Annotated in this window: 46 protein-coding genes and 3 pseudogenes; 27 read left to right on the top strand and 22 right to left on the bottom strand. The window is 73.5% G+C overall.

Going from position 1 to position 56,634, the window contains the following annotated elements; genetic code table 11:
- From QC029_RS20125 to serA, 3 genes and pseudogenes are all read left to right on the top strand, one after another.
- A pseudogene (locus QC029_RS20125) lies at nt 1-437 on the top strand (2-oxoacid:ferredoxin oxidoreductase subunit beta); the annotation flags it as partial.
- 43 nt (nt 438-480) lie between these two features.
- Entirely contained in the window at nt 481-807 is a 327-nt protein-coding gene (gene fdxA, locus QC029_RS20130) for a ferredoxin (protein WP_279557105.1), read from the top strand.
- Nucleotides 808-845: 38 nt separating this feature from the next.
- The gene (serA, locus tag QC029_RS20135; RefSeq protein ID WP_279557106.1) at nt 846-2,438 is read left to right on the top strand and encodes a phosphoglycerate dehydrogenase; all 1,593 of its coding nucleotides are present in this window, start codon (nt 846-848) and stop codon (nt 2,436-2,438) included.
- A 138-nt stretch (nt 2,439-2,576) separates the two neighbouring features.
- On the opposite strand, the gene QC029_RS20140 is transcribed toward serA, so the two are convergent.
- Both QC029_RS20140 and QC029_RS20145 read right to left on the bottom strand, forming a co-directional pair.
- Nucleotides 2,577-4,118, bottom strand: a complete 1,542-nt coding sequence (locus QC029_RS20140) for an AlkA N-terminal domain-containing protein (protein ID WP_279557107.1) — start codon at nt 4,116-4,118, stop codon at nt 2,577-2,579.
- Nucleotides 4,119-4,145: 27 nt separating this feature from the next.
- Entirely contained in the window at nt 4,146-5,108 is a 963-nt protein-coding gene (locus tag QC029_RS20145) for a LysR family transcriptional regulator (protein ID WP_279557108.1), read from the bottom strand.
- Between the two features lie 106 nt (nt 5,109-5,214).
- Here QC029_RS20145 and QC029_RS20150 point away from each other — a divergent pair, with 106 nt between their 5' ends.
- On the top strand, nt 5,215-6,453 hold the full coding sequence (locus tag QC029_RS20150; RefSeq protein ID WP_279557109.1) for a cytochrome P450: 1,239 nt from the start codon (nt 5,215-5,217) through the stop codon (nt 6,451-6,453).
- 120 nt (nt 6,454-6,573) lie between these two features.
- Here the strand turns inward: QC029_RS20150 and QC029_RS20155 are convergent, their stop codons facing one another.
- Together QC029_RS20155 and QC029_RS20160 are read right to left on the bottom strand one after the other, a co-directional pair.
- The gene (locus QC029_RS20155; RefSeq protein ID WP_279557110.1) at nt 6,574-7,392 is read right to left on the bottom strand and encodes a thioesterase family protein; all 819 of its coding nucleotides are present in this window, start codon (nt 7,390-7,392) and stop codon (nt 6,574-6,576) included.
- Nucleotides 7,393-7,455: 63 nt separating this feature from the next.
- Nucleotides 7,456-8,451, bottom strand: a complete 996-nt coding sequence (locus QC029_RS20160) for a helix-turn-helix domain-containing protein (protein ID WP_279557111.1) — start codon at nt 8,449-8,451, stop codon at nt 7,456-7,458.
- A gap of 437 nt (nt 8,452-8,888) precedes the next feature.
- Here QC029_RS20160 and QC029_RS20165 point away from each other — a divergent pair, with 437 nt between their 5' ends.
- From QC029_RS20165 to QC029_RS20180, 4 genes are all read left to right on the top strand, one after another.
- Nucleotides 8,889-10,115, top strand: a complete 1,227-nt coding sequence (locus tag QC029_RS20165; protein WP_279557112.1) for an MFS transporter — start codon at nt 8,889-8,891, stop codon at nt 10,113-10,115.
- Between the two features lie 142 nt (nt 10,116-10,257).
- Nucleotides 10,258-12,108 (top strand): asparagine synthase (glutamine-hydrolyzing), encoded by a 1,851-nt coding sequence (gene asnB / locus QC029_RS20170; RefSeq protein ID WP_279557113.1) that lies wholly within the window; start codon nt 10,258-10,260, stop codon nt 12,106-12,108.
- 180 nt (nt 12,109-12,288) lie between these two features.
- Entirely contained in the window at nt 12,289-12,528 is a 240-nt protein-coding gene (locus QC029_RS20175; protein WP_279557114.1) for a hypothetical protein, read from the top strand.
- Nucleotides 12,515-13,909: an amidase gene (locus QC029_RS20180; RefSeq protein WP_279557115.1), complete on the top strand. Its 1,395-nt coding sequence runs from the start codon at nt 12,515-12,517 to the stop codon at nt 13,907-13,909. The genes QC029_RS20175 and QC029_RS20180 overlap by 14 nt, the downstream gene beginning before the upstream one ends.
- On the opposite strand, the pseudogene QC029_RS20185 reads toward QC029_RS20180, so the two are convergent.
- From QC029_RS20185 to QC029_RS20230, 10 genes and pseudogenes are all read right to left on the bottom strand, one after another.
- Nucleotides 13,812-14,344 (bottom strand): annotated as a pseudogene (locus QC029_RS20185) (DUF4259 domain-containing protein). The gene QC029_RS20180 and the pseudogene QC029_RS20185 sit on opposite strands and share 98 nt — an antisense overlap.
- Nucleotides 14,345-14,747: 403 nt before the next feature.
- Nucleotides 14,748-16,265 carry an FAD-binding oxidoreductase gene (locus tag QC029_RS20190; protein ID WP_279557116.1) on the bottom strand — a complete coding sequence of 506 codons (1,518 nt, stop codon included), beginning with the start codon at nt 16,263-16,265 and terminating at the stop codon, nt 14,748-14,750.
- An 81-nt stretch (nt 16,266-16,346) separates the two neighbouring features.
- Nucleotides 16,347-17,162, bottom strand: coding sequence for an aminotransferase class IV (locus QC029_RS20195; protein WP_279557117.1), 816 nt, complete (start codon nt 17,160-17,162; stop codon nt 16,347-16,349).
- 3 nt (nt 17,163-17,165) lie between these two features.
- The gene (locus QC029_RS20200) at nt 17,166-18,401 is read right to left on the bottom strand and encodes an NAD(P)/FAD-dependent oxidoreductase (RefSeq protein WP_279557118.1); all 1,236 of its coding nucleotides are present in this window, start codon (nt 18,399-18,401) and stop codon (nt 17,166-17,168) included.
- 47 nt (nt 18,402-18,448) lie between these two features.
- On the bottom strand, nt 18,449-20,050 hold the full coding sequence (locus QC029_RS20205) for a class I adenylate-forming enzyme family protein (RefSeq protein WP_279557119.1): 1,602 nt from the start codon (nt 20,048-20,050) through the stop codon (nt 18,449-18,451).
- Nucleotides 20,051-20,090: 40 nt separating this feature from the next.
- Nucleotides 20,091-21,563 (bottom strand): AMP-binding protein, encoded by a 1,473-nt coding sequence (locus QC029_RS20210; RefSeq protein ID WP_279557120.1) that lies wholly within the window; start codon nt 21,561-21,563, stop codon nt 20,091-20,093.
- A gap of 84 nt (nt 21,564-21,647) precedes the next feature.
- Nucleotides 21,648-23,762: an aminodeoxychorismate synthase component I gene (gene pabB, locus QC029_RS20215; protein ID WP_279557121.1), complete on the bottom strand. Its 2,115-nt coding sequence runs from the start codon at nt 23,760-23,762 to the stop codon at nt 21,648-21,650.
- 57 nt (nt 23,763-23,819) lie between these two features.
- On the bottom strand, nt 23,820-25,199 hold the full coding sequence (locus tag QC029_RS20220) for a 3-deoxy-7-phosphoheptulonate synthase class II (RefSeq protein ID WP_279557122.1): 1,380 nt from the start codon (nt 25,197-25,199) through the stop codon (nt 23,820-23,822).
- Nucleotides 25,200-25,251: 52 nt separating this feature from the next.
- On the bottom strand, nt 25,252-26,628 hold the full coding sequence (locus tag QC029_RS20225; RefSeq protein WP_279557123.1) for an aldehyde dehydrogenase family protein: 1,377 nt from the start codon (nt 26,626-26,628) through the stop codon (nt 25,252-25,254).
- The gene (locus tag QC029_RS20230) at nt 26,628-27,713 is read right to left on the bottom strand and encodes an AMP-binding protein (RefSeq protein WP_279557124.1); all 1,086 of its coding nucleotides are present in this window, start codon (nt 27,711-27,713) and stop codon (nt 26,628-26,630) included. Before QC029_RS20230 ends, QC029_RS20225 begins: the two co-directional genes overlap by 1 nt.
- Before the next feature lie 426 nt (nt 27,714-28,139).
- Between QC029_RS20230 and QC029_RS20235 the strand changes: the two genes are divergently transcribed.
- The 3 genes from QC029_RS20235 (at nt 28,140) to QC029_RS20245 (ending at nt 30,405) form a co-directional block, all read left to right on the top strand.
- On the top strand, nt 28,140-28,625 hold the full coding sequence (locus QC029_RS20235; RefSeq protein ID WP_279557125.1) for a carboxymuconolactone decarboxylase family protein: 486 nt from the start codon (nt 28,140-28,142) through the stop codon (nt 28,623-28,625).
- 116 nt (nt 28,626-28,741) lie between these two features.
- The gene (locus QC029_RS20240) at nt 28,742-29,266 is read left to right on the top strand and encodes a hypothetical protein (RefSeq protein WP_279557126.1); all 525 of its coding nucleotides are present in this window, start codon (nt 28,742-28,744) and stop codon (nt 29,264-29,266) included.
- On the top strand, nt 29,263-30,405 hold the full coding sequence (locus QC029_RS20245; RefSeq protein ID WP_279557127.1) for an FAD-dependent monooxygenase: 1,143 nt from the start codon (nt 29,263-29,265) through the stop codon (nt 30,403-30,405). Before QC029_RS20240 ends, QC029_RS20245 begins: the two co-directional genes overlap by 4 nt.
- Nucleotides 30,406-30,553: 148 nt before the next feature.
- Here the strand turns inward: QC029_RS20245 and QC029_RS20250 are convergent, their stop codons facing one another.
- Nucleotides 30,554-31,624, bottom strand: a complete 1,071-nt coding sequence (locus QC029_RS20250) for a ParB N-terminal domain-containing protein (protein WP_279557128.1) — start codon at nt 31,622-31,624, stop codon at nt 30,554-30,556.
- Nucleotides 31,625-32,156: 532 nt separating this feature from the next.
- On the opposite strand from QC029_RS20250, the gene QC029_RS20255 reads away from it, so the two are divergent.
- Entirely contained in the window at nt 32,157-32,687 is a 531-nt protein-coding gene (locus tag QC029_RS20255; protein WP_279557129.1) for a MarR family winged helix-turn-helix transcriptional regulator, read from the top strand.
- 150 nt (nt 32,688-32,837) lie between these two features.
- Here the strand turns inward: QC029_RS20255 and QC029_RS31215 are convergent.
- Nucleotides 32,838-33,758 (bottom strand): annotated as a pseudogene (locus QC029_RS31215) (DsbA family protein); the annotation flags it as partial.
- 502 nt (nt 33,759-34,260) lie between these two features.
- Here QC029_RS31215 and QC029_RS20260 point away from each other — a divergent pair.
- From QC029_RS20260 to QC029_RS20305, 10 genes are all read left to right on the top strand, one after another.
- The gene (locus tag QC029_RS20260; protein WP_279557149.1) at nt 34,261-35,589 is read left to right on the top strand and encodes an MFS transporter; all 1,329 of its coding nucleotides are present in this window, start codon (nt 34,261-34,263) and stop codon (nt 35,587-35,589) included.
- Nucleotides 35,586-37,673 (top strand): molybdopterin oxidoreductase family protein, encoded by a 2,088-nt coding sequence (locus QC029_RS20265; protein ID WP_279557130.1) that lies wholly within the window; start codon nt 35,586-35,588, stop codon nt 37,671-37,673. Before QC029_RS20260 ends, QC029_RS20265 begins: the two co-directional genes overlap by 4 nt.
- Nucleotides 37,670-39,169: an FAD-dependent oxidoreductase gene (locus QC029_RS20270; RefSeq protein WP_279557131.1), complete on the top strand. Its 1,500-nt coding sequence runs from the start codon at nt 37,670-37,672 to the stop codon at nt 39,167-39,169. Before QC029_RS20265 ends, QC029_RS20270 begins: the two co-directional genes overlap by 4 nt.
- Nucleotides 39,169-40,380, top strand: coding sequence for an NAD(P)/FAD-dependent oxidoreductase (locus tag QC029_RS20275; RefSeq protein ID WP_279557132.1), 1,212 nt, complete (start codon nt 39,169-39,171; stop codon nt 40,378-40,380). Before QC029_RS20270 ends, QC029_RS20275 begins: the two co-directional genes overlap by 1 nt.
- A gap of 106 nt (nt 40,381-40,486) precedes the next feature.
- Nucleotides 40,487-42,082 carry a PLP-dependent aminotransferase family protein gene (locus QC029_RS20280; protein ID WP_279557133.1) on the top strand — a complete coding sequence of 532 codons (1,596 nt, stop codon included), beginning with the start codon at nt 40,487-40,489 and terminating at the stop codon, nt 42,080-42,082.
- A gap of 331 nt (nt 42,083-42,413) precedes the next feature.
- Nucleotides 42,414-43,361, top strand: coding sequence for a helix-turn-helix domain-containing protein (locus tag QC029_RS20285; RefSeq protein ID WP_279557134.1), 948 nt, complete (start codon nt 42,414-42,416; stop codon nt 43,359-43,361).
- A gap of 154 nt (nt 43,362-43,515) precedes the next feature.
- Nucleotides 43,516-44,166 carry a DJ-1/PfpI family protein gene (locus QC029_RS20290; RefSeq protein ID WP_279557135.1) on the top strand — a complete coding sequence of 217 codons (651 nt, stop codon included), beginning with the start codon at nt 43,516-43,518 and terminating at the stop codon, nt 44,164-44,166.
- An 87-nt stretch (nt 44,167-44,253) separates the two neighbouring features.
- Nucleotides 44,254-44,862, top strand: a complete 609-nt coding sequence (locus tag QC029_RS20295; protein ID WP_279557136.1) for a DJ-1/PfpI family protein — start codon at nt 44,254-44,256, stop codon at nt 44,860-44,862.
- A gap of 49 nt (nt 44,863-44,911) precedes the next feature.
- Entirely contained in the window at nt 44,912-45,646 is a 735-nt protein-coding gene (locus QC029_RS20300; protein ID WP_279557137.1) for a DJ-1/PfpI family protein, read from the top strand.
- A gap of 292 nt (nt 45,647-45,938) precedes the next feature.
- Nucleotides 45,939-46,952, top strand: a complete 1,014-nt coding sequence (locus QC029_RS20305; RefSeq protein WP_279557138.1) for a BtrH N-terminal domain-containing protein — start codon at nt 45,939-45,941, stop codon at nt 46,950-46,952.
- A gap of 742 nt (nt 46,953-47,694) precedes the next feature.
- Here the strand turns inward: QC029_RS20305 and QC029_RS20310 are convergent.
- Both QC029_RS20310 and QC029_RS20315 read right to left on the bottom strand, forming a co-directional pair.
- A complete protein-coding gene (locus tag QC029_RS20310; RefSeq protein WP_279557139.1) occupies nt 47,695-48,072 on the bottom strand; it encodes a toxin Doc in 378 nt (125 codons plus the stop codon).
- A complete protein-coding gene (locus tag QC029_RS20315) occupies nt 48,072-48,311 on the bottom strand; it encodes a hypothetical protein (protein WP_279557140.1) in 240 nt (79 codons plus the stop codon). Before QC029_RS20315 ends, QC029_RS20310 begins: the two co-directional genes overlap by 1 nt.
- 621 nt (nt 48,312-48,932) lie before the next feature.
- On the opposite strand from QC029_RS20315, the gene QC029_RS20320 reads away from it, so the two are divergent.
- Complete coding sequence (locus tag QC029_RS20320) at nt 48,933-49,658, top strand: dienelactone hydrolase family protein (RefSeq protein WP_279557141.1); 726 nt, start codon at nt 48,933-48,935, stop codon at nt 49,656-49,658.
- Here QC029_RS20320 and QC029_RS20325 read toward each other — a convergent pair.
- Nucleotides 49,648-49,797 carry a hypothetical protein gene (locus QC029_RS20325; protein WP_279557142.1) on the bottom strand — a complete coding sequence of 50 codons (150 nt, stop codon included), beginning with the start codon at nt 49,795-49,797 and terminating at the stop codon, nt 49,648-49,650. The genes QC029_RS20320 and QC029_RS20325 overlap by 11 nt on opposite strands.
- A 174-nt stretch (nt 49,798-49,971) precedes the next feature.
- A complete protein-coding gene (locus tag QC029_RS20330; RefSeq protein ID WP_279557143.1) occupies nt 49,972-50,457 on the bottom strand; it encodes a hypothetical protein in 486 nt (161 codons plus the stop codon).
- 503 nt (nt 50,458-50,960) lie between these two features.
- On the opposite strand from QC029_RS20330, the gene QC029_RS20335 reads away from it, so the two are divergent.
- The 3 genes from QC029_RS20335 to QC029_RS20345 all read left to right on the top strand — a co-directional run bounded on the left by QC029_RS20335 (nt 50,961) and on the right by QC029_RS20345 (nt 53,344).
- Nucleotides 50,961-51,932 carry a bacteriorhodopsin gene (locus tag QC029_RS20335; RefSeq protein WP_279557144.1) on the top strand — a complete coding sequence of 324 codons (972 nt, stop codon included), beginning with the start codon at nt 50,961-50,963 and terminating at the stop codon, nt 51,930-51,932.
- 47 nt (nt 51,933-51,979) lie between these two features.
- Entirely contained in the window at nt 51,980-52,987 is a 1,008-nt protein-coding gene (locus QC029_RS20340) for a Brp/Blh family beta-carotene 15,15'-dioxygenase (RefSeq protein ID WP_279557145.1), read from the top strand.
- An 84-nt stretch (nt 52,988-53,071) separates the two neighbouring features.
- Complete coding sequence (locus QC029_RS20345) at nt 53,072-53,344, top strand: hypothetical protein (RefSeq protein ID WP_279557146.1); 273 nt, start codon at nt 53,072-53,074, stop codon at nt 53,342-53,344.
- Between the two features lie 203 nt (nt 53,345-53,547).
- Here QC029_RS20345 and QC029_RS31220 read toward each other — a convergent pair whose 3' ends face one another.
- Together QC029_RS31220 and QC029_RS20350 are read right to left on the bottom strand one after the other, a co-directional pair.
- Nucleotides 53,548-53,871, bottom strand: coding sequence for a DUF6193 family natural product biosynthesis protein (locus QC029_RS31220; RefSeq protein WP_369281319.1), 324 nt, complete (start codon nt 53,869-53,871; stop codon nt 53,548-53,550).
- 111 nt (nt 53,872-53,982) lie between these two features.
- Entirely contained in the window at nt 53,983-54,996 is a 1,014-nt protein-coding gene (locus tag QC029_RS20350; protein ID WP_279557147.1) for a LacI family DNA-binding transcriptional regulator, read from the bottom strand.
- 423 nt (nt 54,997-55,419) lie between these two features.
- Here QC029_RS20350 and QC029_RS20355 point away from each other — a divergent pair, with 423 nt between their 5' ends.
- Nucleotides 55,420-56,385, top strand: a complete 966-nt coding sequence (locus QC029_RS20355; RefSeq protein ID WP_279557148.1) for a glycoside hydrolase family 6 protein — start codon at nt 55,420-55,422, stop codon at nt 56,383-56,385.
- Nucleotides 56,386-56,634: the final 249 nt, after the last annotated feature.

A 56,634-nucleotide genomic window follows, 5' to 3' on the forward strand; every position in this document is an offset into this window, starting at 1 on the left:
TCTTCAACGACGGCGCCTTCGAGGTGCTCAAGGACAAGGAACAGGCGCTGGAGGCGGTGATCCGGCTGGAGCACGGGCAGCCGATCCGTTTCGGCGCGCCGGTCCCGCCCGAAGACGGAGGCGACGGTCTGGGCTCCAAGGGCGTGGTCCGCGACCGGGCCACCGGCGACCTGAAGGTGATCGACGTCACCGTCGAGGGCACCGACGGGGTCCTGGTCCACGACGCCCACGCGGCCTCTCCCACCACCGCCTTCGCCCTCTCCCGCCTCGCCGACGCCGACACCCTGCACCACACCCCCATCGGCGTCCTGCGGGACGTGCACCGCCCGGTCTACGACACCCTGATGACCGAGCAACTGGAGAAGGCCGTGGTCCAGCACGGCAAGGGCGACCTCGACGCGCTCCTGACCGGCACCGACACCTGGACAGTCGTGTGACCGGGCAACACCCCCGTCCCTTCCGCCGTACCCGGAGCCGTTGATGACCTATGTGATCGCCCAGCCGTGTGTGGACGTCAAGGACAAGGCGTGCATCGAGGAGTGCCCCGTCGACTGCATCTACGAGGGCCCGCGCAAGATGTACATCCACCCCGACGAGTGCGTCGACTGCGGGGCCTGTGAGCCGGTCTGCCCGGTCGAGGCCGTCTTCTACGAGGACTCCGTCCCCTCCCGGTGGGCGGAGTACGCGACCGCGGACCGGGACTTCTTCACCGCCGTCGGCTCGCCCGGCGGCGCCAGCGCCCAGCCCCCGCTCGAGGCCGACCACCCCGTGGTGGCCGCCGAGCCGTCCGACCGGTCCGCCCGGTGACGCACACCCCCGCCGCCTCCCCCGAATCGAGTCCCCCGATGAACAAGCCTGTCGTACTGCTCGCCGAGGACCTGGCGACGGCCACCGTCGACGCCCTGGGTCCGGGCGTGGAGGTCCGGCGCTGCGACGGAGCCGACCGCGCCGCCCTGCTCGCGGCGGTGGGCGGGGCCGACGCGCTGCTGGTGCGCTCCGCCACCCGTGTGGACGCCGAGGTGCTGGCCGCCGCCCCTCGCCTCAGGATCGTCGCGCGGGCGGGGGTGGGGCTGGACAACGTGGACGTCGAGGCCGCCACCCGGGCGGGCGTCACCGTCGTCAACGCCCCCACCTCGAACACCGTCACCGCCGCCGAGCTGGCCTGCGGCCTGATCATCTCCCTGGCCCGCCACATTCCCCAGGCGGACGCGTCCCTCAGGGCGGGCGAGTGGAGGCGGAGCAGGTACGTGGGCGTGGAACTGGCCGGCAAGACCCTCGGCGTCGTGGGCCTGGGGCGCATCGGGAAGCTGGTGGCGCGGCGGATGGCGGCCTTCGACATGAGGGTCGTCGCCCACGACCCGAACCTGTCCGCGCACCAGGTGGAGCAGGCGGGGGCCGAGCCGGTCCCCCTGGACACCCTGCTCGAGACGGCCGACTTCATCACCGTGCACCTGCCCAGGACCCCGGAGACGATCGGCCTGATAGGCCGCGACGAACTGAGGCGGGTCAAGCCGGGCGTGCGGATCGTCAACGCCGCGCGGGGAGGCATCGTGGACGAGCAGGCGCTGGCCGAGGCTCTGCGGGAAGGGCGTGTGGCGGGCGCGGGCCTGGACGTCTTCGCCGTCGAACCCTGCACCGACTCCCCGCTGTTCGCCCTCGACAGCGTGGTGGTGACCCCGCACCTCGGCGCCTCGACCGTCGAGGCCCAGGACAAGGCGGGCATCGCCGTCGCCCACGCCGTACGGCGGGCCCTGGCGGGTGAGCTGGTCGCCGACGCCGTGAACGTCCACGGCGGGGCCGTCACGGAGGAGGTCGGCCGGCTCCTGCCGCTGGCGGAGAACCTCGGCCGGATCTTCACCGCCCTCGCCGGCGGCCTGCTCCCGGCCGGTCTGCACGTCGAGGTCCGCGGGGAGATCACCCGGCACGATGTCGCCGTGCTCGAACGCGCCGCCCTCAAGGGAGTGCTGACGGGCACCGGTGACGCGACGATCACGCTGGTGAACTCCCCGCTGCTGGCCCGGGAGCGGATCCGCGACGTGTGGTTCACCACGAGTTCGGAGTGCACCCACCACCGTGACGTGGTCACCGTGCGCGGAACGCTCCCCGACGGCCGGGAGGTCGGCGTCTCCGGCACGTCGACCGGGCCCAGGCACGTCGGCAAGCTGGTCGGCATCGGCGATTACGACATCGAGCTGGGCATCACCGACCGCATGGTCTTCCTCCGGTACAAGGACATGCCCGGCATGATCGGCACCATCGGGCGGATCCTGGGGGAGGCCGGGATCAACATCGCCGTCATGCAGGTCGCGCGGATCACCGAAGGAGGCGAGGCGGCGGTCGCCCTGACGGTGGACAACGCGGTTCCGGCCGCCGTGCTCGACGCCGTCGGCGAGGCCATCGGCGCCGGCTCGGCCCACTTCGTCGACCTCACCGCCTGAACCGCGCCCTCCGGGCCGGCGGACGACGGCGCCGGCGGCCGGTGGTCGGTGGCCGGTCGTGCCGCCGGCCACCGGCGCCGCCCGGTCACGGGGCGGGCGTCCGGGCCGTGCCGCGCGCCTCCGGGGAGGCGCCGTCGGTCACGGGGCGCCCGCCGGCCGGCCACCGGAGGGAGCGGCGGGCGCCGCGGCGACCGTCCGCGGCACTCCGACGACGTCACGGGTGGGCATCTTGTTGATCGGATGGTCGCCGGTGGCCCACAGGTGCTGCGCGGCGTAGCCGCGCCACGGCTGCCACGCGGCGGCATGGCGGACCAGCGCCGAGGGGGCGCTCGGCAGGGCCAGCTCACCGGCCGCCGACTTGATGCCGAGGTCGGTGGCGGGGAAGGCGTCCGGATCCCCCAGTGCGCGCATGGCGATGGTCTCCACCGTCCACGGCCCCACCCCGGGCAGGCTCCCCAGTCTGGCGCGGGCCTCCCGCCAGTCGCTGCCGGTGCCCAGGTCGATGTCGTCCGAGGCCAGGGTGTCGATCAAGGTGATGACGGCGTCCTTGCGCTTCTGCGGCAGTGCCAGGGCGGCCGGGTCCAGACCGGCCAGGGCGGCCGGGGTGGGGAACAGGTGGGTGAGCCCTCCGCCGGGATCGGAGACGGGCTCCCCGTGCGCGGCCACCAGGCGCGCGGCGTGTGTGCGCGCGGCCGCCGTGGAGACCTGCTGACCGAGCATCGCCCGGATGGCGAACTCCTTGCCGTCGACGGTCTGCGGGATGCGGCGGCCGGGGTTCTTGCGGACCAGCGGGGCCATGACCGGGTCGCGCCCCAGCAGTTCGTCGATCGCCACCGGGTCGGCGTCCAGGTCCAGCAGACGGCGGCAGCGGTTGATGGCGGTGGTCAGGTCCCGCAGGTCGGACAGGGCCAGCGTGCACTGGATGTACGGGGCCCCGGTGGGCCGGAGCTCGGCGACCCCGTGCCCGTGCGGCAGGCGCAGGGTGCGCCGGTAGGCCCCCGAGCGCCACTCCTCCACGCCCGGCACCGAGGTGGCGACCAGGTGCCCGAACAGGTTGTCCGGGCACAGGGGGGCGCGGAACGGCAGCCGCAGGGACACCGCGCCGGTCACGTCCGCCGGACGGCCGCGCCGGCGCAGTTCGGTGGGGGAGAGGCCGAACACCGCGCGCACGGTGTCGTTGAAGGTGCGGACGGAGGAGAACCCGGACGCGAAGGCCACGTCCGTCATGGGCAGGGAGCTGGTCTCGATGAGCAGCCGCGCGGCCTGGGCGCGCTGGGCCCGGGCCAGCGCGGCGGGACCGGCGCCGACCTCGGCCTGCAACTGGCGCTCGACCTGGCGCGTGGAGTACCCCAGCCGTGCCGCCAGCCCGGCCACCCCCTCCCGGTCGACGATCCCGTCCTTGATCAGCCGCATGGCACGGGCCGCCAGGTCCGCCCGCTCGTTCCACTCGGGGGAGCCCGGCGTCGCGTCGGGCCGGCACCGCTTGCAGGCCCGGAACCCGGCCTGCTGGGCGGCCGCGGAACTGGGGTAGAAGCTCATGTGCTTGGGCTTGGGCGGCACCACCGGGCAGCTGGGCCGGCAGTAGATCCTGGTGGTCAACACCGCGGTGAAGAACCAGCCGTCGAACCGAGCGTCTTTGGACTGCACCGCCCGGACACATCGCTCCACGTCTTCATGCATTCGCCCAGCATGCCCCGGTGGCCGGGGTCAGGCTGGCAGCTTTGCGACATGACCCTGCGGCCCGCCCGCTTCCGCGGCCCCTCCGCCTTCCGCCCCGGGAGGGCCGGCGAAGACGGCGCGGCAGAACGAGGCGAACGCCGCGGCGCGCCGGGTCGGAAGGGTGCCGGAGGGCCGCGCCAGCCCGACGGGGAGCGGGGCGACGTCGTCGGCGATGGGACGCATCCGCACGGCGCGTCCCTCGTAGCTGACGTCCGGGACGGGCCGCTGGATGAGCAGGGAGTACCCCGCGCCGCGGGCGACCAGGCTGCGCACCAGCTCGAAGCTCTCGGTGCGGTGGCGGACGACCGGGCTGACCCCGGCGTCGGCCAGGACCTCGCTGAAGTACCGGCGGCTGGGCGGCACGTCCAGCATGATCATGTCGTGGTCGGCGAGATCGGCCAGACGGACCACCTCCCGGCCGGCCAGCGGGTGCTCCCGGGGCAGCAGGACGTGCGGCACGGTGGAGTAGAGCCGGTCGAAGACGATGCCGGGCTCGATGTCGACCCCGTACAGCAGGGCCAGTTCGCACCGGCCCTCGCGCAGCAGGTGCTGTAATTCGTTCAGGGAACCCTCCAGGAAGTCCAGGGTGACGTCGGGGCAGGCGGCCGGGAACTCCTCCAGTAGCCGGGGCAGCAGGAACGGCGCCAGGGTGGTGAAGCACCCGACCACCAGTCGGCCGGCCGTGGTCTGCCCCACCTCCCGCATGCCCGCCCGCAGCTCCTCGCTGCGGGCGAGCAGGGCGCGGGCCTCCGGGAGGAACAGCCGTCCGGCGGTGGTGAGGGTCAGTCCCTTCGCCTTGGCGCGGATCAGCAGCTGCACTCCGAGCTGGTGCTCCAGTTCCCCGATGCCGGCCGACACCGCGGACTGCGAGACGTACAGCCGCTGCGCCGCTCCGGTCATCGTCCCGGCCTCGGCGGCCGTCACGAAATAGTCCAGCTGTCGCAAACTCATCCGCTCAGGCATCGGAAAAACCTCGATTGGTGTCCAGGTTATTCATGTTTTCAAGGGAGTCGGCGGTGGGTGAGACTGGAGGCCGCCGAGCCCAGGAGGTTCCGTTATGGAGAACGCGATGGCATGCCCGGTCAATCACGAATTCAATCCGCTGGGTGACGCCTATGTCGCCGACCCCTATCCGATCCTGTCCGCCGTGCGCGAGGAAGGGCCGGCGTTCTACGCGCCGGCCATCGACATGTGGGTGATAACCCGCTTCGACGACATCCAAAGCGCCCTGATGGACCCGAAGACGTTCTCCGCGGCGGTCGGGCAGCGCCCGGTCTTTCCTCTGACCGGGGAGGCGCGGTCCATCATCAAGGAGGGATTCCACGCCTATCCGGTGATGTCCGACTGCGACCCCCCGCGCCACACCCGCATACGCAGACACAACCAGAAGGGTTTCTCCGCGCGGCGGATCTCGGTCCTGGAGCCGAAGGTGTGGGCGAAGGCGACCGAACTGGTCGACGCGATCGAGCCCGGTGTGGTCGACCTGGTGTCGGCGCTGACCTACCCCCTGCCCGCGTACATGATCTTCACGTTCATCGGGTTCCCCGACGAGGACATGGACATGTTGAAGTCGTGGTGCGGCAACCGCATCGCCTTCAGCTGGGGGAAACCCACTCCCGCCGAGCAGCGCGACATCGCCAACAACATGGTCAACTACTGGCGGTACTGCGAGGAGTTCGTCGCCAAACGCGCGGCCGACCCCGTGGACGACTTCACCAGCGACCTGATCCGGATCCACCGGGCCGATCCCGAAAGCCTCTCGATCCCGGACATCACGAACGTCGCCTACGGACTGAGCTTCGCCGGGCACGAGACCACCACCAGTTTCACCGGCAACGCGGTCCGCAGACTGCTCGCCAACCGCCGGCAGTGGGACGACCTGTGCGCCGACCGGTCCCTCATTCCCCAGGCCGTCGAAGAGGTGCTGCGCTACGACAGCAGCATCCCGGCCTGGCGCCGCATCACCACCAGGAAGGTGACCGTGGGCGGCGTCGAGGTCCCCGCGGACGCCAAGGTGCTCCTGCTGCTCGGGGCGGCCAACAGGGATCCCGGGCACTTCGAGGACCCCGAAACCTTCGACATCCACCGCGACGACGCCCGCAAGCACCTCGCCTTCGGGCAGGGCATCCACTACTGCATCGGTGCCGCGCTCGCGCGCATGGAGGCGCGGATCGCCCTCGACCTCCTGGCCCAACGGGCACCCGGGATGCGCATGGTCGAGGGCCAGGACTTCGACTTCCCGGCCAACGTGTCCTTCCGCGGGCCCCGCAAGCTCCTGGTCCACTGGCCCGAGTGACGGGCTCCGGCCGCCCGCGCCCCCGGACGGCCGCGCGGGCCCCGGACCGCGCCCCGGCCGCCGGTCCTCGCGCACCCCGAGGACCGGCGGCGTTCGCGCACGGTCAGCGTCCATCGGTGTTCACCGGCGCTGGTCGACCAGCAGCGTCTGCGCCACACGACCGCAGTCGCCGGCCGTGTCGTCCAGACGCCCCACGGCCAGCCCCGATCCGTGCGGGCTGGCGTCCGTGGCCGACCGCAGGCACAGCCACTCGCCGACCGGGTCGCGGTGCAGGGCGAGTGTGACGTCGGTGTTGATGACGAGCCCGCGGTGGTGGTCCAGTTCGAAGGCGACCGCCCAACTGCTGTCCGCCACGGTCAGCGCACGGGTGAGCGGTGTGTCCTCCGCCCCGGCCAGCAGCGGGATGCGTTGACGCGCCCAGGCCGTGCCGGGCCCCGGGGTGTCGAACCCCGTGCCCGGCTCGAAACGCCACTCCATGGCCGCGATGTAGCCCGCCAGGTGCGCACCGGCCATGGTGTGCGCCGGCTGGGCTGGGGGCAGGGGCGGCGCGGGGGGCGCGGAGCGCAGGGAGGGCGTGTCCGGCGGGCTGGCGGCCATCCGCCAGGCCCGGGCCAGCATCACCGTCCCCCCGCCCGAGCCGATCTCCCCTTCCAGCAGTTCCACGCGGCGGCCCGAGTGCACGGTCCGTACGCTGACGTGGAGGTCGGCGACGGGCACCGGGCGCGGCAGTTCCACCGTCATCCGGGCGATCCGGAAGCCCGGCCGCGGCTCGTGCCGTTCCATCGCCCGTCCCAGCAGGGCCGAGGGCGGCCCGCCGTGCTGCCACTTGGGGCTCCAGGGCCCCGCGGTGGCCGGGCCGCTCGCATAGCGGCCGTTTCCCAGGTCGTGGTAGAAGGCCTCCGGCAGGGCGGCCGGAGCGGAGGGGTCCGCGGTGTTCACAGGGTGTGCTCCTCATCGACGACGGATTCGGACGTGGCGCCGGCCGTGACCGGGCCGCGGGCATCACTGTCCCGGTGTGATGGGGGCGCCCACCAGCCTCACCCCTCCGCCCTCTCCCCGGGTACGGAACCAGCGCCGGTAGGAGTCGGGCGGCACCCCCACCGTGCGACCGAAGTGCCGGCGCAGGGTCGCGGCCGTTCCCATGCCGGTCTGGGCGGCGATCTGCTCCACGCTCAGGCGTGTGGTCTCCAGCAGGCGCTGGGCGAGCTGGACGCGCTGCGCCAGGAGCCACTGGAGGGGGGCCATCCCCGTGCTGGCGCGGAAATGGCGGGTCAGGGTGCGGCGGCTGACGTTGGCCTGCTGCGCCATGTCGTCCACCGTCACCTGGCTGTCCAGACGCTGCGTCACCCACGACAGGACGTCGGCGAGGATCCGGTCCTCGCCGACGGGTTCGGAGGGGGCGGGCGGGTGCGCCTTCTCCACCGCGTCCCGGGGAGGCATGACGAGGTGGTGCGCCAGGGCCTTGGCGACGGCCGCACCGTGGTCGAGCCGCACCACGTGGAGGAACAGGTCGAGGCTGGCGGCCTGGCCGGCGGAGGTGAGGATGTCACCCTCGTCCACGTACGGCGCGTCCAGGTCCACCCTCACCCGCGGGTACTGCACGGCCAGGGTGTCGACGTGGGCCCAGTGCGTCGTCGCCCGCCGTCCCTCGAGCAGACCGGCCGCCGCCAGGACGAAGGTCCCCGTGTGGGTGGCGACGATGCGCGCGCCGGCCTCGTGGGCGTCGCGCACCGCACCGACCAGGGCGGCGGGAGGCGCCTGCCGCACGTCCGGCCAGCCCGGAACGACGACGGTGTGCGTCTTGGTCAACTGTTCTGGACTGCAAAGTCGTTCGACGCGGCAGGCGTCGCAGCTCTGCACGTCGTCCATGGCGCGGACAGCGAAGTCGTACCAGGGATCCGCCAGGTAGGTCCGGTCGACGCCGAAGATCTCACGTGCCGCCGAGGCGTCGAGACCTGAGATCCCCGATGCGAGGAGTAGGGCCACAGAAATCGGCATGATCCATACCGTCACCTTCGTGTCTTCCCAGGTCAATGGTTTCTTGCCGAAGTCGTACGCAAGTACGGTCGTGTGGACTCGTGTTCGGGGGGAGTGCTTCCCGGCGACCCCCGGACGGGCCGGCGCGCCCGGCGCGCCCCCGCGCCCGCCGCCCGGAAACCGCTGGAACAGGGGCAAACGGAACCACCCCGGAGGGGGAGGCGACCGCCGACTTGCCCAAGTCGCCCGTGGCTTCGGTTTGCTCGCCCGACACGGGCCACTACTGCGAAGTTCCGGAGCCGGATCCCCTGACCAGCGGCGATGGTCCGGCGGCGGTTCGGCGGATCCGCGACATCACCCCCGTACCGCGAGGGTGATGTCGCGGATCCGCCAGCCTTCGCCGCTCGGAGCCTGCTGAACTGATCGCGCAACGACAGGCCCTTCACAGGACGGAACCCATGGCCTCGACAAACACCGCCGTCACGCACCACCCTGGCGGAACCGGCCTGCCGACCCGATCCCCGCTGATCGGATGGCTGGCCGTGGTCTCGGTGATGCTGGGAATCTTCTCGATCGTCACGACCGAGATCCTGCCGATCGGCCTGCTCACCATGATCGGGTCCAGCTTCACCATCTCGGACGGGATGGCGGGGCTGATGATGACCATGCCCGGGTTCCTCGCGGCCGTCTCCGCGCCGGTGGTCACCGTGGCGACCGCGCGCATCGACCGCCGCCTGATGCTGTGCGTGTTCATGCTCCTGCTGGCCATGGCGAACTTCCTGGCCGCCGTGGCACCGGACTACTGGCTCGTCCTGGTCTCCCGCGTCGTCGTCGGCATCGTCATCGGCGGCTTCTGGTCGATCGGCGCCGGACTGGCCGAACGCCTGGTGCCCGCGGAGTCGGTCGGCCGCGCCACGGCGGTGATCTTCTCCGCGGTGCCGCTGGGCTCGGTGCTCGGCGTACCGGCCGGCACCTTCATCGGCGACCTGGCCGGATGGCGCACGGCGTTCGTCGTCATGGGCGTCCTGACGGTCGGCGTGCTGGTCATGCTGATGCTGGTCATGCCGCCGCTGCCGCCGGAGCAGAGGACCCGCCTGAGCGTGCTGCGGGGCATGTTCGGCAACGTCAACACGCGTTTCGCGCTGCTGCTGACCTTCCTGGTCGTGCTGGCGCACTTCGGCACCTACACCTACGTGACGCCGTTCCTGGAGCAGGTCACCGAGATCGGGCCCCAGATGATCACCGTCTTCCTGCTGATCTACGGCGCCGCGGGCATCGCCGGCAACTTCCTGGGCGGAGCGGTGGTGGCGCGCCGCCCCCGGGCCACCTTCGGCATCGCCGCGGGCATGATCGCGGTCGCCGCCCTGCTGCTGCCGGTCCTGGGACGCTGGGAGCTCGGGGCCGTGGCCCTGCTGGTCATCTGGGGCGTCGGGTACGGCGCGATCCCCGTCTCCTCCCAGACCTGGTTCGCCAAGGCGGCCCCCAACGCGCCCGAGGCGGCCTCGGTGCTGTTCACCGCCTCCTTCCAGGCGACGATCTCGCTCGGCGCGCTGATGGGCGGCCTCACCCTGGACCGCAGCTCCCCGTCCACGGTCATGGCCCTCGGCGGCGTCACCGCCACCCTCATGGTCGTGGCCGTGTGGGCCCACTTCGCCCGGCGTCTGACGTGGTCGGACGGCACCTGACCGCCGCAAGGACACCGGACGGCCCCCGCAACCCCCTGAAACGCCCCGGAACTCGCCCGGTCGCACGGTCGCACGGTCCGCGGTCCTCGGGCCGGCCGGCCCGAGGACCGCGAGCGACCACACCAAGGAGAGGACAACGTACATGTGCGGAATCGTCGGTTGGGTGGATTTCGAACGTGATCTGTCCCAAGAGCGTGCCGTCGCGGAGGCCATGACCCGGACGATGGCCTGCCGCGGCCCGGACGCCGAGGGGGTCTGGCTCGACCGCCACGCGGCCATCGGCCACCGCAGGCTCTCCGTCATCGACCTGGCGGGCGGCAGGCAGCCCATGCTCGCCGAGGAGGGCGGTCTCCCGCCGACCGTGCTCACCTTCAGCGGCGAGATATACAACTACCGGGAGCTGCGTTCCGAACTCGCCTCCCGCGGCCACCGCTTCCGGACCCAGAGCGACACGGAGGTCGTCCTGCGCGCCTACCTGGAGTGGGGCCAGGACATGGTCGGCAAGCTGAACGGCATGTTCGCCTTCGGGATCTGGGACGCCCGCCGCGAGGAACTGGTCCTGGTCCGCGACCGCATGGGCGTCAAACCGCTCTACTACTACCCCACCCCCAACGGCGTCCTCTTCGGGTCGGAACCCAAGGCGATCCTGGCCAACCCGGAAGTCCCCCGCCGCGTGAACGCCGACGGGCTCCGCGAGATACTGGACATGGTCAAGACCCCCGAGCACGCCGTCTTCACGGGCATGTCGGAGGTCCGCCCCGGGCACCTGGTCCGCGTGCGCCGCCAGGGGCTGAGCAAGCACCGGTACTGGGCGCTGGAGGCCGCGGAGCACACGGACTCCCTGGACCGGACCGTGCGCACCGTCCGGGAACTCCTCGAGGACATCGTGTCCCGGCAGCTCATCTCCGACGTCCCGCTGTGCAGCCTCCTGTCCGGCGGGCTGGACTCCTCAGCCGTCACCGCGCTCGCCGCCAAGGCGCTGAAGGACCAGGGCGCCGGCCCCGTCCGCTCCTTCTCCGTCGACTTCGTCGGAGCCGCCGAGAGCTTCGTCCCCGACCCGCTGCGCAGCACTCCCGACGCTCCCTTCGTGCGCGACCTGGCCGAACTCGTCGAGGCCGACCACAGGGAGATCCTCCTGGACAGCGACGACCTCAGCGACCCGGTCGTCCGCGCCGCCGTCCTGGGGGCCACCGACCTTCCCCCGGTCTGGTACGGCGACCTGTGGCCCTCCCTCTACCTGCTCTTCCGGGCCGTCCGCGAGCGCTCGACCGTCGCCCTCTCCGGCGAGTCGGCCGACGAGCTCTTCGGCGGCTACAGCTGGTTCCACGACCCCGAGGTCCTCACCGCCGAGACCTTCCCGTGGCTCACCACCACACCCGGCCCCTTCTACGACGGCACCCCGCTCTTCGACAAGGGGCTCATCGGACGCCTCGACATACCCGGCCGCCGGCGCGACAGCTACCACGAGGCGATCGCCGAAGTCCCCACCCTCCCCGGCGAGACCGGACTGGAGAAGCGGATGAGGGAGCTCAGCTACCTCAACCTCACCCGCTTCGTGAACACCCTCCTCGACCGCAAGGACCGCATGAGCATGGCCGTCGGCCTGGAGGTCCGCGTCCCCTTCTGCGACCACCGGCTCGTCGAGTACGTCTTCAACGCCCCCTGGTCCATGAAGAAGTTCGACGGACGCGAGAAGAGCCTGCTCCGCGCCGCCACCCGCGACATCCTGCCCAAGTCCATCGTGGAGCGGGTGAAGGCGCCCTACCCGAGCACCCAGGACTCCGGGTACGAGAAGAAGCTGCGCGACCGGCTCGCCGAGGTCGTCTCCAGCGGCGACGCCCCCATCCTCCCCCTGCTCGACCTGGACCGGGTCAAGGACCGCCTCAACCGGCCCGTCAGCTCGGAGAGCACGCAGATCACCCGCATCGACCTCGAGGTCCCGCTCTCGCTCAACGCCTGGCTCGAGTCCTACGACGTCACCCTGGACCTGTGACCGGCCCCCGCGCCGCAAGCCGTCTCCGCACGGTCCGCCCTCACCCGCCCGCCGTGACCGGACCGCGGGTCTGAGACCGCCCGGCGGCCCCGCGCCTTTCCCCCGTACCAGCGGGGCCGCCGGGCCCTACGACGTCGTACGGGCCCGTCCCCCGGGCCCGGTGCCGAGAGGAGGCACCTCGTGTCCCTGCCCACCACCCCCCGGGAACCCGCGACCCGGCGGACGCCGTACGGACTCCGCGCCGACGCGCGGCCGGAGGACGGCCGGTCCGCCGAGGCCGCGGCCCTCGCCGACCGCATACACCGGGACATCGGCGCGCTGCACGGTCTCGACCTCACCGGCCTCGCCCCCGCGCCGGTGTTCCGGGTGACCGACCACGTCGCGACCGCGCCCCGGGAATCCGCCGATGCAGCCCTATGAGCTCACCCTCGCCGACGCGGCCGAGGCCATCGCGGCGAAGGACCTCTCGCCGGCCGAGCTCACCGACTCGGTCCTCCGGCGGTGCGAGGAGACCGAGGGCGCCCTCAACGCCTACGTCACCGTCACCGCCGAAACCGCCCGGTCGGCGGCGGCACAGGCGGAACGGGACATCCGGGCGGGGCGGTACCGCGGTCCTCTCCACGGCATCCCCTTCGCGCTCAAGGACGTCATCGACGCGTCCGGGGTGCCCACGACGGCCAGCTCCCGCGTCTGGGCCGACCGCCTCCCCGCGCGGGACAGCGCCGTGGCGGCACGTCTCACCGCGGCGGGCGCCGTGCTGGTCGGCAAGACCCACACCCACGAGTTCGCCTACGGCCTCGTCACCCCCCAGACGGCCAATCCGTGGCACGCCGACCGCATCGCCGGCGGATCCAGCGGCGGTTCGGCGGTCGCGGTGGCCGCCGGCTCGGCCACCTTCTCCCTGGGAACCGACACCGCCGGCTCCATCCGGGTCCCCGCGGCGCTCAACGGCGTCGTCGGCCTCAAGCCCACCTACGGCCTCGTCTCCCGCCACGGCACAGCGCCCCTGTCCTGGTCCCTGGACCACGTCGGACCCATCACCCGGAGCGTCCGCGACGCCGCCCTGGTGCTGGACGCGATCGCCGGCCGCGACCCCCGGGACCCGGCGAGCATCACCTCACCCAACCCCCACCGCGGGTGCGGGCGGTCCACCGATCTGCGGGGGCTGCGCGTCGGGATCCCGCGGAACCACTTCTTCGAGCACGTGGCACCCGAGGTGGAGGAGGCGGTCCGGGCCGCCGTCGGGCGCATCGCCGAACTCGGCGCGACGCTCGTCGACGTCGAGGTTCCCCTGACCGAGTACCTCCTGCCCACCCTGTGGGGCCACATGAGCCCCGAGGCGGCCTCCGCCCACGAACACCACCTCCTGCACCACGCGGACCTCTTCGGCGAGGACGTGCGGGTCCTGCTCGAGGCCGGACGGCTCATCCCCGCCGGCGACTACCTGCGGGCCCAGCGTTCCCGCACCCTCATCCGCCGGGCCTGGCGGGAGATGTTCGAAACCGTCGACGTGCTCGCGACACCGACCGTCGCCTGCACGGCGACCGGGCGCGGACAGCCCGCGGTGCGGTGGGGGGACGGCTCCACGGAGACCGTCACCGACATGTACGTCAGGCTCACGGCACCGGCCAACGTCACCGGCCTTCCCGCGCTCTCCGTACCGGTCGGGTTCGACGGCAGCGGCCTCCCCATCGGACTCCAGCTCATCGCCGACCAGCTCGCCGAACCCGACCTGCTGCGCATCGGCATCGCCTACGAGACGGCCCACGACAGCAGCGGCCACCTGGCCGGTACGAGGTGAGCGCCGGGGGAGCCGGGCCCCGGTCCGCACCGGGGCCCGGCTCCCCCGAGAGCCGGACTCGAGGGCCGGACTCGGGTGCGAGGAGGGCGGGAAGGCGGCTGACGCCCTGCCGCCACCTCGGGCCACCGGGTGTCTCGTCCCGGAGTTCGGCGAGTTCGGACTCCTCGGCGGCCACGCGGTCGAGTGCCTCGACAGCGAGCGGCCGAAGACCGCCGGCGAGGGCCGGAAGGGCCTCCCGGGGACCGTAGCCCGTACCGACCGGCTCACCGCCCGGGCACCGTGCCGCGACGGGAGCGGCGGCCGCGACAGCCCCCGCGCCCTCCGGGCCTTCGAGGCAGTCCCGGCCCGGGCGGTGCGGCCGAGCGCCGCCCGCACGAGGCCCTCGCGCCCGTCCGGGGCCGTCTCGTCCAGGGTGTGGGCGAAGTCCGCGGCCATGTCGTTCCCGAAAGGGCCGGCGTCCCGGGTTCCCACGGTGATCTCCTCGCGTCGACGCGCGGCGATCACCGCAGCGGCCACCGACAGTGGCTGTCAACAGTGGCTGTCAGGGGAAAAGCAGGACGCGCTTCCGCGGGAGGGTGAAGTCGGCACGGCCGAACGTCCGGCGCTCGGGCGTCCTGGTCCGGCTGCACGACCTCCGGCGGCGCCCGAGTCCTACGGCTCGAGCGGGCCCGCGCCGCCGCCGACGCCGCCCTCACCCCGCCGCGTCGCAACGGCGGCGCCGGAGGCGCCGGCAGCGACACCAGGCCGAAGCGGATCATGCGGCACGGCGGTGGACGAGCCGCCCCGCCTCCGGCCGACGCGAGGGGCGGTGCGGGACGGCTCGTCGCCGATGTCGTCCTCAGGCGGGGACGGCCTGGGGGAAGGTGAAGAAGCCGTACGGGTCGTAGGCGCGCTTGACCCGGCTCAGCCGGCCGAGGTTGGGGCCGTAGTAGGCGTCGGCGTAGTCCTCCAGCCGGGTGTCGGGGAAGTTCACGTAGGAGTGGCCGTTGGAGTAGGGGTCGATGGCGTCGAACAGGCCGTCCAGCCAGCTCTGCGCCGCGTGGCTGTCCTCGGGGGCCGGAGTCGGCGAGGCGAGGCTGACCGTCAGGGTGGCGCTGTAGAGCGTGTCGCGGTGCGGCCAGGCCGTGCTGTCGACCGAGGGCAGGTTGCCGTTCTTCCCCAGACCCAGCAGGCTGATGACGCGGCTCTGCCCGGCCCGGCGGTCGGCGTCGAAGGCGGCGAGCATACCGTCGACGCCGGTCCGGGGCAGGGCACGGTCGAACATGCGGCCCCGGTTGAGGACGTAGGCCTGCCGGGGCAGGGTGGCCTCGGGGTTGCTGCCGGTCAGGTGGCAGGCGTCAGCGGTTCTGTCCTCGCATCCGAACACCCGCATCATCGCCCTCTCGTAGGGCATCTCCTGCGTCACCCGCGTAGCCGGCGCCCGCCCGACCAGGGAGACCAGTTCGCCGAGTTCCTCGTCGAGTCGCTCCGCGGTGCCGAAGTGCACGCCGCTGACGACGACCACCGGCAGTGCGCCGGGTCCGGCGTCGGGCAGCCGCACCAGCGCCCCGCAGGCCAGGTCCTCGGAGGCGGAGTCGACCCAGTCCAGATAGCCCGAAACGGCCTGCTGGGCGTCGTCCCAGGTCCACGTCAGCGCGTAGTGGACGACCCTGGTGACGGGGGTGGGACGCATCCTGAAGTCGGTGACCACTCCGAAGTTGCCGCCGCCGCCTCCCCGCAGCGCCCAGAACAGGTCGGGGTGCTCATGCTCGGACGCCTCGACCACGCGCCCGTCGGCGAGGACCACCTGGGCGGAGAGGAGCCGGTCGGAAGCCGGGCCGTACTTGCGGTAGTGCCAGCCGATGCCGCCGCCGGTGATGAAACCGCCCGGGCTGACGGTGGGGCAGAATCCCCCGGGCACGGACGTCCCGTGCGGGCTCAGCGCCGTCACGATGTCCACCGACTGCGCGCCGGGGCCGAGGCGGACGCAGCCGGGAGCGGGATCGACGTGGCGCATGCGTGTGAGGTTGACGACCAGGCCCTCGGTGGTGGACCAGCCGCCGTAGCTGTGGCCGCCGCTGCGCACGGCGGTGTGTATGCCGTGGTGCTGGGCGAACAGCAGCGCGGCGGCGACGTCCCGGGGGGTCTCGGCGTAGACGACCGCCCGGGGACGGATGCCGTCGAAGCGGGAACTGGCCAGTTGCCGGGCCCTGTCGTACCCGTCGTCGCCCGGGAGCACCAGATCACCGCGCAGTCTGGCTTCCAGCCGGTCCCACCGGGTGCGGCCGGGGCGGGCGCCGGCGCTGCCCGCCGGGGCGAGCACACCGCTCGCGGCGGCGAGACCGGCGGCACCGAGTAGCGTACGGCGCTTTACCATGGACGATCCTCCATACAGGACGAGGGAGACGGAAAAGGACGGAAAGCGAGGGGAGCCGGAGGGCGGAGGGGCACGGGCGGGTCACCCCGTGGGCAGGGAGCGCCGCTCCGGGGCCGGCAGCGGGAGCGCGAGCGCGTCCAGCACGTGCCGCCAGTGACCGGCCCGCGCGGCCGGGCCGGGCCGCAGGCCGGTCCTGACCCACGCCGTCACCGGTCTGATTCCGTGGAGGGCGTTGACGAGCCAGGTCTCGCGCCCGTCCAGGTCCGCCGGGGTCACCCGGCGCCGCCGTACCGTGATGCCGTGCCTGCGGGCCCGGTCGGTGATCAGCGAGGCCGTGACACCGGGGAGGAGGCTCCCCGGCGCGTCGGGCGCGCACAGGACGTCCTCCTCCCACCACAGGAGGCTCGCGGTGGCCGACTCGGTGAGCCGGCCGTCCGGGGCGGTCAGCAGGGCGTCGTCGGCCCCGGCCGCCACGGCCCGGGCCTTCACCCGGGCCAGCCGTTGCAGATCCGGTCCTTTGCGGCCGGGCACGACCCGCGGGTCCGGCCGCTCCCAGAGCATGGCGCGGATGGCCGGCTGCCGTGGCGGAGCGGGGCGCAGCCGCAGTCCCAGGGTGTGGTCGGGGCGCAGCTCCACGCGCGGGAACCACGCGCCGGTACGGGGCAGTTCGGCGACGGCGTGCCGCCAGAAGAGCTCCACACCGTCGAGGTCCGGCGCCGCCTGCCCGCACGCCTGGGAAAACCTGGCCATGTGCCGCTCCAGACCGCGCACACGCCCGTCCTCCACCAGCCAGGAGTCGGCCGCGAGCAGGTCGTCCGTGGCCGCCGGGGCGGGCCCGGGCACGAGGCCGGCACCGTCGTCCCAGCCGAGGTAACGTTCGTCCTCCGTGGCGTGCATCGGTCAGTACCGCCCCCGCGTGTTGGTCGGAGCCCCGGTGCGCGGGCCGTAGGGAGCCCGCTCGAGCCACTCCCCGCAGGACGGCACGACCGTGGAGAGCGCGGCCCCGGCGGCCTGCCGCAACCGGGTGACGCGGTGGCGGGGCCGCAGATGGGCCAGGGCGGTGCGGGCGGCCTCGCTGTTGAACCGGGCGGCCTCCCTGCGCGAGTGGGCGAATGCTTCGACGAACTGGGCCCGCTCGGCGGGCTCGGCGAGGGAGCGGGCGACGGCCTCGGCAGCGGCGACGGAGTCGGCGATCCCGCTGTTCATGCCCCGTGCGCCGAAGGGCGGGAAGAGGTGGCAGGCTTCCCCCACCAGCAGGACGCGGTGCTCGGAGTCGGTGAAGGTGTCGGCGACGACGTGCAGGAAGTGGTAGCGGGACACCCACAGCAGCCGGTCGGCGTACCGCTCACCGACCACCTTGGCCACCCAGCTCCGGGCCGCGGCGTCGTCGGCCCAGTCCTCCGGGCGGTCGCCGTCCTTGCACTGCAGGTCCATCTGGAAGCCGCCGGCGAACGGGACCCGCATGACGCTGCGCCCGCCGAGGGCGGGGTGCTCGTAGGTGAACACCCGCTCCAGCGGGAGCGGATCGTCCGGGTCCTCCTCGATGTCGACGACGACGTGGAAGGCCTCGGAGCGGTCGCCCGACATGGTGATGCCCTGGGACCGACGCACCTCGGAGCGCGCCCCGTCGGCGCCGATGACGTACTGGGCGTGCCATGTGGTGCCGTCCGCCGTGACCACCCGGGCCCCGTCCCGGTCGGTCTCCACCGCGGTGACCGGCGCGTCCCACCGGAAGACGACGCCGGCCTCGCGGCAGGCTGCCATCAGGTGCCGCTCGGTCTCGACCTGCCGGAGGCTGGTGAACGGCGGGGTCCTCCCCTCGTCCTGCGGCCCCTGCGGATAGGTGCGGGCGAAGACCTCCCTGGTGCGGTAGACGGTGCGCCGGGTGGGCCAGGTCACGCCGTTGCGGATCAGGGTGCGGTCCAGTCCGGGGCTGATGCGGCCGAGCAGCTCGAGCGACTCGCGGTGCACGAACAGGGCGCGGCTGCCGGGTCTGATCCGGTCCTCGGGGTCGGCCTCCACGACGGTCACGGGCAGGCCGTGGCTGCGCAGGGCCAGTGCCGCGGTGAGCCCGACCGGTCCCGCGCCGATGACCAGCACCGGATGGGGCCCTCGCTCGGAGGGGGTGTGGGGCATGGCTCCTCTTCCTCGGTCTCGTCCTGGGTCTGGTCCGGGCACGGCGCTCAGCCGGCGGATCCGGCGTCGGACGTGTTCTTCTCGCGCTTCTCGTGGAACATGCGGGTGATCTCGACCCGGCGGACCTTCCAGGTGGAGGTGCGCGGCACCTCGTCGAAGGGCCACTGCACCGGCTCGGCCAGGGCCGGGAGGTCCGCGGTGGCCTTGGCCCAGCGCTCGGGGTCGAGCGGCGCGTCGCCCCGGGTGCACACGACCGGGACCGGTTCGCCGTCGGGCCCCGCCACGATGATCACTTCCAGCAGCTCGTCCAGGCGGGACATCAGGATGTCCTCCAGCTCCAGGTTGCTGTCGATGTCACCGATCTGGTCGATCTCCCGGTCGATCAGGTGCAGCTTGCGGAACCTGCCGAGGTAACCCATGTCCCCCAGCCGCCACCAGCCGTCGTTGAAGTTGTTCAGGAAGCGCTCGTGCTCGCCGAGGTAGGTCATGATGCGGCCGCGGCCGCGCAGTTCGAGGTGGCCGGACTTGCCCCTGGCGACGGGCCTGCCGCTCTCGTCGACCACGCGCAGCTTGATGAAGCCCGGCAGCACGTAGCCGACATCGCGGCCGTCGTTGCGCGCGGCGGTCTTCCTGGTGTACCAGGCGCCCGAGATCGGACCGGTCTCGCTCTGGCCGTAGAGCTGGACCAGGAGGGGCCGGGGACGCCTGGAGGCGGCCAGCAGCCGCTGGATGGTGCGCGGGTGGATGGCGTCGAAGGTGCTGCTGTAGTACCGGACGCTGGACAGCGGCGCGCCGGGGGCGTCGACGAGGTCCTCCCACTGGATGAAGTTGTTCGGGTGGGTCTCGACCAGGCCGGGCCGGTGCCGCCTGAAGACCGGCGCGATCTTCTCCGGAGCCGGGTCGGCGAGGATGACCAGTGGGTTCCCGTAGTTGAGGAAGACCCCCAGGGAGTGGAAGAAGCGCGAGTGCACGAAGGACATGCACAACGCGACCGTCTCCTTCTTCCGGATCGGCCAGGCGATGACCTGCTGCGGCAGCAGACGGTGGAAGAGCGCCTGCGCGGTGTGGACCATCAGCTTGGAGACGCCGGTGGTGCCCGAGGTGTGGGTGATCAGGGCCGGCTGCGAGGGGTGCAGTTGGACGGAGGGGCGCCGGGCCGCCCCGTCCAGCTCGCTGATCAGGGGCAGGTCCTCGTGGGGCCCGGTCCCGGCCAGTACGGTGCGTCGGGTCAGGTCCCGCACCGGGACGCCGTCCAGCGGGCCGGTCAGCTTCTCGGCGTCGGTGATCAGCCAGGGCTGGTCGAGGCGGCGCAGCAGTTGCTCCACGATGTCGCCGGGGAGCGCGGCGGAGAGCATGACCGGGACCGCGCCGGCCCTGGCCACCGCGCAGGCCAGCAGGGTGATGTCGAAGTTGTCGCTCTTGTGCACGGCGACGCGCTCGGAGGGACGGACCCCCAGCTCCCACAGCCGGGCCGCGAGGTCGTCCACCACGTCGGCCAGGGTGGCGTAGGTGAAGGCGGTGCCGAGGTCCGGGAGGGTGGCGAGCGGAACGTCGAGGGTGACGGGGACGGCCGGGTGCTTCTCGGCCGCCCTCTGCCACATCTCACCGAGGTAGAAGGCCAGTTCCGGAAGGCGGGCGGGCAGGATCATGTGTCGGCTGCTTTCTGCGCGTCGGATCGGAGGTCGGCTGTCACCAGGAGCCCTGGCGCACCAGGAAGCGCCGGAGCTTGCCGGTGTCGGTACGCGGCAGGGCCGGGACGAACGTCACGCTGCGCGGCACCTTGTAGGGGGCCAGGTGGGTGCGGGCCAGGGCGAGGAGCTCCTTCTCCAGGAGGTCCGGGTCGGTGACGTCCTGCCCGGGGACGACGAAGGCGCGCAGTTTGGTGGCGCCTCGCTCGTCGCCGACGGAGGCCACCACGACGTCGCGGACGGCCGGGTGGCGGGCGATGACCCGCTCGATCTCGACGGGGGAGAGGGTGATGCCGCCGACCATCTCCAGGTCGTCGGTGCGGCCGAGGTGCACCAGCGTGCCGTCGGGGTTGCGCACGGCGCGGTCGCGTGTGTTCAGCCAGCCGCCGACGAGGATCCTGGCGGTCTCCTCGGGCAGCCCGAGGTACCCCGGCGTGACCGTGGGACCGCGCACCCACAGCTCACCGGGCTCGCCGTCGGGCAGGACGCGGCCGGAGGGGGCGCGGACCTCCGCCGCGAAGCCCGGCACCGGGCGCCCGATGGTGCCCGGGACGTGGAAGGAGACGCCGTTGGTGGCGATGGCGTGCCCTGCCTCGGTGGAGCCGAGCTGGTCGAACAGCGGGGCTCCGAGGAAGGCGGTGGCCCGTTCGGCGAGGTCGGCGCCCAGCCGTTCGCCGGCGGTGACGGCCGCGCGGACGCTGCGGAAGTCCTCCGGGTCCGCCTCGGCCAGCAGGTTGGCGTACGCGGACGGCACCGCGTACAGGTACGTGACCCGGTGGCGTGCCACGAGTTCGGCGATCCGCCCCGGCCGCGGCGGGCCGGGCGACAGCACGGCGGAGCACCCGGAGTACAGGGGGAACGCCAGCGAGTTGCCCAGGCCGTAGGCGAAGAACAGCTTGGACACCGACAGGCAGACGTCGTCGGGGCCGACACCGAGGACCTGGGCGCCCGCCCCGGTGTAGTAGGTCTCCAGGTCCCCCTGGCGGTGGATCACCCCCTTGGGGCGTCCGGTGGTGCCGGAGGTGTACTGGATGTAGAGCGGATGGTCGGCGTCCACCTGCGCTGCGGCGGCGGGGGCCTGTCGCTCCGCCAGTTCCAGCAGCCGTTCGCCCGTGAGGTGGGCGACGTCGGGGAAGTGCCCGGCGATCGCCTCGTCGGATACGGCCAGGGTGGCCTGGCTGTCCTCGGTGAGGTAGCGGTGGTTCTCCTCGGTCAGGTTCGGGTTGAGCAGCACGGCGGTGGCGCCGAGCCGGGCGGCCGCGAGGAAGCAGACGACCCAGGCGACGGTGTCGGGCAGGGCGATCACGACCCGGCGGCCGGTGGTGACGCCGTGCTCGGCCAGCACGGACGCGGCGCGGGCGGCGAGATGGTGGACCTGCCCGTGGGTGACGGTCCGGTCCTGCTCGTGGTAGGCGGGCCGGTCCGCCCATCCTCTCCCGGCGGCTGTGGCCGCGAGGGCTTCGGCCATGTTCATGTGGACTTGCGCTCCTGTCGGTTCATGGGCCGGAGGGGCGGGCCGGGGCTCGCCCCCGGGGGTCGACCGCCCGGGCCCGGGCGGTCACACGGCGGCGGTTGCCTGGGCGCGGTAGGCCCGCAGCGGGGCGGACGCCTTGAGGACCATCTCGTCGAACTCGTCGTCCGCGTCGGAGTCGAGGACGATCGCGCCGCCGGCACCGATCCGCCACCGGTCGCCGATCCTGACGGCGGTCCGGATGACGATGTTGAGGTCCGCGGTGCCGTTGGTGGAGAGCAGGCCGATCGACCCGGAGTACACACCGCGGGCCTCGGTCTCCAGCTCGTCGATGATCTCCATCGTGCGCAGCTTGGGGGCGCCGGTCATCGAGCCGCCGGGGAAGCAGGCCCGGACGGCGTCGATGGCGTCGGTGCCCGGACGCAGCCTGCCGCGGACGGTGGACACCAGCTGGTGGACGGTGGCGTAGGTCTCGGTGGCCATCAGCCGCGGTACGTGGACGCTGCCGACCTCGCACACCCGCCCCAGGTCGTTGCGGAGCAGGTCGACGATCATCAGGTTCTCCGCGCGGGTCTTGGGACTGGAGGCCAGCGAGGCGCGCAGCCTCTCGTCCTCCGCCGGGTCGGCGCCGCGGGGAACCGTGCCCTTGATGGGCTTGGTCTCCACCACGCCGGAGCGGTCGATGGTGAGGAACCGCTCGGGTGAGGAGCTGGCGATCTCCAGGTCGTCGTCCAGGCGGAGGTACGCCCCGTAGGGCGCGGGGTTGGCGCGCCGCAGCGTCCGGTAGTAGTCGTAGCCGTCGCCGTCGGCGGGCAGCCAGGCCGAAGTGGTCAGGCACACCTCGTAGCTCTCGCCGGACCGCAGCTTCCGGTCGATCTCCGCGATGCGCGCCCGGTACTCCTGGCGGTCGTGGGTCAGCCAGGGCTCGGCGGAGGTGCCGCCCGCCTCGGTGGGCGGCTCGGGCGCGGACAGCGACAGGACCCGGGCGGTGGTGGTCTCCATCCAGTGCCGGGCCTCCGCCTCGACGGCGGGACTGCCGTCGCTGAGGGCCAGCAGGTAGGTGATGTCCTCCTGGTGGTCCACGGCGATGACCCGGTCGGCGAAGATCCAGGTGGCGTCGGGGACGGGCGAGGTGTGCCTGTTCACCGCGCCGAGATCGCCCTTGAGCTCGTACCCGAAGTAGCCGACGTAGCCCCCGGTGAAGTCGAACGGGACGTCGGGGACGTCGGTGCGGCGCCGGTGCAGCTGTCCCTGGAGGTAGTCGAAGACCGTGCCCGGGACGCGCACCGGCGCCTCCCCGGTGCGCGTGACCTCCACCGCGCCGTCCCCGACGCGGTATCGGACGACCTCGGACAGGGGGCCCGCGGCGTCGCCGAGGAAGGAGAAGCGGGACCGGCCCGGCTCGACGTGCGCACTGTCCAGCCAGAAGGCGGGGGCCGACGACCGGGCGTACAGGTGGGTGAAGACCGCCTCGGTGTCGACGGCCGTCTCCAGGGTGCGCAGGTGGACGCGGAGGCCGGCGGCCGGCTCACCGGGTGTGACGGGGAGGCCGGCGGCGGGCTCGGCCCTGGTCGCCGGGGCGGCGGGGGAGACGGTGACCGCCGGCCTCTGCCGGGTCTTGCGGTGCGTGAGGGCGAAGTCGCGCAGATTGGCCATCATCTGGCGGCCGTGCTCGGTGCAGACGGACTCGGGGTGGAACTGCACTCCCCAGACGGGTCGGTCGCGGTGGCGCAGCCCCATGATGACGCCGTCCTCCGCCCACGCCGTGGCGACGAGGGTGTCGGGCAGCGGCTCGGCCACGTGGAGGGAGTGGTAGCGCACGGCTGTGAAGTTCTGCGGGAGCCCCTCGAAGATGCCCTGGCCGTCGTGCTTGACGCTGGTGAGGAAGCCGTGCCGGGGCTCGGGGGCGGGCACGATCCGGGCGCCCTCGGCCTGGCCGATGCCCTGGTGCCCCAGGCAGACCCCGAGGACGGGGATGTCGGCGGTCTCCAGGATGCGGGCGGAGACCCCGAAGTCGCGGGAGCGGCCGGGATGGCCGGGCCCGGGGGATATCGTGACGCAGTCGAAGGCGGACAGGTCGATGTCGGCGGCGTCGGGCGAGTCGTTGGTGACGACGGTCGGCTCGACGCCGTTCACCTCCGCGATGAGCTGGTAGAGGTTGTAGGTGTACGAGTCGTAGTTGTCGATCAGAAGAGTTCTCATTACACGGCTTTCTGAAGAGTTATGGGACTCGGCCGGCAATGGAGCGAGTGGGGGCGGTCATCCCCGGGCGATGAGTTCGGCGACCCTCTGTGCGGTCAGCAGTGCCTGGCTGTCGTTCAGGCGGGGGTCGCACAGGGTGCGGTAGGCGCGGGTGAGGCCCTCCTCCGCGGTGGGGCCTCCGGCTCCCAGGCACTCGGTGACGTGGTCGCCGGCGATCTCCAGGTGGATGCCGCCCGGCCACTGCCCGGCATCGGTCATCACCTCGAAGAAAGCGGTGACCTCGGCGAGGATGTCGCTCATCCGCCGGGTCTTCACGCCGTTCGAGGCCGTGAAGGTGTTGCCGTGCATGGGGTCGCAGACCCACAGCACGTCGTGGCCGGCGGCGCGTACGGCACGGGAGAGCACCGGCAGCCGCTCCCGGATCAGGCCGGCGCCGAAGCGGCTGATGAGGGTGAGCCGGCCGGGCCTGCGGTGGGGGTCCAGCCGCCCGCAGAGCTCGGTGAGCTCCTCGGGGGTGATGCCCGGGCCCACCTTGCAGGCCACCGGGTTGGCTGTCCGGGCGAGGAAGGCGACGTGTGCCCCGTCCAGGCGCCGGGTGCGGTCGCCGATCCAGGGCAGGTGGGTGGAGAGCAGGTAGTGCTCCCCGGTGTGCGGGTCGCGCCGCACCAGCGTCTGCTCGTAGTCCAGCACCAGTGCCTCGTGGCTGGTCCACAGGCCGGTCCGGCGCCAGGAGCCGTCCACCTTGACGGTGCGGCCGTAGTCCCGGATCACCGAGCGGAGCGTGCCGTCGTACGGGCGGGTGGGGACGGCGTGCGGCGCGGCTTCCTCCCAGGTGTGGGGAAGGAGTCCGGACACCGTCTCGTGCGCGATGAGGTGGAGTTCGTTGATGACCGCGCGTGCGGTGCGGTAGGCGGTCAGCATCCGGCGCGGGTCGGGGACCCGGGCATCGGGGTGCGGCGCGGCTTCGTTGACCATGTCTCCGCGGTAGACCGGCAGGGTACGGCCGTCGACGGTCTCCTGCGGCATGGACCGCGGTTTGGCGTGCTGCCCGGCGATGCGCCCCACGGTGAGGGTGGGCAGATCGGCGCGGGCGCTGATGGTCTCGGCCATCCGGCCGATGATCCGGTGCTTGCCGCGGACCGCGGCGAGCCCGGCCGCCCCCGTGGGTTCGGCGCAGTCTCCCGCCTGGAGCAGGAAAGCCCGGCCTGCTACGGCGTGGGCGAGGGCCGAGCCGAGCCGGCGGACGTCGGCGGGCGCGGTCAGAGGGGGCTGGAGGGCGAGCTGGTCCTGGACGATTTCCGCCAGGGCGGGATCGGGCCATGCCGGCTGCTGAGCGGCCGGCAGGTTGCGCCAGTCCGTGCCGGGCGGGACGCGGAGGTCCGGGGCGGGACCGGATGCGGTGGGACTGACATGGCGCGAGGATGCGGTGAGGGTCACGGTTCCTCTCTCCGTCGGCGCGGCGGCCGACCGCGGGGGCCGTCGGTGGACGTCAGCTCTCTGCCTCTGCCGTGACCAGTCCCTTGGGTTCGAGGAGGAACTGGGCGAGGCTGCCGTCGTGCGGTGTTTCGGGAAGACCGGCCCAGGGCTTGACCCGGCCGGTGACCACCTTGCGGACCGACGGCTCGCGCAGGACCCGCGGTGCCAGGGAGGCGTGCTCGTCGGGCAGGCTGACGACCAGGGAGTCGCGCAGCGGGCCGGTGCCGTCGTCCTGGCTCCACGGGGCCACCACGACGAAGGGGAAACCGAGTTCGGTGCCCGCCGGGGAGGCGTCGGGCCTGTCCACGGACACGACCACGGGCCGCAGGACGGCGGTGCCGTCGCCGGGGTCGGCGATCGGCGACCCGCCGTAGCGGGCGCTGCTGTGGTCGACTGCCTTGGCGGTCAGCTCGGCGAGGTACTCGGCCATGGCCTCCCCGTTGCCGCGGCTGGTGGCCGGCAGCGTGGCGCGCTCGTCCAGGACCGGCAGCACCGGCAGGGCCGCGAGCCGTTCGGCGAGTGCCTCGGCGAGGGGCTCGACGGGGCCGCTGGTGAGGACCAGGGAGATGTTGTTGCAGCGCACTCCGCCGTCGTCGGCGATCCACCGGACCAGGTCGTCGAGGAGGCCGTCGTCCTGTGCGGCGCCGGATCCGACGAGGGCTTTGCTCCGGCCGGGGCCGCGGACCAGGACGTCGCCCCGGCCGGCGTAGCGGGCCGCGGCGGCCGGGCCGCCGTAGACCAGGCCCAGGTCCGTCTGGGTCAGCAGGTGCTCGCCCATGTCGTGCCCGCCGGGCAGGAACGCCGCCTTGTCGGGGTCCAGTCCCGCGGCCAGCAGGGCGGCCAGGAGCCGGCGGGGGGTGAAGGGGTCCCTGCTTCCCGGCCGGACGAGCACGCTCGTGCCCATGGACAGGGCGCGCACCCAGGTGACGTTGGGCTCGGGGTGGTTGTTGGGGACGACGGCGGCCAGCAGCGAACCGCGCGGCACCCAGTGCGTGCTGTAGCCGGGCACCTCGAAGGGCGCGGGCAGTTCGGCCCGGTTGAGCCGCTCGACCATGCCCAGCGAGTCGCCGATGCCGTCGATGGCGCGGGTGATGGCCCCGGCCGGGGTACCGGTCGCCATGACGACCCGGCGCCGGTACTCCTGGGGGGTCTCGCCCTCCAGTTCCGCGGTGGCGAACAGCTTTCCGGCGGTGGCGAACAGCTCCGGAGGCGGTACGGAGGCGTCCGCGGCGGCCCGGACGCGGTTGAGGGCCGCCTGGGCGAGCAGCCGCGGGGCCAGCCCGACCGTGGCCAGCGGCGTGTCGTCGAGGGCGGTCAGTTCGGCGCGGTCGCGGCTGTCGGTGCCGCGGCCGCCGATGACGGGACCGATGAAGGGCTGCCGGTCCGACATCAGTAGACCCCCTCGACGACCTTGGGAGCGTCCGCGCTCCGCAGGGGGGCGATGTCGGCGAGGCCGTCGACGTCGTCCCCGGCGGCCGGCCGGACGCGGATGGCGGTGTCGCGCTCCAGCAGGTTCGGCAGGAAGAGGTCCCGGCTCATCTGGTGGACGAGCACCTGGCCCCGTTCGCCGTAGGCGACCGGTTCGCCCGTCTGCGGGTCCAGGAGCTCGACGATCGACTGCGGGACGTAGGGCCGGAAGACGCAGGGGTGGGTGTCGCTCTCCTCGCGCGGGCGCTGCGGGGCGACGCCCATCATGGTGTTGCCGTATATGGCGGCGACCGTGGCGTCGGGGAAGAACGTCTCCTCGATCTGGTGCAGCGTCTCGGGGCTGATGCTGGTGCCGGCCCACAGGATGGCCTTGAGCGAGCCGGCCAGGCGCTCGTACAGGCCGGAGCGTGCGCACACCGCCTCCAGCACCGGCGGGGTGATGAAGAGGACCGCGATGTTCTGGGTGCTGACGATGAGTTCCATCTGGTCGAGCAGGTACTCGCGGTACTCGGCGGCCAGGTCCGTGCGGCCGGAGCCGATCAGCCGCTTCACCCAGCGGGGGTCGAAGTCGAGCGTGAAGCACATGCCGTCGCGCAGTTGGGCCAGGCGGCGCACGCTGCGGCCGACGGCGTGGGGGCCGGTCGGGCCGACGTGCAGCCAGTGCCCGCGCTCGGGGAAGCCGTGCTCCGCCAGGACGGTGCTGACCCAGTCGATGTTCCGGATGCGGGCGGTGCTGTCGACCACCCGCTTGGGGGCGCCGACGGTGCCGCCGGACTCGAAGACCTCGAAGCTCTGGTCCTTCAGGCCCGCGGGGATGAGGTCCTCGACGGGGACCGTGCGCAGATCGTCGCTGACGTCCGGGAAGCGGCGCAGGTCGGAGATCTCGGCTATGTCGGTGAGCGGATCGAAGTCCAGAGACCGGGCCCTGGCCAGCCAGAAGGGGGAGCCGGTCGCGGGGTCGAAGTGCCAGCGCAGGATGTCGCGCAGGTACTCGGCGGGCTTCGGCGGTTCGCCGTCCTGCGCTGGGACGTTTGTCAGCTCGGTCATATCCGTCCAAACTGGTCGTCGGTCAGCCTCTGGAGCGTGCCGGGGACCGGCTTCCGGGAGTGGGACTCCCCGGGGGCCGGGTCCGTGGCCCGCCGGCGGTGGTGCGGACACCCGGGGGCCGGAATCCGCGGAGCCGGCGGTGACGCCGTGCCGTACGCAACGGCCCTTGGGTGTGTTGCGAGGACGCGAGAGGCCGCGGTGGGGTCGGGATGCAGACAAGTGCACAGGGGCACGGAGGGGCCCGGCACGGGATCGCCGCCCCCTCAGCGCGGAATTTAACTTTTCAGTGAGGTATCTGGGCTGTCAAGCGCCGCCGGGCGGCCGTGCACACCCCCCGCCGCGCGGCCGTGCGCGGTGGGAGGAGGGTGTCCACCCGGCGTGTTGCACACTGGTGCAACCGCCGGTGGTTCTCCTAGCGTTCGGCCTATGACCACCAAGATCAGCGAGCGCTTGGACCTCACGAAACTCTCCTCCGCCGCCTACACGACCATGGGCCGCCTGTACGCCACCGCCGACAAGGCGGCCGAGGAAGCCGGACTGGAGTCCACCCTCCGCTACCTGGTGCAGATCCGCGCCTCCCAGATCAACGGATGCGCCTTCTGCATCGACATGCACACCATCGACGCCCGCAACGCGGGGGAGACCGAGCAGCGCATCTACGCGCTGAACGCCTGGCGGGAGACCCCCTTCTTCTCCGAGCGCGAGCGCGCGGCCCTGGAGCTGACCGAGGCCGTGACCCTGGTTCACGACGGCCAGGTGCCGGACGAGGTGTACGAGCGCTCCCTGAAGGTCTTCGGCGAGGAGCAGCTGGCCCAGCTGATCTGGGTCATCGTGACGATCAACAGCTACAACCGGCTCGCGATCGCTCAGCGGCTGGTTCCGGGCAACCACGCGCCCGCGTCCTCGTCGTGACCCTCCCCGGTCCGACTCCGGGTGCCGTGGCCGCGCAGCCGGCCACGGCACCCGCCCTCGCAGCGCCCCCGGGCGGCGTCCCGCCGCGGGGCATGCCGGCGGAGGAGTTCACCGATGTGTTCACCCGCCGCCTGCTGAGTCTGGCCGGGTCGACCACGGAACTGCTGGAGGAGCGCCTGGGGTGCAGGCTCCGGCTGCGTGTCACCGCCCAGAGCACGGCCGCCGCGCCGCCGTCCACGCCCGGTCGCGTCCCCGGCGGGTCCCGCCGGTTCCGCGAGCCGCACGCGGATGGGCCGTACCTGGTCCGCCACAGCGAACTCGTCGGCCCGCGCGGGCTGGTGGTCTCCCGGAACCTGGTGACCGGCCGGCTGCCCGGTGATCCCCGCCTGGCCGGAGCGGTCACCGGACGGACCGTCCCGCTCGGAATCTCCGCGGCGGTGCGCCGCGCCGCGCCGCGCCGGGTGCCGCTGGAGATCGCCCTGTGCCCCTGGCCGGGCTCCCCATCCGCCGTTTCCGCCGTACGGCGCGCCTACCTGCTGTCGCTGGCGGACGAGGCGCCCCTGTACGTCGAGGAGCGCTTCAATCCGGCCGTCGTCCCCTCCGCGCGCGCCGCCCGCGTCCCGCACGGTTGCGCACGGTGACCGACGTCACCGTGGTGGGCGCGGGTCCGGTGGGCCTGAGCGCCGCTCTCGCGGCCAAGGCCCGAGGCCTGGAGACCGTCCTGCTGGAAGCCCGCCCGCGCGGGGAGGCACGCCCCGGCAGCCGCGCCCTCTTCGTGCACCGGGCGACCCTGGACCGGCTGTCGGACATCAGCCCGGGGCTGGGCGAGGCCGTCGCGGCGCGGGGGCTGGTGTGGACCACCAAGCGGACCCTGTGGGGCGGGAAGCAGGTGTACGCCCGCAGCTACGGAGCCTCCGTCCGCCCGCCCTTCACCAGCCTGCCGCAGGCGGTGGTCGAGGACCTGCTGCGCGAGGCCTGCGACCGGGCGGGCGTGGTGTCCGTCTGGGGGGACCCGGTGGTCTCGGTGGCGCCGCGCCGTGACCGGGTGCTGGTGCGCACCGGCTCGGGCGCCGCGTACGACGCCGCGTACGTCGTGGCCGCGGACGGGGCCCGGTCGCGGGTCCGCGAGCAGGTGGGTGTGGCGCTGGAGGGCTCCACCACGGCCGCCGAGTTCGTCGTCGTCGACGTCGCCGACGGGCCGGAACCCGCCCCGGCCGAGCGCGTCTTCCACTACCGCCACCCGGCGGCGGGCGGACGCAACGTGCTGCTGGTCCCCTTCCGCGGCGGCTGGCGCGTGGACGTGCAGTGCCGTCCGGGCGACGATGCGCGGCGGATCGCCGAGGCGCCGGCCCGGTGGCTGCCCGGCGTCCTGCCCCAGGTGCCCGACGCGCGCGTCACCTGGGTGTCGGTCTACCGCTTCCAGCAGCGGATCGCGGGCAGCCTCACCGACGCCACCGGGCGCGTACTGCTGGCCGGCGAGGCGGCCCACCTGCTGCCGCCCTTCGGAGCACGCGGGATGAACTCCGGGATCACCGACGCGGTGGAAGCCGCCCGCGCCGTGCACGAGGGGAACGCCGGGGAGTACGCGCGGCGCCGGCGGAACGCCGCGGAACGCAACGTGCGGGCCGCGGGCGCCGCCCTGGACCACCTGCTGGCCCGGCGTCCGGGACAGCGGGCGGCACAGCGGGCGGCGGCGGCCGTGGCGCCTCTGTGGCCCCGGGCCGGCCGCTGGCTGGACGCTGCTCCGTACGGGCCCCGGCTGCGCTCCGTCCGGTACTGAGCGGCCACCGGGCGACGGCACGGAGAGGTCCGGGCCGGGGAGGACCCGGAGCGTCGTGCTTCCACCGCTCCGGGCCCTCCCCGGCTCTGTTTGTCGGGGGTCTGTCGGAGGCCTGCCAGAGGTCTCCCAGAGATCCGCCGGGGGCCTGTCAGAGCCCCCGTTCTCCGACCCGGTCGGCGAACGACTGCCACGTCCGGGCGCACTCGAGCGCAAGGTCGGCGACGACGCCGGTGCGGTGCGCGGGCACCGCGCCGGCCAGGGCGTCCCACTCCTCGGACGACATCAGGAGGAGGCCGAGCAGGCGCAGCAGCCGGCGTCCCGCCTCGCTCTGCCGCAGGGCCGGGTCCCGGCAGAGTCTGCGGTAGAGGGCGACCGGGTCCGGCGCGGGCTGCGCGGCCTCGGGCGGTACGCAGCGGTCCGCGGTGTCCTCGGCCGCCAGGTCGGTGCGGGACCGTATGACGACAGGCCCGCCCGGCTCGGTCCCGCACGGCACGGACCGCCGGGGGACGGGGGCGGGCTTCTGGTGGCGCCGGGGCACGATGTCCTCGCCCCGCTGCATCCGGTCGCGCACGTCCCGGACGGTGCTGGGGGAGAGCCTGGTCCGCCTGGCGATCTGCCGCAGGGACATCTCGGGGAAGGAGGACAGCAGGCGGCTCGCCTCCTTGCGGGCCTGGGCGGTGCTCAGCGGACGCACCCGTCCGTCCCGGCCGACTCGCGCGTCGGCCGGTGCCGGGGCCTCCGGCAGGCTGCGCCGCAGCGAACTCACCTTCTGCGCGGACAGCCCCGTCACGGCGGCGATCGCCCGGTCGGACCAGTGCGGATGCGAGGCCAGGATGCGCAGGGCGGCGGCGGAGCGCTCCGCGAGCTTCAGCGGGAGCCCGTGGGCGATGTTGGACTCCACGGCCAGGACGAAGGCGTCCTCCTCGCTGCCGTCGAAGAACCGCGCCTCGATCTCGGTCCGGCCGCGCAGGACGGCGGCCCGCAGCCGGTGCATGCCGTCGATGACCCGCATGGTGGGGCGGTGCACGATGATGGGCGGAAGAGCCTCCCCCGTCATGGCCAGGACGCGTAAGTGCTCGGTGTTCTCGAGGACGGCTCGCGGCGAGTCGGCCGTGCGCAGGAAGTCGACGGGCAATACGTGTACCGCGCTGAGGAGTTGTTGGCGCGGACTTCCGAACTCCTCCACCACTCCGTCCGGTTGTGCGGACTTGGCGGTCATTGTCGGCATCCTCCTTGTGGCCCCATCCCGGCGGCGGGATGATCGCGGTGGGCGGGACTGGGTGTGAGCGGTGAGCGACTGTGCGTCGCGCGCAGTCGCCCACCCGGGACTCCGCTCGGAGGCGTCGGTCGGCCACCGGCCGTCGCACTCCGAAAGAAAGTCGTCACGATGAGCTATTCGAATCGGTCATTGTAGGCACGGACGCGCTTGAAGGTTCGCGGGAACAGGTAGCACTCCTTCGGTTCGCCGTCGCTCGTCGGCGGACGGCATGGCCGTGTGCGACACGCGGGACGGCGCCCGGGGGAGCGGTGGGCGCCTCCTCTCCGTGCGAATTCCTCCGGGAAATCCGCGCGCGGGGGAGCGGTCGGCCGCGCGGCGCCAAGAAAAACATGGAAATTTCGAGAAAGGTTACTCTTGCTCGGAAAGCGCGACAAAGAAGACGTGTTCTGTGGGATGCTCCCGGAATCAGGGCAAAGAGGCAAATAGGACAATGGGTGATAGGGTGGGAATTCCGTCGTGCGGAAGGGAGACCATGGCCGGCTCAACGCTTCTGGAACGCCCCGACATGCCGGATCGGCTGGCGCGGCACGTCATCCGCCTGGCCCAGTTGCTGGACGCCGCCACCGACGACGCCGCCGCCGACGCCGGCCTGACTCGGGTCGACGCGGACGTACTGCTGGCTCTGTACGCGGCTCCCGGGCAGCGCCTCAGTCCGACCGGGCTCACCGTCGGCTGCGGACTGTCGTCGGGAGGCACCAGCAACATCGTGCACCGTCTCGTGGCGGCCGGATACGTCAACCGGGAGGCGAACCTGTGTGACGGACGGAGCTCCTGGGTCCGTCTGACGGAGGAGGGCGCCCAGGTGGCCGGGCTGGTGGCGCAAGCGGCGGCGGCCGCACGCGCACGGCTGCTCCGCCGTCTGCCCGAGGGGATCGCCGAGAACCTCGCGCAACTGGTGGAGGCCGCACTCGACCGCCTCGACGACCATGCCGTCCCGCCGTCCACCGGCCGGTCGGCCAGGCGCGGCCGCCCGCTCGGCAAGGGCGCCCGTTCCGGCGAGTGAGAGCCGTCCGCTTCCGGAGCCCTCCAGGAGCCGGCGAAGTTGTTCCGTCGTCGGCACCCCCTCGACGCGCAGGTGCCCGCCGGTGATCGTCGGCGTCAGGACGACCGGGGACTCCGTCCCCTCCGGGGCCGGCCGGTGGCGCTCGGCGTACTCCCGCGCCGTCACGGCCGCGTGGAACCCGCCCGGATCGAGGCCCGCGCGGTCCGCGAGCCGCTCCAGCGTCGCGAGGTCGCCTATGTCGGCCCGCTCCTGGAAGTGGGCGGAGAAGACCTGGTCGCTGTAGGCCTCCCCGCGCCCGCGGTCACACGCGTACAGGTATCCCAGCGAGGCCGGCCGGGTGTCCGGCACCGGCTCCGGCGGCGTTTCGCCGACCGGAACGCCGAGCCTTTCGGCCAGGGGCAGGACGGTGTGCTCCCATATCCGCTGCGGAAGGGCGGATTCCTGCATTTCGGCCTGTCGTTCGAAGGGGTGCGACCGGATCCGCGCACCCGCCTCCAAAGCCGCCTCGCGGAGCAGTCGGCGTGTGAGGAAGCTGAACGGGCAGGAATAGTTGAACCAGAAATTAATTTCCAGGGTCATCGGGCGTGTCCTTGTCGTCCCCCGTTTTCGCCCTCGGCGAAAACACAACCGGCGTGATCGGTTGGCGTCCACTCGTGTTCTCCGGGGTATCCGGCCTCGCCGCTCCGGACGCACGGACGGCGGCGAGGCCGATGTCACGGCGGTGACACGCCCTGGAGGGAAGACGGCGCGGGCAGTCCTGGTACGGCATTTCCCCGCGTGGTCGCGGGGGCTGCGATCACCCGCCCCCGGGGCCGGGTGACATCGCCTTCCGGTGAACTGTCCGGAGGCAGGGGCGAGCCGGGTGGCGGTGCACTCCGCGACGGCCTGGCCGGTCGGGTTCTCTGCATCGGGTGGCGTCCGCTTCCGTAGTGGGCTGCTTGCGCCTGTCAGAATATTGTCGATATTGGTGGCCTTCAAGAGTCCGAACGCGGGTCGGTCTTTATTCTCGAGCAGCGCGGACTTGTTAGCGGGTTTTCGGGAAACGCCGATCTCCGGGCATGGAAATCCCATATGTGCAGAAGGTGGAATCCCCCTCGTCGCCGGCGGCCCGCCGCGCCGCGCGGGCGACCCGGCCCCGGTCCGCCGGTCACGGTCCGCCGGTGGACCAGAGGATCCACGCGCGAGTGGACCATCGACGGACCACCGGCTCGTCTACGGTGCTGACGAGCCCGGGGCCTCAGGCCCCCGTCCGGCCTTCCGCGACAGGTCCGGCTCGCCCTTCCCCCTCGCCTCCGACGCCGCAGGGAGACACGCCGACGATGCCTGCCAGACGAACCCCGGCCATCCCGCCCCTCCATCCGCCCTCCCGCCCCCGTCCCGGCCGTACGGACGGAGGCCGGCCGTGACTCCGCCCCTGGACGCCTTCACCGGCGTCCGGAAGCCGACCGGGCGGAGTGGCCCAGCCGGTTCCGGCGGCGGCGCGGACACGCCCCCGCCGGGCAGCACCCCTCCGGACGGCGACCGGGCCGCGCGACAGCCCACGGCCCCGCGCCCGCAGGGCCGCGGCCGCCACATCAGGAACTGGGACCCGGAGGACGAGGCGGCCTGGGAGGCCGGTGGCAGACTCGTCGCACGCCGGAACCTGGTCCTGTCGGTCTTCTCGGAGCACATCGGCTTCTCCGTGTGGAGCCTGTGGTCGGTGCTGGTGCTGTTCATGTCCCCGGAGACCGGCTTCGGGTTCTCGGCCGGGGAGAAGTTCCTGCTGGTGATCGTCCCGACGGTGGTCGGCGCGGTGCTGCGGCTGCCCTACAGCTACGCGGTGACCCGCTTCGGCGGCCGCAACTGGACCGTGTTCGCCTCCGCCGTCCTGTTCGTTCCCACCCTGGCGACCCTGCACTTCGTCCAGCGCCCGGGCACGCCCCTGTGGGTGTTCCTGCTGATCGGCGCGACCGCCGGTGCGGGCGGCGCCAACTTCGCCTCCTCGATGACCAACATCACCGGCTTCTACCCGCGGCGCCTCCAGGGCTGGGCCCTGGGCCTGAACGCCGGCGGCGGCAACCTCGGCGTGGCGGCGGTCCAGATCGTGGGGCTGCTGGTGATCGCGACGGCGGGCAGCGCCCACCCCTCGTACGTGGTGGCGGTGTACTTGCCCCTGATCGGGGCCGCCGCACTGCTGTCGGCCCTGTTCATGGACAACATCGACACCGTGCGCACCGAACCCGGTGCCCAGCGCGAGGCCGTTCGGGAACGCCACACCTGGTGGATCTCCCTGCTCTACGTCGGCACGTTCGGCTCGTTCATCGGCTACGGGTTCGCGTTCGGCCTCGTACTGCAGACCCAGTTCGGCTCCACCCCGCTGGAGGCGGCGCGGCTGACCTTCCTCGGACCGCTGCTCGGCTCGCTGGCCCGCCCGTTCGGCGGCTGGATGGCCGACAGGTGGGGCGGGGGGCGGGTCACCCTGTGGGCCTACGTCGGCATGCTCGCGGGCACCGTGCTGCTGCTGGTCGCCTCCGCACGCGAGTCGCTGGGCCTGTTCCTGGCCGGCTTCACCGCCCTGTTCGTCCTCAGCGGGATCGGCAACGGCTCCACCTACAAGATGATCCCCGTGGTCTTCGGTCTCGAGGCCGAACGCGAGATCGCGGCCGGCCGGGACGCGACGCGTGCCTTCGCCCGGGCCCGCAGACTCTCCGGCGCGGCGATCGCCATCGCCGGGGCCGTCGGTGCGCTCGGCGGAGTCGCCATCAACCTGGCCTTCCGGTCCTCGTACGCCTCCTCCGGCACCGGCGACAAGGCGTTCTGGGGGTTCCTCGCCTTCTACGCGGTGTGCGTCGTGGTGGTCCGGACGGTCTACCCGGATTCCGTGCGCGGCGGGCGCGGCGCTGTCAGGAGGGCGGGGACGTGAGCGAACCCCGGCAGGTGAGGACGCACTGCCCGTACTGCGCCCTGCAGTGCGGCACCCGGCTGAGCCGCGAGGACGGCACCGTGCGCGTCCGGCCGTCCGACTTCCCCGTCAACCGGGGCGGGCTGTGCCGCAAGGGCTGGACGGCGCCCTCCGTGCTCGACGCTCCGGACCGGCTGCGCCACCCCCTCCTGCGCGGCAGGGACGGGCGGCTCCTCCCGGCGGACTGGGACAGTGCGCTGGACGCGGTCGCGGCCGGGCTGCGACGCGTACGGCGGGACCACGGACCGGACGGGGTCGCCGTCTTCGGCGGCGGCGGGCTGACCAACGAGAAGGCCTACCTGCTGGGCAAGTTCGCCCGGACGGCACTCGGCACCAGCCAGATCGACTACAACGGGCGGTTCTGCATGTCCTCGGCCGCCGCCGCCGGCAACGCCGCGTTCGGTGTGGACCGGGGCCTGCCCTTCCCGGTGACCGACCTGGCGGAGGCCGACACCGTCCTGCTCGCCGGCGCCAACGTCGCCGAGACCATGCCGCCGCTCATGCGCCACCTGGACCGGGCCGACCTCGTCGTCATCGACCCGCGCCGCACCAGGACCGCCGAGGCGTCGGCCCTGCACCTGCAGCCGCTGCCCGGCACCGACCTCGCCCTGGCGCTCGGCCTGCTGCACATCGCGGTCACCGAGGGATGGTGCGACCCGGACTACATGGCGGAGCGCACCAGCGGGTTCGACGAGGCGTGGCGGAAGGCGCTGGCTTGGTGGCCGGAGCGGGTCGAGCGCGTCACGGGCGTGCCCGCCGGCGAACAGCGCGAGGCGGTCCGGACACTGGCCCGCACGCGCCGCGCGTACGTCCTCACCGGGCGCGGGGTCGAGCAGCACAGCAAGGGCACCGACACCACCGCCGCCTTCATCAACCTGGCCCTGGCCCTGGGCCTGCCCGGCCGACCGGGCAGCGGCTACGGCTGCCTGACCGGCCAGGGCAACGGCCAGGGCGGGCGCGAGCACGGTCAGAAGGCCGACCAACTGCCCGGCTACCGCAGGCTGGACGACCCGGCGGCGCGCGAGCACGTGGCGCGGGTGTGGGGCGTGGACCCGAACTCGCTGCCGGGACCGGGGCGCAGCGCCTACCGATTGCTGGACGCCCTCGGCGAGCCGGACGGCCCCAGGGCCCTGCTGGTCTTCGGGTCGAACCCGGTGGTGTCGGCCCCGCACGCCGGGCGGGTCGGGGACCGGCTCGCCGGGCTCGACCTGCTGGTGGTCGCGGACTTCTTCCGCTCCGAGACCGCCGAACTGGCCGACGTGGTGCTGCCGGTCGCCCAGTGGGCCGAGGAGGAGGGGACCCTGACCAGTCTGGAGGGCCGCGTGCTGCGCCGCCGCCGGCTGCAGGACCCCCCTGCCGGGGTCCTCGGGGACCTGGAGGTCATCCGGGCCCTGGCGGTCCGGCTGGGTCAGCCGGCAAGCCGTTTCCCGGCCGCGCCGCGCGAGGTGTTCGACGAGCTCCGCCGGGCCTCCCGGGGCGGCCCCGCCGACTACTCGGGCATCGACTACGAGCGGCTGGACGCCGGTGAGGCCCTGTACTGGCCCTGCCCCGAACAGCCGGAAGGCGCCGAGCCCCACCCCGGCACGCCCCGGCTGTTCCTGGACCGCTTCGCCCACCCCGACGGGCGCGCCCGGTTCGCCGCGGTCGACCACCGGGAGAGCGCCGAGACGGCCTGCGCGCAGTACCCGCTGACCGCCACCACCGGGCGCGCGCTCGCCCACTACCAGTCCGGCACGCAGACCCGCCGCGTCCCCGAGCTCCTCCGGGCCGTGCCGGAGGCCTACGTCGAGGTGCACCCGGACACGGCGGCCCGGGCAGGACTTTCGGAAGGGGGGACCGCCGTCGTCACCTCGCGGCGCGGACGTCTGAGGGCCCGGGTGAGGATCGTGAACACCATGCGCCCCGACACCGTCTTCCTGCCCTTCCACTTCCCGATGTCCGGCCGGGCCAACCTGATCACCAATCCGGCGCTGGACCCGCGCAGCGAGATGCCCGAGTTCAAGGTGTGCGCCGTACGGATCGAGCCGGAAGAGGCCGGAGCATGAGAGCGGGCATCGTGATAGTCGGCCACGGACCGGCCGCCCACCGACTCGTGCAGCTCCTGCGCCGGTACGGGTACCGGGGGCGGATCGGGGTCCTCGGCGCCGAGCACCGCCCCGCGTACCAGCGTCCCCTGCTGGGCGAGGTGCTCGGCGGGCGGCTGAGGCCGTCCGCCCTGACGCTGCCCGGCATCGCCGGTGACGCCGACGTGCGCGACGGCGTCACCGTGACCGGCGTGGACCGGCGGCGGGCCCTGGTGCACACCGACGACGGCGGCTCGCACCCCTACGACACGCTGGTCCTCGCCACCGGCGCCCGGCCGCACCTGCCGGACCTGCCCGGGCTGCGGGCTCCCGACGGATCCCCTGCCGGCGGGGTGACCGCCCTGCGCACGCTCGACGACTGCCTGCGGATCGCCCCGCCGCCGGGGACGGGCCCGGCGGACGCCGGGGGGGGAGGCGGGCGGGGGCCGGACGTGGCCGTGCTGGGCGCGGGGGTGCTGGGCGTGGAGACCGCCGTGGCCCTGCGAGGCGGCGGCCGCGGTGTCACCCTGGTCCACCCCGCCCCGCACCCGATGGAGAACCGGCTCGACGCGACCGCCGGGCTCCTGCTGACCGAACGGCTCGAACGGCTGGGGGTCCGGGTGCTGCCGGGCCGAACGGCCCGGGCGTACCGGCCCGGCGCCCTGCTGCTCGAGGACGGCGAACAGGTGCCCGCCCGCCACCTCGTCGTGTGCGCCGGTGCCGTGCCCGAGACCTCGCTGGCCCGCGGCTGCGGGCTGGCGGTGCGTACCGGTGTCGTCGTCGACGCGGAGCTGCGCACCAGCGACCCCCGGGTCCGTGCCATCGGCGACTGCGCGGAGTACGAGGGCACCGTGGGCGGGAGTGTCCTGACGGCCTGGGAGCAGGCGGATGTCCTGGCGCGACTGCTCACCGGAGGCGGAGCCCGGTTCCGGGGGACCCGCCCCGCCGTCCGGCTGCGGGCGCGGGAGATCGATCTGGCGGTGCTGGGGACACCGGACGCGCCGGGGGAGGAGCACCCCGCCGGCTCCGCCGATGAGGTGGTGACCTTCACGGACCGGACGCGCGGCCGGTACGCCCGGCTCGTCCTTCGGGAGGGACGCGTCCACGGCGCCGTGCTGCTGGGCCTGCCCCGCGCGATCGCCGCCGTCGCCCACCTGTACGACCGGGACCTCCCGGCGCCTTCCGACCGGCTGTCGCTGCTGCTCGGGACTCCTCCCGCGGGCGACCCGGGAGGTCCGGCGGAGGACGATGTCGTCTGCTTCTGCGGCGGCGTCACCCGGGCCGAGGTGCGGCGGTCCTGGCGGGACGGCGCCCGGGACCTGGCCGCGGTGGCCGCGGCCACCCGGGCGACGACCGGCTGCGGGGGCTGCGCGCGGGAGGTCCTGGCGCTGGGCGGGGAAACGCACCCCGGTGCGGCGCAGCCGGTGGACGGCGGGCCGCGCCGCCTGGTGGGGCTCCTCGGGGAGGGTGGGGCGTGATGGAACGGACCCTCGTCGTCGTCGGATACGGCATGGTCGCCCACCGTCTGGTGGAGCGGCTGCGGGCGGACGATCCCGGCCGGCGCTGGCGGCTGGTCGTCCTGGGGGAGGAGCCGTGGCCCGCGTACGACCGGGTCTCCCTCACCTCCCGTCTGGAGGGCCGGGACGCCCGGGACCTCCTGCTGGCCGGCCCCGAGCCGCTCCGCGCCCCCCGGGTGCGGCTGCGCCTCGGCACCCGTGTGGTCCGCGTGGACCGGCGGCGCGCGCGGGTGGTCGCCGCGGACGGCACCGCCTGGCGGTACGACGCGCTGGTGCTGGCCACCGGGGCGCGCCCTTTCGTGCCCCCGGTCCCGGGCCGCGACCTGCCGGGCTGCTTCACCTATCGCACCCTGGACGACCTCGAGGGGATCCGTGCCGCCGCGCGGCCCGGCGACCCGGCCGTCGTGATCGGCGGCGGACTGCTCGGGCTGGAGGCGGCGAACGGCCTGCGGGCACTGGGCATGCGCCCGCGGATCCTGGAGCAGGCGCCATGGCCGATGCCGGCCCAGCTGGACGCACGCGGTGGTGAACTGCTCGCAGGGCTGGTGGGCGAGCGCGGCATCGCGGTGCGCTGCGGCGTCTCGGTCGGCTCGCTGCGCGCCGGCCCCGGCGGACGGGTGCGGTCCGTCGTGCTGCGTGACGGGACCGCCCTGGACGCCTCCCTGGTGGTGCTCGCCTCCGGTGTCCGGCCGCGCGACGAACTGGCCGGTGCCGCCGGTCTGGCCACGGGGGAGCGGGGCGGCTTCCTCGTCGACGAGCACTGCCGTACCGCCGATCCCCGCATATGGGCGGTCGGGGACTGCGCGGCGGCCGGGGGCCGCTCCTACGGACTGGTCGCACCCGGTTACCGCATGGCCGACACGGTGGCGGCCCAGCTGACCGGGGGAGCGGTGAGGCCGTTCACCGGCGCCGATCCGTCCGCGCGGCTGAAGCTGGCCGGGGTCCACGTCGCCGGCTTCGGCGACGCCCACGCACGCACCGCGGGGGCGGTGGAGTTCGCCGTCGAGGACCTCCGCGCGAGACGCTACGCCAAGCTCGTGCTGAGCGGGGACGGGGGTGTCCTCCTCGGCGGGGCGCTGGTCGGTGACACAGCGGCCTTCCCCGCGCTGCGGTCACTGGTGGGGAAGCGGCTGCCCGGCTCCGCCGACGCCCTGCTGGGCCGCCGACCCTGAGCCTTCCGGCCCCCGGCGGGCGCTGGAAGGATGTGCGCGGCGAAGGGACCCGGGGGCGCCGGCCGGTGAGGGACCGGGGGCGAGCAGAGCGAGAAGGGGGAGCAGGATGCGCTTCGGCGATCGCGCCGTACCGCTTGGTGAGGAGGGTCCCGGCGCAGGCCGGGCCGCGGCGCCGGCGCGGGGTGACGAGCGCCGCCACCGCGGATCGCCGGGCGGCGGACCCGCGGGAGGGACCGGGCACGACGGGAACGGCGCGCCGCACCCCGCGGACCACTCCGTCCGGCCCCCCGCGCCGGGCGTCCGCTTCCTCGACCTCCAACTGGACCTGGACCTGCGCCGGCGGCACGGGCGTTCGGAGGAACTGGCCGCGGCGCTGCGCCGGGCCATCGACTCCGGGCGCCTGCGGCCGGGTACCCGTCTGCCCTCCACACGCGGCGTCGCTCAGGAACTGGGCCTGGCCCGGGGGACGGTCACCAGCGCCTACCGCCGGCTCGTCCTCGAAGGGCGCCTGGAGGCCGAGCAGGGCTCCGGGACCCGGGTGACCTCACCGCGCAGCGCCGCGCCGCCGGACACCTCGGCCGGCCCCGGCGCCAGGAACCCGTGGCGCTGGAACCTCAGGCCCGCGATGCCCGACGTGACGCTCTTCCCCAGGACGGCCTGGGTGAGGGCCACCCAGCGGGTGCTGCGCGAGGCGTCGGCGGAGGCTCTCGACTACGGGGATCCCCGCGGCCGGCCGGAACTGCGCCAGGCGCTCGCCGACTACCTCGGCCGGGCGCGCGGGGTGGTTGCCCAGCCGGACCGGATCGTCGTCTGTCACGGCTTCACCCAGGCGATCGGTCTGCTGGCGAGGGTGCTGGCCGGTCACGGAGCCGGGAAGCTCGCGATCGAGGACCCGTCGTACCCGCTTTTCCGGAAAATCATCCGGATGGCCGAACTCACCGCGCACCCGGTCGAGGTGGACGAACACGGGCTGCGGCCCGAGCTGCTGGACGCCGAGGCCGTGCTCGTGACTCCGATCCACCAGTACCCGCTGGGGGTGTCGCTGTCCGAGGAGCGCCGCGAGCGGTTGCTGGCCTGGGCCCGCGCGACCGACTCGGTGATCGTGGAGGACGACTACGACGGCGAGTTCCAGTACGGGAGGCGCCGGATCGGGACGCTCCAGGCACGGGAACCGTCTCGGGTCATATACGCCGGTACCACCAGCAAGACGCTCGCCCCCGGCCTGCGGCTGGCCTGGCTGGTGCTGCCCCCGGACTGGGTCGAGCCGGTCACGGCGGCCAAACGGATCGCCGACCAGCACTCCGCGGCGCTCACCCAGATGGTGCTGGCGGAACTGATCACTTCGGGGGCGTACGACCGGCACGTGCGGCACTGCCGCAACCACTACCGGGGCAGGCGGGAGCAGTTGGGCGCGGCCCTCGCCGAAAGGGTGCCGCAGGTCCGTCTGCTGGGGGAGAACGCGGGGCTGCACGCCGTGGTGCACTGGCCGCAGGACGGCCCGTCGGAGCGCGAGGTGCTGCACGCCGCCCGGCACGAGTCCCTGGCGGTCAGCGGCCTCGGGGAGTACTGCGTGGTGCCGGGCTCCCGGCCCCCCGGCCTGGTGGTCGGGTACGCGACCCCGCCGCGGCACGGCTACGCCGGGGCGCTGGAGTCCCTGACCAGAACACTCCGCCGCGCCTTCGGCACGTCGGGGAACCGATGAAGGGGTGACGTCTCCCCGGCCCCCGCGGGGCCGCCTTGCCGGGCGGCCGGTGTCCCCGGTGCCCGGGGAGGCCTCCACGCCACGCTTCCGGTGACCGCGGCCGCAGGCCCCTCGTACGGGAATCCGGGAGCGTGCTTCTCCCGCTCCTCGTCGGTCAGGCCCCCACCCGCTGTCCGGCAGGCCGCGGCGAAGGGGCCGGCCGCGACGGCGGGGCGGGCCCCCGGACGCGCCCACCGGGGACCCCGGGCCCGCTGAAGCCCCGCACCACACCGCCACGGCCACCGCGGGCCCCCTGCCCGCACCGACCGGCCCTCTTCTAGGCTCCGTTGGCATGCATGCTGTCGCGGTCCTCGCGCTGGAGGGAGTGTCGGCCCTCGACCTCTCCATCCCCTGTCAGGTGTTCGCCTTCGTGTCGTGTCCGGATGGCTCGCCGGCCTACGACGTGCGGGTCTGCGCCGACCGGTCGGTGACCGCGACGGCCGGTCCGTCGCGGCCGTTCCGGGTCTCCTCCGCGTACGGCTGGGGTGATGTCCGCGCCGCGGACACCGTCATCGTTCCCGGGGTCCCCGCCGATCACGTGCCGCATCCGCGCGTGGTGCGGGTCCTGCGGGAGGCGGCGGCCCGCGGGGCGCGGATCGCCTCCATCTGCACGGGGGCCTTCGTCCTCGCGCACGCCGGGCTCCTTCGGGGGCGGCGCGCCACCACGCACTGGCGGTTCGCCGACGCGCTGGCCGAACGGTATCCGGAGACGGACGTCGACCCGTCCGTGCTGTACGTCGACGAAGGGCAGGTGCTCACCTCCGCCGGAATCGCCGCCGGCCTCGACCTGTGCCTGCACATGATCCGCGTCGACCACGGCGCGGCCGTCGCCGCCCACGCCGCGCGGATGCTGGTGATGCCACCGCAGCGCACCGGCGGCCAAGCGCAGTTCATCGAGTACCGCACGCCCCAGGACGACTCCCTGGACCTCGGCCCCACGCTCCAGTGGATGCGCGGCAAGCTGAGCGAACCCCTCAGCCTCGCCGACATCGCCGCCCACGCCATGATGAGCCGGCGCAGCCTGGCGCGGCACTTCCGCGCCCAGACGGGCACCACGCCGCTGCGCTGGCTGCTCGCCCAGCGCCTCCAACGCGCCCGGGAACTGCTGGAGACGACGTCCCTGCCGCTGACGGCGGTGGCCGAGGCGACCGGGTTCGGATCCCTGGAGACCCTGCGCCACCACTTCACCCGCCAGGTCGGCACGACCCCCTCCGCCTACCGGGCGGCCTTCCACGCGTGAGCAGGGCGCGCCTCCCGGACGGCGTGGCCGTATCTTGCGCACCGTAGGCACGCACGCCGGTGCCGCCAAGCACCGGCCGCCGGAAGACTGAACGCGTTCCCGCGCCCCGGCCCCGGCCGGGACCGCGCCGCCCACGTCTTCGCGGAGGCCCCCCATGCCGTTCCCGTCCGGAACCACCGCGCCCTCCCCGCCCCCCGCCTCCCGGCCCGCGCGGCGACTGCGCGTGCACACCGTGCTCTACGACGGCGTCGAGGAACAGGACTTCGCCGGTCACGTCGAGGTGTTCGGCATCGCCGGCCGGGAGCGGATCGCGCAGTCCTTCGTCACCGCCGACGGCGCCCGCCGGGTGAGGACGTCCGCCGGGATGGAGATCGTGTGCCGGGACCCCTGGTCCCCCCGCTCGGCCGACCTGATCATCGTCCCCGGCGCCGGGTACGGCGACGGCTCCCCGCTTCAGCGGGAGACGCAGCGCGGTGTCCTGCCCGGCGCGCTGGCCGCGGCCCGCCGGGACGGTCTGGTCCTCGGGGCCGTGTGCACCGGCACCATGCTGCTGTCCGCCGCGGGCATCACCGCCGGCCGCCCCTGCACCACGCACCACATCGCCCTGGACGACCTGCGCGCGCAGGGCGGGCGCGTGGTCGCGGGCCGGGTCGTCGACGACGGCGACCTCGTCACCTGCGGAGGCGTCACCTCCGGCATCGACCTGGCGCTCTGGCTCCTGGAGCGGTTCTTCGGCGCGGACACGGCCCTCTTCGCCGAGGAGGTCCTGGAGTACGAACGCCGGGGCACCGTGAACGTGACCTGAGCACCGCGCCACCCGCCCGCCACGGCACACGGTCCCGCCCCGCCCGGACTCCGCCCGGCCCGCCACGCGACACCGAGGAGCCCACCCATGACCACGTACGGCGTCCTGCTCTTCCCCACCGCCGAGGAACTCGACTTCACCGGCCCCTTCGAGGTCTTCGCCACCTCCGCCGAACTGCGCGACGGCGCCGACACCGCCCTGCTCGTCGCCGAGCGCGGCGACCCGGTCCGCTGCGCCAACGGCATGCGCGTCCTGCCCGACCACACCCTGGACGACCACCCGCCGCTGGACGTGCTGCTCGTCCCGGGCGGCTCCGGGGCCCGGGAGGCCGAGCCGCACAACGCGCGCGTGACCGACTGGCTCGCCGACCGGGCCGCGCGGGCCCACTGGACCGTCGGCGTCTGCACCGGCGCCTTCCTCCTGCACGCCGCCGGACCCGCCCGCGGCCGCCGCGTCGCCACCCACTGGCGGTACGAGGCGGCGCTCGCGGCGCGCGGCGACGTCACCGTCGTGTCCGACGCCCGCTACGTCGTCGACGGCCGGCTGCTCACCAGCCAGGGCGTCTCCGCCGGCATCGACAGCGCCCTCTGGCTCGTCGGCCACCTGCACGGCCGCGACCACGCGCGTGCGGTACGGCGCGCCCTCCAGTACGAACCGGCGCCCCCGTACCTCGCGGACGAGCCGCTCGCCCGCTGACGGGCCGGCGCACCGGCCCACCGACCCCACCACGAGAAGAGGTCATCCCGTGAACCGACGTACTCTGCTGCGCACCGCCACGGCCCTGGGAGCCGCGGGTCTGGCGACCGGCGTCCCCCTCGACGCGGCCACCGCGGCTCCCGCGCCCCCCTCCCCGTCCCGTGACCCGCTCCGCGTGCACGTCGTGCTGTTCCCGGGCGTGGAGGAACTCGACCTCGCCGCCCCCTACGAGGTGTTCAGCGCCTCCGACTACTTCACCGACCGCGGCGTGGAGGTCCGATACGTCGCCCTCGACGGCCCCCGCGCGATCACCGCCGCCTTCGGCACCCGGCTCCGCGCCGACCGGGGCTGGGCCCCGCAGGAGGCGGACCTCCTGGTGGTCCCCGGCGGCGGGTACGCCCGCAGGGAGGACCCCGGGGTCTGGGCGGAGATCCGGCGCGGCGCCCTGCCCCGGGCTCTGGCCGAGGCACGCCGGCCGGGGCTGACCGTCGCCGCCCTGTGCACCGGTGTGATGCTGCTGTCCGCCGCCGGCATCACCGCCGGCCGCCCCTGCACCACCCACCACCGGGCCCGCGCCGACCTCGAGCGGCAGGGGGGTGTGCTGAAGAACGCGCGCGTCGTCGACGACGGCGACCTGGTGACCGCCGGCGGCGTCACCTCCGGCCTCGACCTCGCCCTGTGGCTGGTCCGCCGCGAACTGGGCGTCGACGCCGCGCTGGGACTGGAAGCCATGCTGGAGTACGAGGCCCGCGGAACGGTGTGGACACCTCCCTCGCCTTCCTGACCCCTGACAGCGGCCCGGTCGGCGGCACGACGCCGCGCGTCGGGGCTCATGGGCGGAGCGGTGGCCCCTCCCGCCGTGGGAGGGTCCACCATGGTGGGGTGCACGACGAACTTCCGGCCGTCGGGCCCCACACCCGCCCGCCCCTGGTCCACAGCGCGCTCCTCGCCCTCATCCACGAGCGTGAACCACGCCCCCGGGCACCCGTGCGCGGGGTCTGTCCCGTCGGGCCGGCGGAGGCACCGCGGGAAGGACTGGCGACCCGGCCGACCGTCCCCGTTCAGGAGAGCACGGCATGATGAGGGTGGGGGGCGTCGACGCCCGCGGTACGCATCACTGCGAGACGTCGACTCTGGGGGTGCTGCTGCGGCACGAGGGAATCGATCTGTCCGAGCCCATGCTCTTCGGCCTCGGTTCCGGTCTGTCCTTCATCTACTGGGACGGCAAGAACATGGACTTCCCCTTCCTCGGGGGGCGGGTCAAGCCCTTCGAGCTCACGAGGAACCTGGCCGCCCGGCTCGGGCTGGAGCTCGCGGTCCAGGAGACCACCTCTCCCCGCAGGGCGTGGGAGAACGTGGCAGCCGCCATCGCCGCCGGTCACCCCGTCGGACTGCAGCTCGACAGCCACCACCTCGACTACTTCGGGTCGAAGGCGCACTTCGGCGGTCATGTCGTCGCCATGTACGGCTACGACGACCACGACGCCTACCTGGTGGACACCGACCAGCAAGGCGGAGCGGTGTCCACCAGCCTGGCCGGCCTCGCCCGGGCCAGGGCCGCGCGCGGCCCGATGACCGCCAGGCACCGGTCCTTCACCCTCACCGCTCCGAAGAGCCTGCCTCCCCCGCAGGTCCGGATCATCGCCGCCATCACCGCCTGCGCCGACGCCTTCCTCGACCCGCCCATCGCCAACCTCGGCCACCGGGGCATCGAGAAGGCCGGCAAGCTGGTGCGCACATGGCTCCAGCGCACTGACGACCCGCGGCGGGACCTGCCGCAGGCCGCCCTCCTGATGGAGAAGGCCGGCACCGGAGGCGCCCTGTTCCGCAACCTCTACCGCGACTTCCTCGCCGAGTGCACCCGACTGCTCGACAGCAGGAACCTGCGCACCGGCCATCGGTTGTACGCCGAGGCGGCCACCTTGTGGACCGAAGTCGCCGCACTGATCACAAGGGCCGGTGAATCAGGCGATGCGCAGTACCTCGTACGGGCAGGCGCCGTTCTCCGCGATCTCTCACGCATGGAGCGCGAGGCCATGCAGGCGCTGAGTCGCCTGGGCAGCGAGGCGCCCGGCGCGATCCAGCCCTGACGTTCTCCGAGGAACCCCCGTCCTCCGAACACCGCTCCACGGGGCCGCCCGGACCCCCGCAGCGTCTTCGGGAACCCCTTCAAAGACCGAGTCCGCTCAACGACCTCGGACCACCGTTCGCCGGCATGGTCCGAAGCCATGGCGGCCCCCGAACCGACCGACGAGCCGGGCCCGCTCGTCACCGAACCACCCGTCCGCACCGGAATCAGGATCGGACACGCCCGGGTCTCGACCGGCGAGCAGAAGCTCGAACGACGGTTCCACGCGCTCACCGCCGGTGCCGGAGGATCCTCGCGGGCGAGAAGCCGGGCAGGAACGCGCTCCGCCCGGGGCCGGCGGCGTGACCGGCTCGCCGCCCGGCAGGCCTCGTCCGCCCTGTCCCCGGACACCGCATCCCGGCATCCGGCGGGGGAGAGGCGCCCGTGGCCGCGCCCGGCGTGGTCCGGGTGCCGGGGCCGGAACCGGACTGGCAGCCCGTGACCGTCCCGCCGTACCAGGCGGGCCTGAGCCCTGCCGTCCGGCGCCGTCTGCGGCAGACCGCCTCCGCCCTCCACGAGCCGGTCGCCGGACTGACGCCGCCGCTGGAGGCACTGGCAGCCCGGCTGCGGCTGGGCGGGGAGCGCACCCGGGGGACCCCGGTCCGGGCAAGGGCTGCACGTTCGTGTGGGTCGACCGGGAGTTCAGGACGCCGACGGCGCGCGGCCATGGCGAACGGTCCGCGACGCCTGCCCGGGCGGTCAGGTCAGATGCGCCAGGTGCGGATGCGGTCGGCCACCTGGTAGACGGTCGTCTTGCGGTCCTGGATGGCGCGGACCAGGTCCACCAGTGCCCCGTACGGGGGGTCGATGCCCTGGCCGCAGGCGTGCATGTAGGCGGCCGCGACCTGGCAGGCGTACAGGCTGTTGCGGTGGGGCAGCGGTTCCAGTCGCACCAGGGTGTGCAGCAGGGAGGCCGCCCGCCAGGCCGGGTCCGGGTCGGTGGCGTCCGGGTGGGGGATGCGGGTCTTGTGGCGGGCCACGGCCGCGACCAGGGCCGAGTAGTCGGCCACCGACAGATCCTCGGGCACGGCCCTCTCCTGGATGTCCAGCAGCCAGGAGACGTCGATGTACAGCGGGTTCATCAGGCGGCTTCGGTCCCGCGGGAGCGGCGGGCGGGGGGCGCCTCGTCGGGGAAGGCCGCGTCGAACTCCGCCCGGTGTTCCTCTCCCCAGGCCAGGGCGTAGCCGGTGAACTGCAGGCGCTGCTTCTCGCGCAGCGGCAGGTCGTGGACGTACTGCTTGAGGGACTTGCCCTCGGCGGCGGCGGCGGCGCGGACCGCCTCCAGTTCTTCCTCGGTGAAGGTGATGTTCAGCGACGGCATATCCGCATGGTACCTACTAGGTACCTGACCGGCCAGAGGGGACGGCAACGCGGTCGAGTCGACCACCGCCGTACGGCCTCCGCCGCGCCCGGCACGGCGACCGCAGCGCAGCGGCCGACCGCAAGGTCGGCGCACTGCCGCAGGCGTCAGCGGCAGCCGGCGCGGACCGCCCCGGTCGCCGCTCCACACCCACCGCCCGTCGGAGGTGCGAGTGAGGCCGAATTCCGGCCTCGGGGAACATCGGTACAGCGGTTGGCGCTGAGAACGATCCCGGTTGCGCGGAGGAAGCCGGCGACCTTGCCGGGCGTGTCGAGGGTGATGGGCAACTCCGGAGCAGGGGCAGGGGCATCAGCGGCGTGCTCGGGCAGGAGGTCGGCGACGGCGGTGCGTACGGCGCCGCGGCTGACGTCGTGCTCGCGGGCGAGGGCGGCGATGGAGCGGCCGTCGAGGCAGGCGGTGCGTACGCCGGTGACCTGCTGGCCCGCCGGGGCGGGGCGGCGTCCACCCTTCGTTTGACGACAGGCGGCCGACGCGTCCGGGTGATGTGGTCGGGACAGACCGCTGTCTGCCATGGGTGAACACCACCCCGAGCGGGCGCAACGGTCATTACCGTCCAGCCGCATGACGACGGTCACAACCCGTACGGTCGCATACCCGGCCGACAACCTGACGATGGTCGGACACCTCGCGCTCCCGGCCGGTGCCGGGCGCCGGCCCGCAGTCCTGATCGGACCCGAGGGGATGGGGCTCAGCGACGTCGAGCGCCGGCGGGCCGAGGCTCTGGCCGAGCTGGGGTACGTGGCGCTGGCCTTCGACCTCCACGGCGGGCGCTACTTGGAAGACCCGGAGGAGATGTTGGCCCGTTGCATGCCGCTGCTCGCCGATCCCGACCGCATGCGAGGAATCGGCCACGCCGCGCTCGACGTGTTGCGTGCCGAACCACGGGCCGACCCCGACCGGACCGCCGCCGTCGGCTACGACACCGGGGGCGCGGTCGCACTGGAGCTCGGTCGCGACGGCGTCGACCTGCGCGCGATCGGGACGGTCAACGCACTGACCACGGGCCGACCGGGCGAGGCGGCACGCATTCGCTGCCCGGTGTGGGCCGGGGTCGGGTCGGAAGACCCGATCATGCCGCCCGCGCAACGGGAGGCGTTCACCGCAGAGATGCAGGCCGCGGGCGTCGACTGGCGTCTCGTGGTCTACGGAGGAGCCCTTCACGCCTTCCACCACCCACCGGTCGACCACACCGCGCCTCCCGGCGTCGGCCACCATCCACGGCACGCACAGCGCGCCTGGCGTGACGTCGTCGCCCTGCTCGCCGAGTGCCTGCCCGTCACGGATTGATCCGATCGGCTCCCGGTACCCACTCCTGCCCGCCGTCGTCGTCTTCGTCCGGTTCCGGGGTGTCCGGTTCCGGGGTGTCCGGGTCGCGCAGCGGGCGCAGGGCGCCGGCGGCGTCGATGTGCTCCGTGGTCCACGGCACGATGGCGTTGAGGACCAGGCCGAGCGCACCGAGCCGGTCTTATCCGAACTAGCCCGGCTCGGCGGCAGGTCCGCCTGTGAGCCGTCGTTCACCACGGAACGTAGTCGTGAAGAAGTCGGGTCGAGGGGTTCCGTCGGGCGTGTCGTGCATGTCGTCCGCACGCGCCTCGCGGTCTTACTGGGAGAACGCGTAGGTCCGGACGGGGTCGAGGTGCAGTTCGAAGGGCCCGAAACAGTCGGCCGCGAGGGTCGCGACCGGAGCGCCGCAGGGGCAGGCCCGGTTGAGTCCCTCATCGCCTCTCGGTCCGCAGCACCCACTGCCGTTCTCCCAGGTGGGCAGTGGCCGAAGGCTGGCGGCGTCATCAGGGTGCACCAGCACTGTGTGCCGGCTGCCGGCCGAGATGACGAAGCCTTCTTCACGGCAGACCACAGGTCCGCGCGATTGAGCTGGCTTCGGATCCTCCTGATCGTCCTGCATGACGTAGAGAGGTCCCCAGGGCTCGGGATCGATCGCGTGGCGGCCCCGCGGAACGGTGGAAGGCGCCCGGCGTGTCTCCTTGTCCCGGTCGCGCTCGTCGTCGGAGACCTCAGGGACGGCGGCAAGCTCGGCCGGCTCCGGCGTGATCGCGGTGCCGCACTCGGAACAGAGGAAGACGGTCATCCCCTCGTCGTGGTGCTCAGGTCTGCCCCTTCGCGTCCTCGTCTCGCTGCTCGGAGTCGATGCGCGCGACGACGCCACGGAGATCGGGCATGCCCAGGTGGACGGTGGTGTGCCGGACCGCGAGGTCGCGCATGGCGGCGAGCTTCTGCTCGGCGGCGGCGAGGCCGGCCTCGATCGCGGCGACCTCGCCGAGCCGTCCCTGTTCCTTGGCCTCCCGGAGCCGGTCGAGCAGGTCACCACGGCGCCCTGCCCGGGAGAAGACAGGCGATCGGCGGCCGCCTCAACGGGGGAACCCCGCTCGCCCCGGCCCCCGTGTCTTCCTAGGGTGAGGCCGTATCAGCCGCCTTCCGCCGCCGTGCGGTCGCCCCGGCCTCCACCGGGCGGGCCGTTCGCGCGGCCGTGGCCGTCCGCGGCGTGGGGCGCAAGGCCAGGAGGATCCGCCCGCAGCCCCGGCGGACCGGGTTCCGCACCACCAGGGCGCCGAAGCGAAGGAGATCCTCACGATGGACCCGACGAGAACACCGGCGGTTCCTCCCGGGGACGGCGAGTTCTCGGGAACGCTGATCTACACGATCGGCGAGTACCGCATGGTCCAGTACGCCCTGGTGGCGGCCGGCCTGGCGCTGCTGGCCGGCTTCATCTACTCGATCTCCAGCAGGAACGAGGTGTCGCCGCGCTACCGCACCGCCGTCAACGCCAGCGCCCTCCTGCAGGCGGTGGCGTTCCTGGCGTACGTGGCCCTCTTCGTCTCCTGGCAGAACGCCTTCGTGCGGGTGGGCGAGCGCTACGTGCCCGTGGTCGGCGAGGCGTTCGACGGGGGGCTGCGGTACGCGGACTGGTCCGTCACCGTTCCGCTGCTGGCGGTGGAGTTGCTGAGCGTCTGCGCGGTGGCCGGCAGACGGCTGTTCCGGCAGCGCGCCGTGGCCGTGGCGGCGGCGTTCCTGATGATCGTCACGGGTTTCCTGGGGTCCCAGGTCTTCGACGGCGGCAACCGGGTGCTGTGGCTGACGGTGTGGGCCGCGATCAGTACCGTGTTCTTCCTGGTGCTGTACGCGGTGCTCGGCCGCGCGGTGCTGGCCAGCCGCGGCGAACTGTCGCCGGACGCCTTCACCACCCTGAAGCGGGCCACCATCATGGAGTTCGGCGTCTTCGGCGCCTACCCGCTGATCTACCTGATCCAGCAGTCCGTCGGTCCCGGCTCCAACCTGGTCGCCTGGGCCCTGGTCACCCAGCTCGGCCTCTGCGCGGCCGACGTCGTCGCCAAGGTCGGTTTCGGCGCGATGATCCACAAGGTGGCCAAGCTGCGCACCGCCGACGACGTACGGGCCGGCACCGGGACCCACTCCGAGGAGGTGTGGATCTCCCACGTCAAGCAGGCCGACGCCTGGCCCCCGGTGGCCGCGGCGCTGACCGGGCACGGCGCCCACCCCGCGCCGCTGCCGGTACGTGACGGCGACGGCCACCACGGCCGTTGACTCCTCGCGCGTCCGCGGGAGGTCTTCCTCCCCCGCGCCTCCCCGCCGTGGCCACCGGCGTCTCCACCGGCGCGGTGGCCCTGGTGCTCGCCGTCCAGTGCGCCGCCCCGGACCTCTGGCACCGCTGGTCGGTTCCGGTCTTCGTGGCCGGTGTGGTGGCGGGGATCCCCCACGGCGCGGTGGACCACCTGGTGCCCGGCTGGTTCCGGCAGGTCCCCGCCGCCGGGCGCGGCGCGGCCGTCCCGCTGGGCTACGCCGTGACCGCCGCGGGCGCCTTCGCCGTCTGCTGGTGGGCGCCGGCGTTCGCGCTCTGCGCCTTCCTGGCGGCCTCGGCGGCGCACTTCGGCCACGGCGAGGTCCGGTTCGACGCGCTGCGCGGCACCCGCCCGGCCGCGGGGGGACGGACGCTCGCGGCCGCCCACGGCACGGTCACCACCGCGCTGCCCCTGATCCTGTGGCCCGAGCAGGTCCGGCCGGTCGTCCTGCTGCTCACCCCCGAGGCGGAGTGGTTGCTCACCACCACGGCACGGTCGGTGGCCGCCGTGCCGGCGGGAGCCTGTGTGCTGGCCGGATGCGCGGTGGCGCTGCGCCGCGCACGGTTCCGGCAGGCCGCCGAGCTGCTGCTCCTGACCGCCCTGTTCGCCCTGGTCCCGCCCCTGGCGGCATTCGGTACGTACTTCGGGGCCTGGCACTCGGTACGGCACATCGCCCGGCTCCTGCTGACCGATCCGGCCAACGCGGAGCCGTTGCGCGCGGGGCTGACCGGGGCGGTGCTGCGGCGGTTCTGCCGCCAGGCGGCCGCGCCCACCGCCGTCACCCTCGCCGCCTGCGCATTCCTGTACCGGGCCGGCGCGCCGGACGGTCACGCGGTCACCGCCGCCGGTGTGGCCCTGCTGGCCGCCCTCACCGTCCCCCACCTCCTCGTCGTCGCCTGTCTCGACCGCCACGAGCCGTGGGGAGGGATCGGGGCCGGAGGGCGGGAGGGGGAGGCGGGCCCGGCAGGGGGCCCGCGGAACCCGTCCGGCCGGCGGACGCGTTCCCGCGGTGGCCGGTGAGGGATGCCCCGCCCCGTCCCGCCCCGCCCCGCCTCGCCTCGGTGCGGGGGCGGGCTGTCGGTGGTGGCTGGGATGCTGCCGGGCATGGATGCGGAGGAGTTCATGCGGGGCCGGGTCTACGGCGCCGACCACGACGACCCCCATGTCGGCCCCCGGGCAGGTCACGTCTACCGGGAGCTGGTGGGCGGGCCGCTGGACGGTCTGCTGCTGGACGTCACCGGCTGGGAGGAGGAGCGGCTGTGCGAGGGGGCGGCGCTGGCCACCGAGATCGGTGCGTTCGGGCCCGGTGGCCGCGCCGCCTACCGGCCCCGCCCGGGTGATGCGCGCCGGTGGGACTGGTGCGGGGACATGCCCTGACCGGCCGCACGGGAGGCCGGCGCGGTGCGCGGGGCTGTCCGTACAGTGCCGGCCTCCCGTGCGGCCGGGGGCGGTATGGGCGGTGTACGGGCGAAGACGCCGCCGGGCCGCTACGTGATGGGGCAGGGTCCCGGCCGCCCTCCTCCCCGCAGGCGCACGCGGCGGGCACCGCACCCGTCAGCCCGTCCGCCCGTTCCTTTCGATCACTCGGACCGGGGCGGGTGGCCCACCACGGGAGCGACGGCTTCGGCGGGCGCCTCGGCCTCGCCGGGGAGGTCGGCGTAACCGGATGTGCGGACCTCGTACGGCGGCCCGCCGTACAGGAGGACGGGAAGGTCGTCGTGATGCAGCCCAGACCCGAGCGGGGCGCTACGCGGGAACCGCGACGTCCCGTGAGCCGGGAAGGGACAGAGGCAGCGCAAGCGCGGCTCGGCATACTCGGCATACGGAGAGCCTCGACGACGGCGAGCAGCGAGCCGTGGCCGGCCCCGCGAGCGCCGGGCTTGCGCTCCGGGAGCCGGCGCCAGGCGGTCACCACGTCAGGGCTTTGAGCATGGGGTTCACCCTCGAAGCCCCCTGGGTCCCCCGCGGGCCGTTCACCAACGGGAGCGGGACGGAGCCGAGCGTCCTGGCACCCGTCAGGCGCTGGAGCGGGCGACCAGGCGGGTGGGCAGGATCAGCGGGGTGGGGTCCTGCCCGTTGACGAGCGCGACGAGCATGCGCGCCATCTCCCGTCCGAAGGCGTTCACGGGCTGATGGACGGTGGTGAGCGGCGGGTCGGCGACCGCGGCGACGGCCAGGTCGTCGAAGCCGACCACGGCGACGTCGGCGGGGACCAGTCGGCCGGCTTCACGCAACGTGCGCAGCGCTCCCACCCCCATGTTGTCGCCGGCGGCGAACACCCCGTCCAGGTCGGGATGCCTCGCCAGGAGCGCGGCCATGGCGGCGGCACCGCTGGACTCGGTGAAGTCCCCCTCCTGCGGCGGAAACGGGTCGAGGCCGGCCGCCAGCATGGCGTCCCGGTAGCCGCGGTACCGGGCGCGCCCGGCCTCGGTGTCCAGACGCCCGCAGATCGTGGCCACGCGCGTGCGACCACGCGAGACCAGGTACTCGGTCGCCTCGCGCGCCCCGCCGACGTTGTCGACGTCCACGTACCACCGAGGGGGCGAACCGACCGGGCGTCCTCCGAACACGACGGGCATCCGCGCCTGCTCGGCCATGGGGGCCAGCGGGTCGCCCTCGCGCAGCGCCATGAGCATGACGCCGTCGGCGCCTTTGGCCCGCAGGAGCCGCTCCACCCGCTTGCGGCCCCGATCGGAGGCCGCCAGGCACAGCATCAGATGCAGGTCGGCTTCCTCCAGAGCGGCCGACGCCCCCACGATCACCTGAGCGAAGAACGGATCTGCGAAAATCGACGGGTCCTCCCCGGCGATGACCAGGGCTGCTGCTCCCGTGTGGCGGGTGGCCAGAGCACGGGCGGTCGGATCGGGCACGTAGCCGAGCTGCCGGACGGCCCGCTCGACCGCCTCGCGCTTGGCGCGGCTGACGTGCGGTGCGTTGTTGAGGACGCGGGAGGCCACCGAGCGGGAGACACCGGCGAGTTCGGCCACCTCGTCGAGCGTCGAGTGCCGGCGTGGCGCATCTATTGCCATGAGCCATGAGCCCTTCCCTCTCGGCCGGACGAGAAGCATCTCACCTCGGTCTTCCTCACTGCCACCTACTCGGTCGGTGCCGGAGGACAGGTCCGGGACCCTGGGTACGGAGGGCTGGAAGCGCTTCCAGTTCCGGGGCTGTAGATCCCTGCTGTCTTCTTTCGCGAAGAGCGGCCCTACATCGGCCCTTGACAGTCCCATCGGCCCACAACATGATATCGACCACATCTCAAAGCCCATCAGGGTTATTGGGACCGCTTCCAGTGGGAGCGTTCCCATTCACTGAAGGCCCCTTCGGGGATGTCGCCCCTGCCGGAGAGTCGCCGCCGCGAGGGGACGTCGTACCACCGCACTTCCTCAGCGCGTCACACGCTCGGGACGAGAGCGTGCGGCGCATCCCTGCCAGGAAATCGAGGTACAGCCATGCGCCGCAGACTCCGCGCCCTGGCGGCAGCGCTCTTCGCGCTGCCTCTGGCGCTCACCGCCGCACCGTCCGCACACGCGGCCGACCCGACCACCATGACCAGCGGGTTCTACGTGGACCCCGACTCCAGCGCGAAGCGATGGGTCGCCGCCAACCCCGGCGACGGCCGGGCGTCCGCGATCAACGCCTCCATCGCCAACACCCCGATGGCCCGCTGGTTCGGCTCCTGGAGCGGCGCCATCGGCACCGCCACGAACGCGTACGCGGGAGCGGCGGACCGTTCGGACAAGCTGCCCGTCCTCGTCGCCTACAACATCTACAACCGCGACTACTGCGGCGGGCACTCCGCCGGCGGAGCCACCTCGCCGTCCGCCTACGCCACCTGGATCGCCCAGTTCGCCGGCGGGATCGCCGGCCGCCCGGCCGTCGTCATCCTCGAACCGGATTCCCTCGGGGACTACGGCTGCATGACCCAGGCCCAGATCGACGAACGCGAGAGCATGCTCACCGGCGCCCTCGCCCAGTTCAACCGCCAGGCCCCCAACACCTGGGTCTACCTCGACGCCGGCAACCCGGGCTGGGCCGCCCCGGCGACGATGGCCGGGCGCCTCCACGAGGCAGGCCTGCGCCAGGCCCACGGTTTCTCGCTCAACGTCTCCAACTACTTCACCACGGCCGAGAACACCGCCTACGGCAACGCCGTCAACAGGGAACTCAGCGCCCGCTACGGCTACACCAAGCCGTTCGTCGTGGACACCAGCCGCAACGGCAACGGTTCCAACGGCCAGTGGTGCAACCCCGCAGGCCGCCGTATCGGCACCCCCACCCAGATGGGCGGAGGCGCCGAGATGCTCCTGTGGATCAAGGCCCCGGGCGAGTCCGACGGCAACTGCGGCGTCGGGGCCGGTTCCTCGGCCGGGCAGTTCCTCCCCGAGGTCGCCTACAAGATGATCTACGGCTACTGATCCCAGGGCCCCGTGACCCGGCGCAGGGGGCTCCTCGCACGCCTTGGGACGCGCTCGGCAACCCCCGGCCGTGGTGAACGTCCTGCTCCCGCGGGACACCGCAGAGGGTGGAGCGGGACGGGCGGACTCTGCCGCGGCCGTCCTTGCCCGCGCGGCGGACCGGTTCCCGCAGCGAGGGCCGCCCGGCCTTCCCACGGACGCGCCGCACGGTTCCCACGCGTGCCGCACCGGTGGGGACCTGCGCGGGGG

It is taken from the genome of Streptomyces sp. DH37 (genome assembly GCF_029813835.1).
Taxonomy (GTDB): Bacteria; Actinomycetota; Actinomycetes; order Streptomycetales; family Streptomycetaceae; genus Streptomyces.

What these genes read in the sequence shown, in the direction of transcription:
- QC029_RS20305 (WP_279557138.1), top strand. Translation starts at nt 45,939, where the DNA reads ATGATGAGGGTGGGGGGCGTCGACGCCCGCGGTACGCATCACTGCGAG.
- QC029_RS20285 (WP_279557134.1), top strand. Translation starts at nt 42,414, where the DNA reads ATGCATGCTGTCGCGGTCCTCGCGCTGGAGGGAGTGTCGGCCCTCGAC.
- QC029_RS20355 (WP_279557148.1), top strand. Translation starts at nt 55,420, where the DNA reads ATGCGCCGCAGACTCCGCGCCCTGGCGGCAGCGCTCTTCGCGCTGCCT.
- QC029_RS20250 (WP_279557128.1), bottom strand. Translation starts at nt 31,624, where the DNA reads ATGACCGCCAAGTCCGCACAACCGGACGGAGTGGTGGAGGAGTTCGGA.
- QC029_RS20330 (WP_279557143.1), bottom strand. Translation starts at nt 50,457, where the DNA reads ATGACCGTCTTCCTCTGTTCCGAGTGCGGCACCGCGATCACGCCGGAG.
- QC029_RS20145 (WP_279557108.1), bottom strand. Translation starts at nt 5,108, where the DNA reads ATGAGTTTGCGACAGCTGGACTATTTCGTGACGGCCGCCGAGGCCGGG.
- pabB (WP_279557121.1), bottom strand. Translation starts at nt 23,762, where the DNA reads ATGAGAACTCTTCTGATCGACAACTACGACTCGTACACCTACAACCTC.
- QC029_RS20200 (WP_279557118.1), bottom strand. Translation starts at nt 18,401, where the DNA reads ATGCCCCACACCCCCTCCGAGCGAGGGCCCCATCCGGTGCTGGTCATC.
- QC029_RS20350 (WP_279557147.1), bottom strand. Translation starts at nt 54,996, where the DNA reads ATGGCAATAGATGCGCCACGCCGGCACTCGACGCTCGACGAGGTGGCC.
- QC029_RS20160 (WP_279557111.1), bottom strand. Translation starts at nt 8,451, where the DNA reads ATGCCGATTTCTGTGGCCCTACTCCTCGCATCGGGGATCTCAGGTCTC.
- QC029_RS20345 (WP_279557146.1), top strand. Translation starts at nt 53,072, where the DNA reads ATGGATGCGGAGGAGTTCATGCGGGGCCGGGTCTACGGCGCCGACCAC.
- QC029_RS20230 (WP_279557124.1), bottom strand. Translation starts at nt 27,713, where the DNA reads ATGACCGAGCTGACAAACGTCCCAGCGCAGGACGGCGAACCGCCGAAG.
- QC029_RS20165 (WP_279557112.1), top strand. Translation starts at nt 8,889, where the DNA reads ATGGCCTCGACAAACACCGCCGTCACGCACCACCCTGGCGGAACCGGC.
- QC029_RS20320 (WP_279557141.1), top strand. Translation starts at nt 48,933, where the DNA reads ATGACGACGGTCACAACCCGTACGGTCGCATACCCGGCCGACAACCTG.
- QC029_RS20205 (WP_279557119.1), bottom strand. Translation starts at nt 20,050, where the DNA reads ATGATCCTGCCCGCCCGCCTTCCGGAACTGGCCTTCTACCTCGGTGAG.
- QC029_RS20210 (WP_279557120.1), bottom strand. Translation starts at nt 21,563, where the DNA reads ATGAACATGGCCGAAGCCCTCGCGGCCACAGCCGCCGGGAGAGGATGG.
- QC029_RS20140 (WP_279557107.1), bottom strand. Translation starts at nt 4,118, where the DNA reads ATGCATGAAGACGTGGAGCGATGTGTCCGGGCGGTGCAGTCCAAAGAC.
- QC029_RS20235 (WP_279557125.1), top strand. Translation starts at nt 28,140, where the DNA reads ATGACCACCAAGATCAGCGAGCGCTTGGACCTCACGAAACTCTCCTCC.
- QC029_RS20290 (WP_279557135.1), top strand. Translation starts at nt 43,516, where the DNA reads ATGCCGTTCCCGTCCGGAACCACCGCGCCCTCCCCGCCCCCCGCCTCC.
- fdxA (WP_279557105.1), top strand. Translation starts at nt 481, where the DNA reads ATGACCTATGTGATCGCCCAGCCGTGTGTGGACGTCAAGGACAAGGCG.
- QC029_RS20280 (WP_279557133.1), top strand. Translation starts at nt 40,487, where the DNA reads ATGCGCTTCGGCGATCGCGCCGTACCGCTTGGTGAGGAGGGTCCCGGC.
- asnB (WP_279557113.1), top strand. Translation starts at nt 10,258, where the DNA reads ATGTGCGGAATCGTCGGTTGGGTGGATTTCGAACGTGATCTGTCCCAA.
- QC029_RS20150 (WP_279557109.1), top strand. Translation starts at nt 5,215, where the DNA reads ATGGAGAACGCGATGGCATGCCCGGTCAATCACGAATTCAATCCGCTG.
- QC029_RS20255 (WP_279557129.1), top strand. Translation starts at nt 32,157, where the DNA reads ATGGCCGGCTCAACGCTTCTGGAACGCCCCGACATGCCGGATCGGCTG.
- QC029_RS20275 (WP_279557132.1), top strand. Translation starts at nt 39,169, where the DNA reads ATGGAACGGACCCTCGTCGTCGTCGGATACGGCATGGTCGCCCACCGT.
- QC029_RS20195 (WP_279557117.1), bottom strand. Translation starts at nt 17,162, where the DNA reads ATGCACGCCACGGAGGACGAACGTTACCTCGGCTGGGACGACGGTGCC.
- QC029_RS20310 (WP_279557139.1), bottom strand. Translation starts at nt 48,072, where the DNA reads ATGAACCCGCTGTACATCGACGTCTCCTGGCTGCTGGACATCCAGGAG.
- QC029_RS20315 (WP_279557140.1), bottom strand. Translation starts at nt 48,311, where the DNA reads ATGCCGTCGCTGAACATCACCTTCACCGAGGAAGAACTGGAGGCGGTC.
- QC029_RS20190 (WP_279557116.1), bottom strand. Translation starts at nt 16,265, where the DNA reads ATGGTAAAGCGCCGTACGCTACTCGGTGCCGCCGGTCTCGCCGCCGCG.
- QC029_RS20270 (WP_279557131.1), top strand. Translation starts at nt 37,670, where the DNA reads ATGAGAGCGGGCATCGTGATAGTCGGCCACGGACCGGCCGCCCACCGA.
- QC029_RS20295 (WP_279557136.1), top strand. Translation starts at nt 44,254, where the DNA reads ATGACCACGTACGGCGTCCTGCTCTTCCCCACCGCCGAGGAACTCGAC.
- QC029_RS20225 (WP_279557123.1), bottom strand. Translation starts at nt 26,628, where the DNA reads ATGTCGGACCGGCAGCCCTTCATCGGTCCCGTCATCGGCGGCCGCGGC.
- serA (WP_279557106.1), top strand. Translation starts at nt 846, where the DNA reads ATGAACAAGCCTGTCGTACTGCTCGCCGAGGACCTGGCGACGGCCACC.
- QC029_RS20180 (WP_279557115.1), top strand. Translation starts at nt 12,515, where the DNA reads ATGCAGCCCTATGAGCTCACCCTCGCCGACGCGGCCGAGGCCATCGCG.
- QC029_RS20335 (WP_279557144.1), top strand. Translation starts at nt 50,961, where the DNA reads ATGGACCCGACGAGAACACCGGCGGTTCCTCCCGGGGACGGCGAGTTC.